The sequence below is a fragment of the Agrobacterium sp. 22-210-1 genome (genome assembly GCF_053522525.1).
This window is the reverse complement of record NZ_JBNWCI010000001.1, coordinates 2,523,022-2,580,014: the sequence shown is the minus strand read 5'-3', so window position 1 is coordinate 2,580,014 and position 56,993 is coordinate 2,523,022. Positions and strand designations below refer to the sequence as shown.

Sequence of the window (56,993 nt, the reverse complement as noted above, 5' to 3'; positions counted from 1 at the left end):
ACCTGCGTGTCGTTCTTGTAACCTTCAGGGAAAAGCGGGCGGATCGGACGGTCGATCAGGCGGGAAACCAGCGTTTCCTTTTCGGAAGGACGACCTTCGCGCTTGAAATAGCCGCCGGGGATCTTGCCGGCAGCGTAGGTCTTTTCCTGGTAGTTGACGGTCAGCGGGAAGAAGTCCTGGCCGGGCTTCGGAGACTTTGCGGAAACCACGGTCGCGAGAACCATCGTCTCGCCGTAGGTTGCGATGACGGCGCCATCAGCCTGACGGGCAACCTTGCCGGTCTCGAGCTTCAGCGGGCGGCCTGCCCATTCGATTTCCACGGAGTGCTTATTGAACATATCTTGTCCTTGTTTGTACTTGCCCGCCTTATGGGGGCAAAGAACGACGCAATCACGGGCAAGACAGCGGGAGGCTTTCGAGGTGCAAGCATCCGGCAATCCTGCCCCATGACAGGTCTGCGGTTGAAAAGGCGGCACCGGCCCATCCGGGGCTACCTTATCCGTCCGGGGACCACATCTGCGGCAAACGCCCGGAAATTCATGCGGCCTTCAAAAGGCCCAATATAAAAACCGGCGGGTGTCGTTGTGAAACCCGCCGGATAAGGTTTTAGCGGCGAATGCCGAGAGCACCGATCAGCTTGGTGTAACGGGCTTCGTCCTTCTTCTTCAGATAGTCGAGAAGCGAACGACGGCTCGAAACCAGCGTCAGAAGGCCACGACGGGAGTGGTTGTCCTTCTTGTGGTCCTTGAAGTGACCGGTGAGGTTGTTGATCCGCTCGGTCAGGATTGCGACCTGAACTTCCGGAGAACCGGTGTCACCTGCCTTGGTGGCATATTCCGTGATGAGGGCGGCTTTGCGCTCTGCAGTAATCGACATCGTACGATCCTTTCTTGTTTTTAAGGAAAAACGGGGACGCCTAGAGCCGGGATGTCGTCCAGCTCTGGCCATTCAGCAGCATAGGCAAAGCCCAAGCTGGCGCTGCCTATAAACTATTCCGGGTACAATTGAAAGAGGTGATTGACTGGGCCTCGCGGAGCATTTCCAGGAAAACCATGTGCGTTTTTCCGTCCGGAAATACATGAAGACAGCCTATTTCAGCCAAAAACCCGCTTCGGCCGAAACTCTCCCTCACCGATCTCGCCAATCGCGACCAGCTTGCCCTGCGCGGTGGCATAGGCTTCCGGATGATTGGCCGGCGCGTCACGCCCGCGCAGCAGGATGGGGTTGCCCATCTTCAGCCGGTGCGCCTGATCGTCGTTGATGATAAGATGCGGAAGCGAGGAAAGCGCCTGCGCCGTGTCGATCAGAAAGGCATCCAGCGCCTCGACCCGCTCGTCGCGGTCTTCTATGGCTTCCAGCGCCGTCAGTGTTTCAAGCGGCACCATCATGTCTTCGCCGAAGGGGGCGACCATCGTGCGGCGCAACTGCGAAATATGGCCGAAACACCCGAGATCGCTTCCCATGTCGCGTGCAAGCGCTCGCACATAAGTGCCCTTGCCGCATTCCACTTCAAAATGCGCGGTATCGGCGTCGGGGCAGGCGAGCAGCGTCAGGCGGTGAATTTCCACCTCGCGTGCCGGGATTTCCACCGTCTCGCCATCGCGCGCCAGATCATAGGCGCGCTCGCCGGCAATCTTGATCGCGGAAAATTGCGGCGGTGTCTGCAGGATCACACCGGTATAATTGGGCAGAAGATCGCGGATCGCCTGTTCGTCCGGGCGCTGGTCGGAGGAATTGACGACCTCGCCTTCCAGATCGTCGGTTGCGCGCTGCTCACCCCAGGTGACGGTAAATTCGTAGATTTTACGGCCGTCCATGACGTAAGGCACAGTCTTGGTTGCATCGCCGAGGGCGATCGGCAACATGCCGGAAGCCAGCGGATCGAGCGTTCCGGCGTGGCCTGCCTTCTGGGCGTTGAACAGCCACTTGATCTTGGAAACGGCTTCGGTGGAACCGAAATCAAGTGGCTTGTCGAGGATGAGCCAGCCCGAGATCGGGCGGCCCTTGGGTTTGCGGTGCTGCTGTTTGCGTGGTTTGGACATGCTTCAGTTCTGTTCGTCGTCTTTTTCGTTTGAAGGTCCAAGATCGCGCTGCACCTCCGGTGACCGCAGGAGTGCGTCGATCTTCTGGTAATTGTCGAAACTCGTATCGTCGCGAAAGCGCAGTTCCGGCATGTACTTCATTTGTCGCAGTTGCGGACCGAGACGGCCGCGCATGAATTTCGCGTGGCGGTTCAGCGCGCTGATGATGTCGGTGTGATCCGCAACGCCAAGCGGCGTCACGTAAGCTGTCGCGATCTTGAGATCGGGCGACATGCGTACTTCCGAGATGGAAATGACGGTGCCTTCGATCAGATCGTCGCGGACTTCGCCGCGCTGAAGAATTTGGGTAAGGGCGGCGCGCACCTGTTCGCCAACACGCAGCATGCGTTGCGAAGGGGCCGATGATGTTGCTTTTGCCATGGGTAATGCCTCAAACGGAGCGAGCGCCGGTAAGCCGGCGCCCGACAGAAAAATCCTGTTTTGCGGCGAGAACGCTTAGAGCGTTCTCGTGATGTGCTCGACGCGGAAGCACTCGATGGTGTCGCCGGCGCGAATGTCTTCGTAGTTTTCGAATGCCATACCGCACTCCTGACCAACCGGCACTTCGTTGACTTCGTCCTTGAAGCGCTTGAGGGTCTTGAGCTTGCCTTCGTGGATAACGACGTTGTCGCGCACCAGACGCACACCTGCACCACGTTCCACCTTGCCCTCGACGACGCGGCAACCCGCGACCTTGCCGACCTTGGTGATGTTGAACACCTCGAGAATTTCGGCATTGCCGAGGAAGGTCTCGCGACGTTCCGGCGAAAGCAGACCCGACATCGCCGCCTTAACGTCATCCACCAGATCGTAGATGATGTTGTAGTAGCGGATTTCGATACCGGCGCGTTCGGACGCCGTACGTGCCTGTGCGTTGGCGCGAACGTTGAAACCGATGATCGCGGCGTTCGATGCCTCGGCAAGCGAGATATCCGATTCCGTGATGGCACCAGCACCAGAGTGAACGACACGAGCGCGGACTTCGTCTGTGCCGAGCTTGTCGAGCGAAGCGATAATGGCTTCGACCGAACCCTGCACGTCCGCCTTGATGACCAGCGGGAATTCCTTCAATCCCGAAGTCTGAAGCTGGCTCATCATCTGTTCCAGCGAGCCGCGCTGACCGGTCTGGCGGGCGACAGCCTTGTCGCGTGCCAGACGCTGGCGGTATTCTGAAATCTCGCGGGCGCGGCTTTCGTTTTCGACAACCGCAAAACGGTCACCGGCCGACGGCGTGCCGGAAAGGCCGAGGATTTCGACCGGCATGGCCGGACCGGCTTCCTTGACGTGTTCGCCCTTGTCGTTGACGAGCGCGCGCACACGGCCCCACTGGTCACCGGCAACGATGATCTGGCCGGGCTTCAGCGTACCCTTCTGCACGAGAACGGTGGCGACGGCGCCGCGTCCACGGTCCAGCTCGGCTTCGATGACCGTGCCTTCTGCAGTGCGGCTTGGATCTGCCTTGAGATCGAGAATTTCCGCCTGAAGCAGGATCGCTTCGAGCAGCTTGTCGAGGTTGAGCTTGTTCTTGGCCGACACTTCGACGTCAAGAACTTCACCACCCATCGATTCCACGAAAACTTCGTGCTGCAGCAGCTGCTGGCGAACCTTTTCAGGGTTTGCCTCGTGCTTGTCGATCTTGTTGATCGCAACGACGATCGGAACACCGGCAGCCTTGGCGTGATTGATGGATTCGATCGTCTGCGGCATCACGCTATCGTCTGCGGCAACAACCAGCACGGCAATGTCGGTCGCCTGCGCACCGCGGGCACGCATGGCCGTGAAGGCGGCGTGGCCGGGGGTGTCGATGAAGGTGATCTTCTGACCGTTCTTTTCGACCTGATAGGCGCCGATATGCTGGGTGATGCCACCGGCTTCACCAGCAACCACGTTTGCCTGACGAATGGCGTCGAGCAGCGAGGTTTTACCGTGGTCCACGTGACCCATGATGGTCACGACCGGCGGACGGGAAACCATTTCGCCTTCGTCGTCGGCCTGGTTGAAGATGCCTTCTTCCACGTCGGATTCAGAAACGCGCTTGACGGTGTGGCCGAATTCGACGGCGATCAGTTCCGCCAGATCGGCGTCGATCACGTCGCCCGGCTTCATCATCTGGCCTTCCTTCATCAGGAACTTGATGACGTCGACGGCGCGCTCGGACATGCGCTGTGACAGTTCCTGAATGGTGATGGTTTCCGGCAGGATGACTTCGCGCATAACCTTTTCGCGGGTTTCCTGCATCTGGCTGCGGCGGAATTTCTCCTGACGGCGGCGCATGGATGCCATCGAGCGGCCACGCGGCGTGCCGTCTTCATCCAGATTGGACGAGGTGACGGTGAGCTTGCCGCGACGGCGTTCTTCTTCCGTCTTCAGGCGGGCAGCGGGCTTGGCCGGAACCGGAGCCGTGACCTTGCCGCGGGCCGGAAGGCTGCTGCCACGACGTACGGCACCACGATCATCCTCCTCGTCGCCACCGGTACGACGTCCGCGCGGAGCGGCCGCATCGGGCGTTGCAGGAGCGGAACGGGGAGCAGCGGTGGCGGACTGAGGACGTGCGTCAGTGCGGGGGGCCGGTGTAAAGGCCGCAGCCGGCTTTTCGCTGGCCGGTTCGGATTTCACTTCAGCGGCAGGCTGGCTTGCCGCTGCCTTGGCAGCCGCGGCCTCTTCGGCAGCGCGGTTTGCGGCCTCAACCTTTTCGGCTGCGATGCGCTGTTCTTCCTCGACCTTGCGGCGTGCTTCGTCTTCGGCGCGCTGCTTGGCTTCCACCACGTCACGAGCCTGCGCTTCCATCAGCGCACGGCGACGGGCTTCCATCTCGCCGGCGGAAAGATCGTGCAGAACGTTGCCGCGCGGACGGTCAGGCTGGCGCTGCTGGGGTGCGGACGAGCCGGGACGCTGCTGCGACTGGGAAGAACCCGGACGCTGCTGCTGCTGGCCGCCTGGCTGATGAATGCGCGGCTGGGGAGCCTGCGGACGCGCTGCCACGGGGGCAGGGGTCGGTGCTGCGGGCTTCGGCGCAGGTGCTGCTGCCGCGATCGGCTGAACCGGCTTCTCGTCTTCGGGACGTAGGGGGCGGCGCTTGCGTGTTTCCACGACAACCGCATTTGTGCGACCTCGACCCATATCCTGCCGCACGGTGCCCTGATTCATCCCGCCCGGCTTGAGGGTGAGAGTCTTCTTGGCCGGCGCGTTAAGTGTCTTGTCGTCGTTGTTGTCGGTCATTCGTTCCCGTTCCTTCGGACGAGAACCGGATGACGTCCATCAGGTCTCGTCGTTCAATTGCTGCATCGGAACGCGGCGACCGTTCATGTCGGTTAACCGCGTCATTGTTCTGTCCGGGCAGCGTCGCGTTCCGCCTGAGATCGACCGCCAAGGCGGTACTGCTCAAGCATCGTTGCGCGCTTCACTACACCCTCACCCGCCTGCCCCGCAAGCGCGCAAGCATGGATAAAAGCATTCTGGCCCATCAACTCGTCCATTTCGGCGCTACTGAAGAGCCGGAAGGACGGAATTTCATTGTCGGCATCGCTGCCGAACGCCCAGGCCCTGCGGGCCTGGTCCAGTTTTCTCACGCCGTCCGCCGCAGCATCGGTTGCGTGGAACGCGGCAATCGCGTTCCCGGACCGGATGGCGGCATCGACCTTCGTCGCGCCGCTGATGAACTGGCCCGCCTTGCGCGCCATGTTCATCATTCCCGCAAGCTGCTGCGCCATCAGCCGGTCGAGAAGAGCAAGAAGCTCCGGTCCGGCCTTGACGTCGCGTTTGAGTGCCCGTGCGAAAATCTTCTTCGCAATGGCTTTCTCGATCAGGGCGCGCTCGGGTGTTACCCAGCAGCCGCGCCCCGGCAATTGGCGTTTCAGATCCGGCACGACGCTGCCGTCCGGGCCTGCGACGAAGCGGATCAACTCATCGGGGGATCCGCTTTGCCGTGTCACAATGCACATACGTCCATTGACGTTGCCTTCCAGCCGCCCGTCCTCATCGGTCTCGGGCAGCTCGTCCGGCTCATGCGCCTGCGATGTCATTCCTGCTCGGCGGTATCCGCCTCCTCGGCAGCTTCCGCATTGGCTTCCTCTTCGGAAGCGAGGTCTTCGGCCGTGATCCAGCCAGCCAGAAGACGGGCCTGCACCACCATGTTCTCGGCCTCGACGCGCGAGACGTCGAGCTTGGAGAAGATGCCTTCGAACTTCTTGGTCTCGCCGTCCTTGCGTTCGCTCCAGCCGACCAGATCGTCCGCGGCGCAGCCGGCAAAGTCTTCGATGGTCTTGATACCGTCTTCACCCAGCGCAACCATCATCTGCGAGGTCAGGCCGTCGATCTGGCGCAACTCGTCGGCAACGCCGAGTTCCTTGCGCTTGGCGTCCATTTCGGCTTCCAGGCGTTCCAGATATTCGCGGGCGCGGGTCTGGATTTCATCGGCGGTGTCTTCATCGAAACCGTCGATCGAGGAAATTTCACCGAGGTCGACATAAGCCAGTTCTTCGACCTGTGCGAAGCCTTCGGAGGCCAGAACCTGGCCGACCATTTCGTCGACGTCGAGGGCGTCCATGAACAGTGCCGTGCGCTCGTTGAATTCCTTCTGGCGGCGCTCGGATTCTTCCTGCTCGGTCATGATGTCGATATCCCAGCCGGTCAGCTGCGATGCCAGGCGCACGTTCTGGCCACGACGGCCGATGGCGAGCGACAGCTGCTCGTCGGGAACGACCACTTCGATGCGCTCGGACTCTTCATCCAGAACGACCTTGGCGACTTCCGCCGGCTGCAGGGCGTTGACGATGAAGGACGCCGGCTCCTGGCTCCACGGAATGATGTCGATCTTCTCGCCCTGCAATTCGCCGACAACGGCCTGAACGCGAGAGCCGCGCATACCGACGCAGGCACCGACCGGATCGATCGAGCTATCGTTCGAGATAACGGCGATCTTGGCGCGCGAACCGGGGTCACGGGCGACCGACTTGATCTGGATGATGCCGTCGTAGATTTCCGGGACTTCCATGGTGAAGAGCTTCACCATGAACTGCGGATGGGTACGCGACAGGAAAATCTGCGGGCCGCGCTGTTCGCGGCGAACGTCGTAGACGTAAGCGCGCACGCGGTCGCCATAACGCATGTTTTCACGCGGGATCATCTCGTCGCGACGGATGATGCCTTCGCCACGGCCGAGATCGACGATGACATTGCCATATTCGACGCGCTTGACGGTGCCGTTGACGATTTCGCCGATACGGTCCTTGAACTCGTCATACTGGCGGTCACGCTCGGCTTCACGAACCTTCTGCACGATGACCTGCTTGGCGGACTGGGCGGCGATACGGCCGAAATCCATCGGCGGCAGCGGATCGGCGATGAAATCGCCGAGCTTGGCGTCCGGGTTGCGGTCGCGGGCAAGTTCGAGCGGGATCTGGGTCGAATAGTCCTCGGCTGCCTCGACAACTTCCAGAAGACGCTGCAGGCGGATTTCGCCGGTCTTGGAGTTGATGTCGGCGCGAATGTTGGTTTCCGAACCATAGCGCGAGCGGGCGGCTTTCTGGATAGCGTCGGCCATTGCGGCAAGCACGATTTCGCGGTCGATGACCTTTTCGCGCGCCACAGCATCGGCGATCTGCAGAAGCTCAAGCCGGTTAGCACTCACTGCCATTTTTCTATCTCCGTAAGTCGCATAATTGCGGGGATCGCCCTTTTTCGGGCTTTACGTTGGAATTAGTCTTCGTTTGTTTCGTTTTCGTCGTTCTGGTTTGCGGCGGCAGCCTTAGCCGCCTTGTCTGCCCGCAGCGCATCACGAATAAGGTCGTCCGTCAGAATGAGCTTCGCATCGGAAAGCGCGCTGAACGGAACGGTGACTGTCGGCTCCTCGCCATAGGCGATCTGGTCGCGTTCCAGCTTGAAGCCATCCGCATCGACCTCGACGATCTTGCCGCGAAACCGCTTGCGGTTTTCGACCAGAATGGAGGTTTCGACCTTAACCAGATGACCCTGCCAGCGGGTGAAATCCGATTTACGAACCATCGGCCGGTCGATGCCGGGCGAGGAAACTTCGAGATGATACGCTTTATCGACCGGATCTTCCACATCAAGAACCGGTGAAATGGCCATGGAGATCGCTTCGCAGTCCTCGACGGTCATGGTGCCGTCTTCGCGCTCGGCCATCACCTGCAGCGTCATACCGTTCTGGTTGGAGAGCCGCACGCGCACCAGAAGATATCCCATGCCCGCCAAAACAGGCTCGATGATCTCGGCAATGCGCTGGTCGATGCCCGTTTCAGTTATCAGTCGCGATTCTTGTGCGGTGTCTGCCATCTGGCCTTCCGGTCTTTGATTTTCACCGGGCTCCTGGCCCGTGGTTTCCGGTTCGCCTAACGAAAAAGAGCGGAGCCTTGCGGCCCCACTCTTCATCAAGCGATCAAGAATTTCAGGGGTCATATAGACCCATCGGGGCGGGATTGCAAGGTTTTCGCGGGCGCTCCTGCTTCAATGGCGTCCGCAGCCACATTTTCACCGCTACCGTGTCGGAAAGGGTGGCATCATTCTGGGCACTGTCTATAGTTGCCGTTTAACAAATCGCAGTTGCATCAATTGGACAGAGCGTGCCTGACCGTAAATCGCCACTCGCGCCTTTAAGGCATTTGACTTACAGACGAATCTGGATCGCCAGCCTTGCCTCGAATTTCGGTGGACTGATCCAGGCGGTGGGCGCCGCATGGATGATGACCTCGCTGTCGAGTTCCGAAAACATGATCGCGCTGGTGCAGGCTTCCACCTCGCTGCCGATTATGATGTTTTCGCTGATTTCAGGCGCGCTGGCCGACAGTTTTGATCGCCGCCGCATTATGATCTCGGCGCAGTTCTTGATGCTGACTGCCTCTGTACTGCTCACGGTTTTTGCCTGGTCCGGCTGGCTCACACCCTGGCTGCTGCTTTTCTTCACCTTCATGATCGGCTGCGGCACGGCGCTCAACAATCCGTCCTGGCAGGCCTCCGTTGGCGAAATGGTGCCGCGCGAGGATCTGCCCGCCGCCGTGACGCTGAACAGTGTTGGCTTTAACATCACCCGCAGCGTCGGCCCCGCCATCGGCGGTATCATCGTCGCTGCCGCAGGGGCTGCTGCCGCGTTTTTCGTGAATGCGCTCAGCTACTTCACCCTGCTTTATGCCCTGTTTCGCTGGCAGCCGCCCAAAAACGCCTCGACCTTGCCGCGCGAGCAGCTTCTCGCCGCCATATCGGCCGGAATGCGTTATGTGGCCATGTCGCCCAATATCGGCAAGGTGCTGGTGCGCGGCTTTCTCTTCGGCCTCTCCGCCAGTGCCATCCTGGCCTTGATGCCGATCGTTGCCCGCGATCTGGTCGAGGGCGGCCCGTTGACCTACGGCGTCATGCTGGGCGCATTCGGCGTCGGTGCCATTGGTGGCGCGCTCATCAGTGCCCGGTTGCGGGAAGTCATGTCCAGCGAATGGATCGTGCGTGTCGCCTTTTTAGGTTTCGCCTTCAGTTCCGGTATAACGGCAATCAGCACGAGTGCGATCATCACCTCACTGGTCCTGACCGTCGCCGGCGCCTGCTGGGTTCTGGCGCTTTCCCTGTTCAACACCATCGTCCAGCTTTCCACCCCGCGCTGGGTGGTGGGCCGGGCACTTTCGCTTTACCAGACGCTGACCTTCGGCGGCATCGCGGTCGGCAGCTGGCTGTGGGGTGAACTGGCGGAAGACTACGGCATTTCCTATTCGCTTCTCTGTTCCTGCGTGCTGATGCTGCTCGGCGTCGTCGTGGGCCTCAAGCTTGCCATGCCGGCCTTCGCCTCGCTCAATCTCGATCCGCTCAACCGTTTCGTGGAGCCGCCACTGAGGCTTGATATCAAGCCGCGCAGTGGCCCGATCGCCATTCTCATTGACTATGAAATCCATGACGAGGATCTCGGCGAATTCCTGCCGCTGATGGCTGAGCGCCGCCGCATCCGCATCCGGGATGGCGCGCGCAACTGGAACCTGATGCGCGATCTCGAAAACCCTGACATCTGGACTGAAAGCTATCATGTGCCGACATGGGTGGAATATGTCCGCCATAACCACCGCCGCACTCAGGCGGATGCGGAGGCCTGGGATCGGCTGCTCGAGCTTCATCGCGGCAAGACGCGGCCACGCGTACACCGGATGATCGAGCGGCAGACCATTCCGCCGACCGACGATATCTTCCACAAGCCGCATACCGATCAGCACTGAGAGGCTGGGGCGAGGGCAGAAACGGACCAGGTAAAAAGCTATTGATGGCCCCTGCCATAACGCTCGACGTCATCCTCGGGCTTGTCCCGAGGATCCAACCACGTATCGTTAAATCAATCGGTTGCAGATGCTCGGGACAAGCCCGAGCATGACGACGGAGAGGTTTTCCGACGTCGCCCGTAACGTGCTATTTCAGCTTAGCCTTCAGGCTTGCATCTGGAAAACACGTCGGTGAAAGCCCGTTCTTGGCCTGCCAGTCGCCCAGCGACCGCCGCGTCTTGAAACCGGCCAGCCCATCTGCCTTGCCGACGTCGTAACCCTTGGCCACCAGTGCCTTCTGCATGGCGAGCACATCGGAGCGCAGCATCGACCCGACATTGCCCCATTCCGCCTTGAATGGCCCCGCCCCATGGGCGATGCGGTCGGCGAGATTGCCGATGAACAGGGCGTAGAGATCAGAATTGTTATATTCCTTGATGACGTAGAAATTCGGCGTCACCACGAATTCCGGCCCGTGCCGTCCGGCCGGAACCAGCATCATGCCATCGGCGGTAAGGTCATTGGCCGGAAAGGCTTTTCCGGAAATGCGGGTAATTCCCATCTTCGCCCAGTCGGCCACCGGCCTTGCAAGGTCCGGACCTTCCTGCGCGCAGGAGACATTGGCCGGGATCGAGGCTTCGAAACCCCAGTCGCGATTGCGCTGCCAGCCGCGCTGAGAAAGATAGTTCGCTATGGATGCCAGCGCGTCCGGTACGGAGTTCCAGATATCGCGCCGGCCGTCGCCATCGAAATCCACCGCATATTTGAGATAGCTTGACGGCATGAATTGCGGCTGGCCGAGTGCGCCGGCCCAGGAGCCCATCATGCGCGAGGCTGCGATATCGCCGCTCTCGACGATCTTCAGAGCATCAATCAGCTCGGTACGGAACATCTCTTTGCGGGTGGACATATAGGCCTTCGTGGCCAGCACATCGACCACCGAATGGGGCAATTTCGCACGGCCGAAACCGGATTCACGGCCCCAGATCGCCACGATGATATCGCCGGGCACGCCATATTTCGCTTCGATGCGACGAAGGGTGGTGGCATGGGTTGCCGCAAGCGACCGACCGGTGCCGGCAAGCCCCTGCAGTCGCTTCTCGGAGAAATAGGCGCCCGGCGAGGAGAATTCGGCCTGGCTCTGGCTTTGTTCCTTCGGCGGTTTCCGGCCGGGGATGACGAGATCAGGCAGCTTCCAGTTGATGGAGAGACCGCTCAGCGCAGCATCGAGCGTCTTTTGCGAAATACCCGCCTTGCGTGCTTCCGGCCAGATTTCCTTTTTTAGCCACGCATTGAATTCGGCGTCGTATCGGGCAGCAGCTGCACCGGTTGGTACAGATTGCGCCATGGCCGCCGTCGCTGAAAAAACGGAAAGAATGGCGGCCAATGCCTTGAAGCTTTTCCGGGAAAAGTGGAGCTCGGTTTTCCGTCCGGAAATGCGCCAGGACAAACAATCAAATCGGTTTCGCATTCGGTCTCCTCTTTGGGTCGTGGGGAGTGAAGGAAGGCGTCAGATCGTCGTGCGGGCCCGAAGCGCCGCCGTCAATGTGCCTTCGTCGAGATAGTCCAGCTCGCCGCCCACCGGCACCCCATGCGCAAGCCGGGTGATCTTGATGCCGAGATCGGAGAGGCGGTCGGTGATATAGTGGGCGGTTGCCTGCCCCTCAACCGTCGCATTGACGGCGATGATAAGCTCGCGAATGCCACCGACGCTGACACGATCGATCAGCCCCTTGATGTTCAAATCTTCCGGCCCGACACCGTCGAGCGGCGATAGCGTGCCGCCCAGCACATGATAGGCGGTGTTCATCGCGCCCGCCCGTTCCAACGCCCACAGATCCGAGACGTCCTCGACAACGATGATGACTGACTGGTCGCGCCGGTCGTCAGCGCAGACGGTGCAGGGATCGATGGTGTCGACATTGCCGCAGCAGGAGCAGATTTTGACCTTGTCATAGGCCTCGCCCATCGCGTGGCCCAGCGGCCCGAGAAGCTGCTCCTTCTTCTTGATGAGATGCAGCGCCGCCCGCCGTGCCGAGCGGGGCCCAAGTCCCGGCACTTTTGCCAGAAGCTGGATCAGTTTTTCGATTTCCGGACCGGTGACTCGTTTTGCCATGAGCGCTTTCTACTGCATAAATCGGGAAACGGGAATCATGAAGCGCGAAGGGCAGTTCATGAAAATACAGGCGGTGTGCCGGGGCGAGGCCAAAAAGCTGCCGGGAAAGACGACGAAGACGGGCATCTTCAAACATCCCGTGCAAGGCCCGGTCTTGGTGGATGCCGAAGGTATCGTCAGCGATGCCGTCTGCAATCGCAAACATCACGGCGGGCCGGATCAGGCGATTTACGTCATGGGGTCCGTCGATCTGCATTTCTGGTCCCGCTCCCTGGGCTTCGTGGTCGAACCGGGATTTTTTGGCGAAAACCTAGTTTTGGAAGCTGTCGACAGTGCAAAACTCCATGTCGGCGACAGGTTCTCGGCCCGCGAAGTCGTGCTGGAGGTAACCGCTGCCCGCATTCCCTGCGCTACACTCTCGGCCCGGATCGGCGATCCCGATTTCGCGCCGCGTTTCCGGCAGGCGGGCCAGCCGGGTTTTTATTGCCGCGTGCTGAAAGGCGGAATACTCGCTGCCGGCGAGGATATCGTCTTCGAACCCTATCAGGGAACGAAACTGCCGATACCGACTATTCTCCAGCGATTTCGTCCCATGCAGCTTAATGCAGCCGAGCGCATGGCCTATCTAGAAACGCCGCTTGCCAACCGGTTTCGCGCGATGCTGGAGGCCTAAACTCTGCCTTGAGACGAGGACGGCGAATGCTCAACAGCGTTTCGCCATCCTGTTCAGTCGATATGATATCAGAACGGCAACTTCATGCCTGGCGGCAGCGGCAGACCGGCGGTCAGGCCCGCCATCTTTTCCTGCGCCTGTGCTTCGCCCTTTCCCTTGGCGTCCTTATGGGCCGCCACGATCAAGTCCTCGAGAATTTCCACCTCATCTTCCTTCAACAGCGAAGGATCGATTTTCAGGCTGCGCATTTCGCCCTTGCCGTTGAGAATGACGGTCACCAGACCGCCGCCGGCCCTGCCTTCGACTTCAAGGGCGGCGATTTCTTCCTGCACCTTTTCCATCTTGGATTGCATTTCCTTGACCTTGCCCATCATGCCCATGATGTCGCGCATGTGCCAAACTCCTGTTTTTGTTCTCGTTTAAAATTCGATGTCGTCGCCGGGAAGGATGTCGCCTTCGCTCGATTCGGCAACCGATGGCGGGGCGATTTCTTCCGCGTCGTCCTGTTCGACAGCCCGGATGCGAACATCGGTGATTTTTGCGCCGGGGAATTGCTGGAGAATGGCCACGACGTCCGGATCCTGTCTCGCATCGACAAGGCGGGCGTCGCGGGCGTTGCCCTCGGCCTCCACCAGCGTCGGTTGACCCTCTTCCTTGCTGAGGCTGACGATCCAGTGGATACCGGTCCACTCCTTTAGCCTCACGCCAAGCTCGCCGGGCAGCGAGCCGGGGGCGCCATCGCCAAGCCGCATATCGAGCCGGCCCGGTTCCAGCCGAACCAGCCGGACAAAGTTGCGGACCTTCGCCCGCATGACGGGATCGCGATTTTTCTGGCAGAGATCGGCAATATCCTGCATCGAATTGACCGGAACCTTCGGCTCCGGCCGTTCTTCGGTCTTTGGTACGGCGATCTGCATGTCCTGCGGCCGGCTGTCGGGAACGGCGCGCAACATCGCAGACGTCTGCGGCGTTGCCGGGCGCTGGGCGGGAAGATCGACAGGTCTTGCCGCAGCCACGGTTTGCGCTGACGAATAGGCCCGCGCCCCGCCACCATTACCGCCGCCCGCAGGCGCGCCGTTGGCATAGCCGCCATCACCGTTGGAAAGCTCAAGCAGCCGCCGTGCCGCATCTTCGGGTGCGGGCAGATTGGCGGCATGAGAAAGCCGGATCAGCACCATTTCGGCAGCACCCGCAGGCCGCGAGGCATTTTCCGTTTCCGGAATGCCCTTCAGCAGCATTTGCCAGATGCGAGACAACGCGGTTACCGCGATGGTTTCGGCAAATTCCGCACCACGCACGCGTTCGATTTCGGAAAGAGAAGGATCGTCTGCCGCGTCAGGCACATATTTCATGCGGGTGACGAGATGGGTGAAATCGGCAAGGTCGTTCAACACGACGACGGGGTTCGCGCCCGCCTCATATTGGCCGTTGAATTCCGAAAGGGCTGCCGCGACATCGCCTTTGACGATATGCTGGAAAAGATCGACGATGCGCGCCCGGTCGGCAAGGCCCAGCATGCCGCGCACCGCCTCGGCCTCCACACGGCCACCGCCATGGGCAATTGCCTGATCGAGCAGGGAAAGGCCGTCACGCGCGGAACCCTCGGCTGCACGGGCGATCATCGACAGCGCCTGCGGCTCAGCCTCAAAACCTTCCTTGCCGGCAATGGCGGTGAACAGGCCGACGAGATCGGCAGCGCTGATGCGGCGCAGGTCGAAACGCTGGCACCGCGACAGAACGGTGATCGGAACCTTGCGGATTTCGGTGGTCGCGAAGATGAATTTCACATGCTCCGGCGGCTCTTCCAGGGTCTTCAAAAGACCGTTGAAAGCCTGCGTCGACAGCATGTGCACTTCGTCGATGATGTAGACCTTGTAGCGCGCCGAGACCGGGCGATACCGCACCTGCTCGATGATCTCGCGAATATCATCGATACCCGTATGGGAGGCGGCGTCCATCTCGATCACGTCGACATGTCGGCCTTCCATGATCGCCTGGCAATGTTCACCGGGGATACGCAGGTCGATGGTCGGCTTGTCGATGGTGTCTGTCTTGTAATTCAGCGCGCGGGCGAGAATGCGCGCCGTGGTGGTCTTGCCCACGCCGCGGACGCCGGTCAGCATATAGGCCTGCGCGATGCGGCCGGTCTCGAACGCATTGGTCAGCGTGCGGACCATCGGCTCCTGGCCGACCATCAGATCGGAAAAATCCTTCGGGCGATATTTGCGCGCCAGTACCCGGTAGCCGGTCCCGACCTGGGATTCGCTTGGTGTGGTGGGTACGGTATCGCTCATTGCCTCGCCAGTTTGTTTTGCCAGTTTGTCTTGGGGCGCTGAACTGGCCCGGCGAAAGCTGAGCACGTCTTTTAAAAAAAGGTGGGAGGCTGGCACGGCGACCCGTGCCGGGCTCGTTAGGGCTGCTTCCTTCCGGACCTGACCCGGTTGGCGAGTGGCTCGTCCACCACCAACCTCCCGGGGCCACATATCGGCAATATCGACAGCAAATGCAAGCCAAGCCTTCAAAAAACTGCTATCACAATGAAAACAAACATGGAGGACACCTTGGAGACATTCCGGCTGGACGACAGGCTTGCACGCGATAGCGTGCTTGTGACGCGTTTGGGGCTATGCGAATTGCGTTTGCAGAATGACAGCCGCTGGCCCTGGCTGGTGCTGGTGCCCCAGCGAGACAGTGTCAGCGAATTGTTCGATCTTACCCCGCTCGATCAGGCCATGCTGACATTTGAGACCAATCTCGTCGCCGCTGCGCTGAAAGAAGTCACGGGGGCCATCAAGATCAATGTCGGTGCGCTTGGCAATATCGTCCGGCAGCTTCATGTTCATATTATCGCCCGCAACGAAGGCGACACCTGCTGGCCCGGCCCCATATGGGGTCACGGAACGCCGGTGCCTTATGCGGCGGGTGAAAAGGAAACTTTCATGAAAAAAATCTCCGGCGCGCTCTGATGATGTCAATGACAATTTTCGAAACCAACGCTCCCCATCCCGAAGCAAGCCTGCTGACAGCTTTTTCTAAAAATGCCCTCGACCGTTTCGCCGAGAAGCGTACGGAAGAGTGCGTTGCCGATGCGCTGAAAATCGACGGCACCCATATTTTTGCCTTCTCCGGTAACCGGCTTGTCCTGAAGCACGATGATCAGGTCATCGATCCCCTGTTCTCCGCCTATGAGCTGGCCGAGTTGCAGCCGGATTTCGACAATGCCGTGCTGCTGGGATACCGTGAAACCGGCGAGCCGAGAATCGCCGTGCCGGTTGCCGTCGCCGAAGACCATCTGGCGAGCCATTACAAGCTTGCCGACGCCCGCACGCTTTACCGCGATCATCTGCTCGATGAGGAGTTGCTAAGCGAAGTTGCTCAGGCTGTCAGCCTCACGCACTGGAATGGTGACAATCGCTTTTGTGGGAAGTGCGGCGGGAGCATGGAGCTGCGGATCGGCGGTTACAAGCGGATCTGCGCTGCCTGCAACCACACTATTTTTCCGCGAACCGATCCTGTCGTCATCATGATGACGATCGATATCGAGCGTGATCTTTGCCTGCTTGGTCGTGGCGCCCATTTTGCGCCGGGCATGTATTCCTGCCTCGCCGGCTTCGTTGAACCGGGTGAAACCATCGAGCAGGCCGTTCGCCGTGAAACGCATGAGGAATCCGGTGTCGACATCGGCCGCGTACGCTATCACGCCTCCCAGCCATGGCCGATGCCGCATACGCTGATGATCGGCTGTTATGCCGAAGCGCTCTCTTTCGATATCGCCCGTGACGAGATCGAACTGGAGGATTGCCGGTGGTTTACGCGCACTGAGGTGGCCGCGATGCTGGAGACGGCGACGGGCGAAGGTTTTTCCGCCCCTCCGGGTGGCGCCATCGCGCACCGGCTGATGCGCGACTGGGTGGAATGGACGAAATGAAGCGCGTTGCGGCAGGCTCAGTTCTGGTTGAGCTTGCCGCGCATAGCATGGCCCTTGTAGACGCCGAGAATGCGGACTTTTTCTGAGAAGAAGCGCAACTCGTCCAGCGCATGCCGTACCGGCTCGTCATCCGGATGACCTTCAATATCGGCATAAAACTGCGTTGCGACGAATTTTCCGCCGAGCTGATAGCTCTCCAGCTTCGTCATGTTGATGCCGTTCGTCGCAAAGCCGCCCATGGCCTTGTAGAGTGCAGCCGGAATGTTGCGCACGTTGAAAACAAAGGTCGTGACAATGATTTCGTCGGTAGAATTGTCGCGAGACTGGCGCTTGGCCCAGTTTTCATCACGCGACAGCACGACGAAACGGGTGACGTTGTTTTCCGAATCCTCGACATTTTCCGCCAGAATATCGAGACCATAGAGATCGGCCGCAAGGCGTGGTGCCAAGGCCGCCATGCTGCGATCGTCCTTCTCGGAAACCTGCTTGGCCGCACCCGCGGTGTCGCCGGCGATAACCGGCTTCCAGCCATTGGAACGGATGATCTTGCGGCACTGGCCCAGCGCGTGGATATGGCTGTGGACGGTGCGAATCTCGTCTTTTTTTACACCCGGCATCACCATCAGCTGGAAGCGGATCGGCATGAAATATTCACCGATGATGTGCAGGCGCGATTCCGGCAGCAGATGGTGAATATCGGCGACGCGGCCGGCCAGCGTATTTTCGATCGGGATCATGCCGAGATCGGCTTCGCCGTTTTCAATGGCGTTGAAGGCATCCTCGAAAGTGGGGCATGGCAGAGGCTCCATATCCGGGAACATGTCGCGGCAGGCCATGTCGGAATTCGCGCCGAATTCGCCCTGAAAGGCAATGCGATTTGTGCTCAAGGTCATGAAATTTTCCGTCAAAGAGTTCTGCTTGCAAGAATGGTGCGGGCTTTTTCGAGGTCGTGCGGCGTGTCGACGCCGAGCGGCACGGAGCGGACGATTTCCGCATCGATGCGCATGCCCGCTTCCAGCGCCCGCAACTGTTCCAGCCGCTCGCGCTTTTCCAGCGGCGAGGGCGGAAGGCTCACGAATGTCTCAAGTGCTGCACGCCGGTAGCTGTAAAGTCCGATGTGATGGTAAAGCGGCCCGTCGCCATAGGGAGCGGTGGTTCGGGTGAAATAAAGCGCGCGCAACCGCGTCTCGGAAAGCGGGCTGCCAACCACTTTCACCACGTTAGGATTGGTTTTTTCATCCTCGTCTGTGATTTCCACCGTCAGCGTGGCGATGTCGACGGCGGGGTTCTCCAGCGGGCGCAGAGAGGCGCGGATCGTCTCCGCCTCGATGGTCGGAAGATCCCCCTGAACATTGATGACGTATTCGGCGTTGCCGTGAGGATCGGCCTTTTGCAGCGCTTCGAAGATGCGGTCCGAGCCGGACTGATGGTCGTCCCGCGTCATCATCACGTCGAAACCGGCATTTTGAACGGCCGAAAAAACCTGTTCGTCATCGACCGCAACGATGATTCGTTCCGCACCTGCTTCTCGCGCACGTAACGCCACCTGAACGATCATCGGCTTGCCGCCAATATCCGCAAGCGGCTTGCCCGGCAGGCGTGTGGATGCCATCCGCGCCGGTATGAGGACGACAGCTTTCTCGAAATCCCGATTCTTCATCCGACACCCTTCAAATCCCGTCCGAAAAGTGTCAAAACGTCACGGAGTGGGGACCATTATTCAAGTTGCGCAGGCTGTGCAAAAGCCATAGCTTTCGAGTAATTTCAAGATGCCCGGTTATATGGAGCGGATGCGAGGGAGCGCATATAGATGAATTCTTATGTAAATATGGGCGTTGGGGCGTTGCTGGGTACGGTTTTTGTCCTGATGTCGGTGTCAATTGCCTCTGAGGGCATTTTCCATGCGCCTACGCCCGAGAAGGAAGGTTACGCCATTGCTGCTGCAGAAAGCGGCGGTGAAGCAGCCGGCGGAGAAACAGCTGCCGCGGCGACTCCAATCGCGCAATTGCTTGCGAGCGCCGACGCTGCCAAGGGCGAAACTGTCTTCAAGAAGTGTACGAGCTGTCATACCGGAGAGAGTGGTGGTGCAAACAAGGTCGGCCCCAATCTCTTCGATATCGTCAACCGGCCGATCGCCAGCCACGAAGGTTTCAGCTATTCTGCGGGCATGAAGGATTTCTCCAAGGGCGGTTCCGTACATTGGGATTACGATCATCTCAGCTTCTTCCTCGAAGCTCCCAAGAAACACGTTCCCGGAACGGCCATGGGCTTTGCAGGTGTGAAGAAAGAAACGGAAAGAGCTGATCTGATCGCTTATCTGCGCACGCTGTCGGCAAACCCGGCGCCGCTGCCGGATCCGGCAGCTGCTCCCGCGCCGACGAACTGACGCAGATCTGCTTCATAAAAAAGCCCGGCAGCGATGCCGGGCTTTTTCATTCTATGGCATGTCTGCTCCTTAAAAGATCAGAAGCCCTTGCCGCCACGCAATTCGGAAATCACGGTTCCGACCATGATCTTGATATCCAGCCAGACCGAAAAATTGTCGACGTAATAAAGATCGGAAACAATCCGCGCCCGCGCCTTGTCACTACGATCCGTCGGGCCGCGCAGCCCCCGCATCTGTGCAAGGCCGGTAATACCCGGCCGCATCTGGTGCCGCATATGATAATGAGGAACCAGTTCCTCATAAGGCCGGCCGGCCGCCAGCATGCCGATGGCATGGCAGCGCGGCCCCACCAGCGACATGTCGCCTTTCAGGACATTGATAAGCTGTGGCAATTCATCAATGTTCGTGCGGCGGAGAACGGCGCCGATACGGGTTATGCGCGGGTCGTTCTTCACCGTTTGCGCCACACCGGTGGCGTCGCCCAGTTCGGTCCGCATGGAGCGAAATTTATAGACGCGGATTTTTCGCCCGTTCATGCCCCAGCGGACCTGCGAGAACAGAACTGGCCCCTTGCTGTCTAATTTGACCAGCGCCGCAACGGTCAGCAATACGGGCGCCAGTGCGACAAGGGCGATGGACGCCCCTGCAATGTCGATTGTTCTTTTGAGCGCGAACTGGCCGCGCTGCAACGAAGATGGATTTTTATCCGAATTGGAAGTCTGCATTTCCGCCGTTTCGAAACTGGCGGCCGCAGGATAGGGAGCGCCGTAAAAAACGGCATGCGATGAGCCTTTAGTACCCAGCATAATATGGAACCCTGAAAAGTTATTTTGAAACAAGAAAATTAATTTATATGAACAATTAATAATTCATTTACCGTAAAAAGTCACCCGAAATGTAGCCGCCTCTGCGCAAAAGGCAATCTAGGGTTAATGCTGGTGCACGCATATGTTGCGGCTTTGCGGCCTCTCCGCTCATAGCTGCGGGTGTGAAGGACCAAGCCTCTGGAAAACCGGGGACTTTGCGGAAAGTGAGCGTGTGGCTACGGGCTCAACTATCGGTCATGAAGTTGGCCGGCTCATACCTGATACGGGTCAATTTCCCATCAGAATGTCGAGCAGGGTCGTCTGTTTCGGTCCTGGTGTTGCAGGTGATTGACCGCCTATATCCGCCGGCGGCACGGGTCCGTTGCCGGCCTGATAGCCGGGTTCGATGTCGCGGGAAGGGATGTTCGCCGGCGGCATGGCCATATCAGGCTGATTCGGGTTCGGCGAAGCGGGTGCGTCGGGATAGGCGCGGGTGTCCGTCGTTCTGCCGCCCAGCGCATTGGAAATGATGTCGCCGATGGAGGAGGGCGCGTTCTCGGGTGCCGGTTGCTGCATTTCCCCAAGCGGCGGCACGGCACCTGCGCCAAGGCCGAAGAGAGGCGAAGGCAAAAGCCCGGAATGGGCGGCGGTCATGAAATCTTTCCAGGCCCTTGCCGGAAGACCGCCACCGGTGACCTTTTTCATCGAGGTGCCGTCGTCATTGCCGAACCAGACGCCCGTGGTCAGATTGCTTGTGTAGCCGACAAAAAGTGCGTCGCGGAAGGATTGGGTGGTGCCGGATTTTCCCGCCGCCTGCCAGCCTTGCAGGCGCGCGGCCTTGCCCGTACCTTCGGTAATGACGCGCGACAGCATTCCGTTCATGGTCGCGGCGATTTCCTCACTCAGCACACGTGGCGGATTGTCGTATTTGTTTTCGTAAAGAACCTTGCCGTCGGCATCGGTGATACGCTTGACGATATGCGGCGTCGCCTTGTAGCCGCCATTCATGAAAGGTGCGTAGGAGGCCGTCAGCTCCATCAACGACACTTCCGAGGTACCGAGTGCGATGGAGGCATTGTTCTGCAACTCCGATTCGATGCCCATGCGATGCGCTACCTGCGTCACCCGGTCAGGGCCAACTTCCATCACCAGCTGTGCGGCTATCGTGTTCAGCGAATTGGCGAGTGCTGTCGCGAGCGTCACTTCGCCACGGAATTTCTTCTCGTAATTTTCCGGGGTCCAGTTGCCGATGCGGACCGGCGCGTCATTGCGAATGGTGTAAGGGGTAAGCCCCGATTCGAGCGCGGCCACATAAACGAAGGGTTTGAAGGCCGATCCGGGCTGGCGTTTCGCCTTGGCGGCACGGTTGAACTGGCTTTCGGCATAATCGGCCCCGCCGACCACGGCCCGGATCGCGCCGGTGCCATCGATGGAAACCAGCGCCGCCTGCGAAGCGCCCTGTTTCTTGCCGTCGCCCTGCAATATATGTGTCAGCGCCTTTTCGGCGTCGCGCTCGAGATTGGGGTCGATGGTCGTATCGACGACGATGTCCTGCTTCACCTCCCCAACCAGGCTGCGGACTTCCTCCAGAACCATATCGGCTGCGTAATGTTCGGCGCCGGACCAGAAACGTTTCGCCTTGGTCGGCGGCTGCGACATGGCGGTCTTGATTTCATCGTCGGTGATGAAGCCGACATCGCGCATGGACTGCAGCACGACCTGCGCCCGCTCTTCCGCCGCCTGCGGATCACGCGCCGGCGAAAGGCGCGAGGGCGCTTTAAGAAGCCCGGCAAGCATCGCCGCTTCGCCCAGATTGACGTCGCGCGCGGATTTGTTGAAGTAGCGCCGGGAAGCCGCCTCGACGCCGTAGGCGTTGGACCCGAAATAGACGCGATTGAGATACATCGCGAGAATCTGGTCCTTGGTGAATTCATGCTCCAGCCAGAAGGACAAAAGCACTTCCTGAACCTTGCGCTCCAGCGTCCGGTCGGGCGAGAGGAACAGGTTTTTCGCCAGCTGCTGCGTCAGCGTCGAGCCGCCCTGTACGGTTCGCCCCGTCAGCACATTCGTCACGATCGCACGGCCGAGACCCAGCGGATCGATGCCGAAATGCGAATAAAACCTCCGGTCCTCAATCGCCATGACGGCCTGCGGAATATAGGGCGACATGTCTTCCAGCGCGAGGGCCTCGCCGCCTGTCGTGCCGCGATTGGCAAGCACGCTGCCATTGACCGAAACGATCTTCACATTCGGCGGGCGTTCGGGAATGGACCAGCTGCTGGCGCTTGGCATGCGTGCGCCGTAATAAAGCACAAGACCGGCAACGCCGATACCGCCCCAGATACCGAGCACGATGCACCAGTAAACCAACGAGCGGACAATGCCAGTCGCACCGCGACGGGAGGAATTGCGAGTCCGCTTTTCTTTTTTCTGCGGTTTGGCGCGGCTGGAGGCCGGCTTGGTTTTTTTTGCTGGTTGTTTTGCGGTTCCGCTGATGCGCTCGCTGGCATCGAGGCGCAGGTCATCACCGGATTCGTGGAAATCCCCGAAGGAAGGTTCTACCCGATCGCGTGATTTGCCCTTGCCTGCCATCCAGCCGAAATTGCTCCTTATTCACGAAACCGCACGCACCCATATGGGAGCTTCAGGCTTCTATGCCCGCGCGATGCTTAATCCAGGATGAAGAGTTTAAATGCGGCAATTTAAGGCGGGGTTAAGTCCAGGTCGGATCAAATCGCCGTCATTGGCAGACGTCGACCCATTCCGCTCCCGTCAATTCAGCCATGGCATCGGGTGAAATCCGCACCGCCGCATTGGTGGCGCCGGCAGCCGGCACCACCTCATCATAGTTTCTCAGCGATATGTCGCAAAACACCGGTAGAGGTGAGGGCAGCCCGAAAGGGCACACGCCGCCGATGGGATGGCTGGTCACAGCAACCACGTCTTCCGGCCCCAGCATGCGCGGCTTTGCCCCGAAATGATCGCGGAATTTCCGGTTGTCGAGCCGCTTCGTGCCGGCGGCGACGACGAGAAGAACGATATCGCCCGCCTTCAGGCAGATTGTCTTGGCAATCTGGTCCGGCTCGACGCCATGCGCTTTGGCGGCCAGAGCGACGGTTGCCGAACTGGCTTCCGTTTCGATAACGGTCACTTCCGGCAATTTCTCGGTGAAGAAGGCTCTCACGGATTCAATAGTCATGCGTATTTATTAGGCGGTAAGCGGGCAAGCTTCAAGACGCCAGAAGATAGCTATGCGTTTTATGCAATGCTGCGCTGCGATGAAGTGTCTGTTTTTTGAGCTGATATCCTGTATGTTTAAACCATCGAAGCGACGCACTCCTCCTCCCAGCGTCGCCCGATTGGACTGACAATACTCCTCCTCCCAATTGTCAGTCAGTTTCAAGAACCCGGCGCACCTCCTCCCGCGCCGGGTTTTTGCTGTTTAAGGCCCTGTTTTCAGCGGCTTCGGTTTGGGCGCGCTTCACAAAGATCACACCGTTTTTCAAAGAAACTTGACTTTTGGCCCCTGCCAACCTAGGTGTTCGCCCATCGATATTTGTTTGACGACCAGAGCTTCGGCGCCTTTTCGGGTGCACACGACGATCTTTCCTTCAAATTCGACCCAAGACCGCACTGCCTGCAGTGCAAATACAATTTGCCAACGGAAGGAAATCGTTATGGCGACTGGTACAGTAAAGTGGTTCAACGCAACCAAGGGCTACGGCTTCATTCAGCCTGACGACGGTTCGCAGGACGTATTCGTGCACATCTCCGCTGTTGAGCGCGCTGGTCTGACCGCCCTCAACGACGGTCAGAAGCTCTCCTACGAGCTGATGCAGGATCGCCGCTCGGGCAAGATGTCCGCAGGCGAACTCGTCGTTTCCTGATAAGCGGTCTGACCCCAACGGGGTCATTGACATGAATGAAAAGGCCGGATTTTTTCCGGCCTTTTTCTTTTGAAAGACGGTCCTGAACGGGCCGGTCTTGAAAAGAACGGATCGCATACCAATATAGGGTTCAACGGTGTTTCGGATGAAACCTGTCAGGTGAGCATTTTGATAATGCCGCTGTGATCGCGTTAACCAAAGATTAACCGAAACAGCTGATCCTGATCGTGAAAGCAGCGTCGACATGATCGACGCGCTCTGAAGCATCAGACCGTTGAACGCTTTGACCACGGATGTACTGGCATTGACGAAAAACGGATGGAAAGGTCGGGCTTGCCCGGCCTTTTTGTTTTTGAGTGCCAAAACGTAAAATGGCAATAAGCAGAAAAAGGAGGAGCCGGGTAACCGACGCCTCCTCTTTTTTTGACTACTTTGCCGCCAGCGCGTCGAGAATGCGGACCCAGGAGCGGATGCCCTTGTGGAAGGACTGCAGGTCGTATTTTTCATTGGGCGAATGAATGCGGTCGTCGGTAAGGCCGAAGCCGACAAGCAGCGAATCCATGCCCAGCATCTTCTGGAAATCACCGACGATCGGGATCGAGCCGCCCATGCCGATGACGACGGCGGGTTTCGGCCACTCGTCCGAAAGCGCGTTTTTAGCCTTGGTCAGCACCGGTGAATCATAAGAAAGCTGGATAGCCGGCGATGCGCCATGCTCATGAAACTCCACCGAGCAATCCGCCGGGATTTTCGCGCGCACATAAGCCCGGAAGCTCTCGCGAATGGCCGCGGGGTTCTGTTCGCCAACGAGACGGAAGGACACCTTGGCGGAAGCTTTTGCGGCGATTACGGTCTTGAAACCGTCACCGGTATAGCCGCCGATGATGCCGTTGACTTCCGCCGTCGGCCGCGCCCAGGTCTGCTCCAGCACGGTGCGGCCTTTTTCACCAGAGGGAACCGAAAGGCCGACTTCACCGAGGAATGCTTCCGCTGTACGCCCCAGCGTTTCCCAGGAGGCCTTGATGTTGGCAGGGGTTTCCTCCACGCCATCATAAAACCCGGCGAGCGTCACCCGGCCGGTCTCGTCATGCAGGCCGGCCAAAATATCGGTGAGGATGTGGATGGGATTTGCTGCCGCCCCACCGAACAGACCGGAATGCAGATCGCGGTCAGCCGCTGTAATGACGATCTCTTCCCCGACGAGGCCGCGAAGGGCGGCGGCAATGGCGGGCGTATCGCGATCCCACATGCCGGTATCGCAGACCAGCGCATAATCGGCCTTCAGCTCATCCGCATTGGCTTCGAGGAACGGCTTCAGCGAGGGGGAGCCGGATTCCTCTTCGCCCTCAAAGAGAATGGTGACGCGCACCGGCAGGCCGCCATTGACGGCCTTGTAAGCCCGGCAGGCTTCCACGAAAGTCATCAGCTGGCCCTTGTCGTCAGCCGTTCCGCGCCCGGTAATCACTTGACGGCCAGCGCCGAGATCCTTGATGGCTGGTTCGAACGGGTCATTTTCCCAGAGATTGAGCGGATCGACCGGCTGCACATCGTAGTGCCCGTAAAAAAGCACATGTGGTGCGTCTTTGGTGGCTGCATCGTGATGCGCCACCACCATGGGATGACCGGCCGTATCGCGAACGGAAGCCTCAAAGCCCAGTGAGGAGAGCGTTCTGACCAGCCATTCCGCCGCCTTGCGGCATTCCGCCTTATAAGCGGGGTCCGTGGAAATCGACGGAATGCGCACCAGTTCGAACAGCCGCTCGAGGCTGGATGTAAGATTGTCGTCGGCGGTGGAAAGAATGGGGGAAACGTCTGTCATCGCTGATCCTGTCATGTCTGTCGTGACCCCGCGATGGACGAGGCATCCGGGCATCGCGCATCGCGTGGGAACAAGGGGCTGACGTGTCGTGAATCGCCAAACGTGCAGCCGCCGGAACGATAGAGCAGTTCAGGAAAACTGCGAAGCGGTTTTCCATCCGAAATTGCGCATAAACAAAACCCGGAGCCTTCAGCAATGACAGGCCGCGGAGCAGATAAGCAGCGGTTTCAAGTTGCAGATGCTATTTCGCTTTTTTTGCGCTTTCGATCGCCCGGCGCATATATTCCAGCAGAAGCTGTCTTTCGAAACGGCGGAAATCCTTAAGCAGCGTCTCTTCGGTGGCCTCAGACGCTGCAATGGCATTCGCCTCCAGATCCCTGCCGCGCTGGGTCAGCTCGATGATCTGGGCCCGGCGGTCGCTGGGATGGGATTTGCGGATGATCAGCCCGTCGCGCTCCATACGTGAGAGCGTATTGGCAAGCGTTGCCTGCTCGACGTCGATTCGATCAAGCAATTGCCGCTGCGTCAGGCCTTCCTCATGCCATAGCTCGATGAGGATGGGGAATTGCCCGGGGGAGAAACCAAGGGCAGCGGCTCTTTTTTGCAGCGCCATGGTGAATTCCCGCGCCATTTTCGTGGCGAGATAAATTGCCGATTCGTCCCGGGAAAATCCCATTCTTCCGTCCGTAGCGCATTTCAGCCGGCATATTCCGGCAATTGATAGCGCGATATATATCGTATGATATGTTTACGCCAGCCCGGAATCCGGGACAAAATAAAACCGCCATGGCCGGGAGGGATCGGCCATGGCGGTCATATTGGAGGACAAAGGCCCGGAGAGGGGGAAAGGCCTTTGTCCGGTCTGACGCGGCGGGGGACGAGCCAGCTATCAGACTACGGCGTGATCAGGCGCCGTCCCTTATGAAATGTGTCTCCAAATACGGCTTTTCAAGGGAGGAGCTGATTACAAATCGGTAACGTTCGGGTGAATTCTCAGCGCTTTTTGGGCGGCCTCGTTTCCAGTGCTTTGCGGTGTGTTGTGCGAAGTTTCGGTGGACGCCAAAACGGCCCCGCGCTATCCATATCGCCATGAAAAAAGGCGATCATCTCTTCCTCGTTGACGGTTCCGGTTTCATTTTCCGGGCCTTCCATGCCATTCCGCCGCTGAACCGCAAGTCGGACGGGCTGCCGGTCAACGCCGTCTCCGGCTTCTGCAACATGTTGTGGAAGCTCCTGAAGGATGCGCGCAACACCGATGTCGGCGTGACGCCCACACATTTCGCGGTGATTTTCGATTATTCGTCGAAAACATTCCGCAACGAGCTTTATGATCTCTACAAAGCCAATCGCACCGCGCCGCCGGAAGATCTGGTTCCGCAATTCGGACTGATCCGCGAGGCGACGCGCGCCTTCAACCTTCCCTGCATCGAGACCGAAGGTTTCGAGGCGGATGACATCATCGCCACCTATGCCCGCCAGGCGGAGGCGATTGGCGCCGACGTCACGATCATCTCTTCCGACAAGGATCTGATGCAGCTCGTCACGGCCAATGTGCATATGTACGATGCCATGAAGGACAAGCAGATCGGCGTCCCTGACGTCATCGAAAAATGGGGCGTCGGTCCGGAAAAGATGATCGACCTGCAGGCGATGACCGGCGATTCCACCGATAATGTCCCGGGCATTCCCGGCATCGGGCCGAAGACGGCGGCGCAATTGCTGGAGGAATATGGTGATCTCGATACGCTGCTGGCGCGGGCGAGCGAAATCAAGCAGCAGAAGCGTCGGGAAAACATCATCGCCAATGCCGATCTTGCCCGTCTTTCCAGACAGCTCGTAGCGCTCAGAACCGATGTGCCGCTGGAGCAATCTCTTGAGGCGTTGGTGCTCGAACCGCAGAACGGCCCGAAGCTCATCGCTTTCCTGAAGGCGATGGAATTCACAACGCTGACCCGTCGCGTCGCCGAAGCGACCGACAGTGACGCCTCTGCTATCGACCCCGCCAATGTGCCGGTGCAGTGGGGGGCGGATGCCCATGGCCCCGATCTCGATGCGCCCGCTTCGGCAGTCGCCATTGGTGACGTGGCCGCCGGCGCAACTGCCGCCTCGGCTTCGCCCTCTGCTGCGGCGAGAAAGCTGACCGGGGAAGGCAGCGCACCTGCCGATCTCGCCGCCGCGCGCCAGGCGCTTTTTTCAGCCGCCAAGATCGATACGACCGCTTATACGACGATCAGAGACCTTGCAGAACTGGACCGCTGGATTGCTGCAGCCCGTGAGACCGGCGTCGTCGCCTTCGACACGGAAACGACTTCGCTTGATCCGATGCAGGCGGAACTTGTCGGTTTTTCGCTTGCCATTGCCGATAATGGCAAGGACGCCTCGGGCACCGATATCCGCGCTGCCTATGTTCCTTTGACGCACAAGACTGGCTCAGGCGGCGATCTTTTCAGCGATGGTATAAAGCTTGCCGAAGGGCAGGTACCGTTTGCCGAAGCGCTGGCGCGTTTGAAAAACCTCCTCGAGGATCCTGCGGTTCTGAAAGTCGCCCAGAACCTCAAATATGACTATCTGCTGATGAAACGCCACGGCGTCGTCATGCAGAGCTTCGACGATACCATGCTGATTTCTTATGTTCTCGAGGCCGGCAAGGCCACGCATGGCATGGATTCGCTGTCCGAACGCTGGCTGGGCCACACGCCGATCGCTTACAAGGACGTTGCGGGATCGGGCAAGTCGAGCGTCACCTTCGATTTCGTCGACATAGACAAGGCGACGGCTTACGCTGGGGAAGACGCGGATGTCACCCTGCGCCTCTGGATGGCCCTGAAGCCCCGGCTGGCCGCCGAGCGGCTGACCAGCGTCTACGAGCGGTTGGAGCGCCCTCTGGTGCCGGTTCTGGCACACATGGAAGAACGCGGCATCACCGTTGACCGGCAGATCCTGTCACGTCTCTCCGGCGAACTGGCGCAAAAGGCGGCCGCCTTCGAAGAGGAAGTCTACCAGCTGGCGGGTGAGCGTTTCAACATCGGCTCGCCAAAGCAGCTTGGTGATATTCTGTTTGGCCGGATGGGCTTGCCCGGCGGCTCGAAAACCAAGACCGGCCAATGGTCGACATCGGCGCAGGTGCTGGAAGATCTGGCGGCGGAAGGTGCCGAACTGCCGCGCAAGATCGTTGACTGGCGGCAGCTGACCAAGTTGAAATCGACCTATACGGATGCGCTGCCCGGCTATATCCACCCTGAAACGAAGCGGGTGCATACGTCATACGCGCTCGCTTCCACCACCACGGGGCGTCTGTCGTCTTCGGAACCGAACCTTCAGAACATTCCGGTGCGCACCGCCGAAGGCCGCAAGATCCGCACGGCCTTCATCTCCACGCCCGGTCACAAGCTACTATCCGCCGACTACAGCCAGATCGAGCTGCGGGTGCTCGCTCACGTCGCCGATATTCCGCAACTGCGCAACGCCTTCGAAAACGGCATCGACATCCATGCAATGACCGCATCGGAGATGTTCGGCGTGCCGGTGGAAGGCATGCCGTCGGAAGTGCGCCGCCGCGCCAAGGCCATCAATTTCGGCATCATCTACGGTATTTCTGCTTTCGGTCTCGCCAACCAGCTGAGCATCGCCCGCTCGGAGGCGGGTGAATATATCAAGAAATATTTCGAGCGGTTTCCCGGCATTCGCGATTACATGGAAGCGACCAAGGCTTTCGCCCGCGAGAATGGCTATGTCGAAACGATTTTCGGCCGCCGCGCGCATTATCCGGAAATCCGCTCTTCCAATCCTTCGGTGAAAGCCTTCAATGAACGGGCGGCCATCAATGCCCCGATCCAGGGCTCCGCTGCCGATATCATCCGTCGTGCCATGGTCCGTATCGAGCCGGCGCTGGAAGCGGAGAAGCTCTCCGCCCGCATGCTTTTGCAAGTACATGACGAACTCATATTCGAGGTCGAAGAAGCGGAAATCGAAAAGACCCTGCCGGTCGTCGTCTCGGTCATGGAAAACGCGGCCATGCCGGCGATTTCCATGAAGGTGCCGTTGCAGGTGGATGCGCGTGCTGCGGAGAATTGGGACGAGGCGCATTGACGGCTATCTGATCGGCCAATGTCATTGATTTGTTGCGTGCGCAGACTAGGGGGAACCTCTCACAAGGAGTTCCCCGATGCACGCCCCGCTCGTCTCGAAAGATCTGGAATATTTCTCCGCCAACAGCCACGATGAACCACCGCGCCATCTCGGTAGCCGCTACAATTTGGATGGCGAATTTCTGCCCGAGCCGGGCAATACGATAGTTTGTCATCTCCTCGAGGGGTCGCAGAGCGAAAGCGCGATCATCAAGACGCGCCAGCGCTTCCTGGATATGCCCGAGGCATCGCAGCTTGCCTTCACGCCGGTTTCCAGCCTGCACATGACGGTATTTCAGGGCATCATAGAATTTCGGCGCGCTCTGCCCTATTGGCCGGAGAACATGCCGCTCGATACGCCGATCGACACGATGACGGACTATTATCGCGATCGTCTTTCGGCCTTTCCCGCCCTTCCGGTTTTCAATATGCAGGTGACCGGCCTCATGCCCACAGGGCTGGTGATGCAGGGCGTGACCTCGGAAGACGATCGGATCGTTGCGTTGTGGCGCGATGCGTTTGCCGGGGCCTTCGGCTACCGGCATCCCAATCATGAGAGTTATGAGTTCCATATTACGCTGTCTTACGTCACGCGCTGGTTCGATCCGGAGTGCCTGCTGCGCTGGCAGGCGATGCTCGATGAAGAACTGGAAGAACTGCGTGCTGCAGCGCCGGTCATCGAGATGCGGCCACCGGCTTTCTGTGAATTCAAGGATATGAACCACTTCAAGGAGCTTGTCGTTTTTGATAGGAGGTGAGGCATGATTTGCCACGCCTGACGGCAGCCCGTTGCACCAATTCCGCTGAATCGGAAAAAATGCGCGTCAGGGCTGGTCAAAGCCCGTTTGGGCATGTATAAGCGCGCCAAATTTCCGATATCGAGACACCCGACATTCGGCCTTTGGTTCTGGCCGGTTCCGTTGTTTCGCCGCTAAAGTGGAGTAACAAAAATGGCTGTACCAAAAAGAAAAACAAGCCCGTCCAAGCGCGGTATGCGCCGCTCGGCTGACGGTCTCAAGTCTGCAACCTACGTTGAAGACAAGAACTCCGGCGAACTGCGCCGCCCGCACCATATCGATCTGAAGACCGGTATGTATCGTGGCCGTCAGGTTCTGACGCCGAAGGAAAGCGCATAAGCTTTTCTGAAGTCTTATTTGCAAAAAACCGGCCCTAGTGGCCGGTTTTTTGTTTTCTGAAGGGGGCGTCCGTCAAAGGCGGGTCACTTGGAAAATAAGATAACACCTCCTACACTCTCTGTGGGAGTTGGCGGGAGCCTGATGTGGGAGAGGAGCTTCGGTGAAATATCGCTGGATTTTGCTGATATTTCTCAGCCTCGGCCTTGGTTATGGCGCCGTGACAAGGGGCGGCGGCATCATCGCGGAAAGCTATTTCGGCGAAGTCTCCGATCAGGGGCGCACCACTCTGCGTTTGGCCGTCTCGGCCCTCGGCGGGCTTTTGAGCCGTTACGAGCCGCTGCCGGCCCTGATTGCCGACCACGACGACATTGAGGAACTGGTCGCGCATCCGAAGGACGAGGCGTTGCGCCAGCGTGCCAATGTCTATCTCAAATCCATCAACACCCTGCTGGAATCCTCCGATATCTACATCATCACGCTGGACGGCGAGACCGTCGCGGCCAGCAATTATGATGGACCAACAAGCTTCGTCGGCGAGAATTTCAGCTATCGCCCCTATTTCCAGGATGCGGCAAAAGGCTTGCAGTCGCGCTTCTTCGCGCTTGGCACCACCTCTCACAAGCGTGGCTATTATTTTTCCGCTCCCATTCTCTTTAATGAGGAGATCAAGGGCGTCATTGTCTTCAAGGTGGATATCGAAGGCATCGAGGCCTCCTTCGGTGATGGCGAGAACCGCATTCTGGTGTCGGACCCCGAAGGCATCATATTCATGACCGGAACGCCGCAATGGCTCTATTCCGGCCTGATGCCGTTGACGCCCGAAAGGTTGGCGCGCACGGAGGCCTCCCGTCGTTATGCCAATGCCACGCTGAAGGAGCTGCCGGTGAAAAACGGCAATTTCGGCTCCCATCAACTGATGACGATCACCCAGAATGACGGCGAGAGGGAATATATGGTCCTGTCGCAGCCGATGCCGGATGCCGGCTGGACCGTCAGCGTGCTGATTGATACGGGTTCAGTCAGGACACAGGTCAAGACGGCGATGATTGCGATCATCCTGTGTCTGTGTCTCGCTGCCGCCCTCATCGCCGCCATGCTGCAGCGGCGGCGGCGTCTGCGTGAGCGCCTGACCCATCAGGCCGAGGCTCAGGCTGAACTGGAGCGCCGGGTAGAGGAGCGCACCGCCGATCTCGCCCGGGTCAACCAGGAGATCAAGCACGAGATTGCCGAACGCCGCCAGACCGAGAAACAATTGCGCAGGATGCAGAATGATCTGGTGCAGGCGGGTAAGCTTGCCGCACTCGGTCAGATGTCGGCGGCTCTGTCACACGAATTCAACCAGCCGCTTGCCGCCGCCAAGAACTATGCGGAAAACGCCTCGCTTCTGGTGGAGCGCGGACGTCTGGACGACGTGACGGAAAATCTCAGACGCATCTCGGGCCTCATCGATCGTATGGCGTCCATCAGCAAACACTTGAGGAATTTCGCCCGCAAGCCCAACGAAAAAATGGCGGCGGTCGGTCTGGAGGCTGTGCTTCGCGATACGCTGGAAATCGTCGGTGCGCGGCTGAAGGCCGCCAATGCGGTGCTGGATGTCGATCTCGGCCCGGTGCCGCTTGCGGTGAAGGCCGGCTCAGTGCGGCTGCAGCAGGTTCTCGTCAACGTCATCTCCAATGCTGCCGATGCCGTGGAAGGGCGCGAGGATCGCCGCATTGCCCTGCAGGCTATACAGCATGACCAGACGGTGTCGATCTTCATTCGCGACCGTGGCCCCGGCGTGCCGCCGGCGATTTCGGAACGCATCTTCGATCCCTTCTTCACCACCAAGGGTGTGGGGCGCGGTCTCGGCCTAGGCCTTTCCATCTCCTACAACATCATCAAGGATTTCGGCGGCCAGTTGCGTGTCCGAAACCATGAAGAGGGCGGGGCGGAATTTGAGATCGAATTGCCGGCAGCAGCCTATCGTATGGAGGTGGCCGCCGAATGACCATGTCACGGGTCCTGTTGATCGATGATGAGGAGGAGCTACGTTTTTCCACCGCACAGGCGCTGGAGCTTTCCGGTTTCGCCGTCACCATGCTGGCGAGCGCCGAACATGCGCTCGAACTCATCGGTTACAGCTTCGACGGCGTCGTGGTCAGCGATATCCGCATGCCAGGCATGGATGGCATGACGCTGTTGCAGAAGGTTCGGGAGCTTGACCCCGAAATACCTGTCATCCTCATGACCGGACACGGCGATGTGCAGCTGGCGGTCAATGCCATGCGCAATGGGGCCTATGACTTCATCGAAAAGCCGTTCACGCCGCAATATCTCGCCGGCATCATCAAGAGAGCCAATGACCGGCGGGCGCTGGTGCTGGAAAACCGCCGCCTGAAGGCGGTGGCGGGCAAGCATGACGATCTCGAAACGCGTTTGCCCGGCCGAACCCAGGTCATGGTCGATCTGCGGTATCGTATCCGCGCCATCGGTGCGACGGACGCCGATACACTGATCGTCGGCGATACTGGTGCTGGCAAGGAGGTGGTGGCGCGGGCGCTGCATGATATCAGCGCCAGAGCCAACCGGCCCTTCGTTGCAATCAATTGCGCTGCCCTTCCGCAGACGCTGATCGAAAGTGAACTCTTCGGCCATGAGGCCGGTGCTTTTCCGGGTGCGCTGCGCCCGCGCTATGGCAAGTTCGAGCACGCTCGTGGCGGCACCATCCTGCTGGATGAAATCGGTTCCATGCCGTTCGAATTGCAGGGCCGGTTCCTCCGTGTCTTGCAGGAGCGGGTTATTACCCGTCTTGGCTCCAATGAAACCGTCGAACTCGACGTCCGCTTCATCGCCACCAGCAAGGTCGATCTGGAACAGGAAGTTGCCGCAGGCCGGTTCCGCGCCGATCTTCTTTATCGTCTGAATGTCGCGACAATCCTTGTGCCCTCCCTGTCGCAGCGCAGCGCCGATATACCGCTGCTGTTCCTGCATCTGGTACGGGAGGCTGCCGCCCGTTACGGGCGGGAGGACATGGACGTGCCGCAACAACTGCTCTCCGTCGTTTCCCTTCGCGAGTGGCCCGGCAACGTGCGTGAACTGCGCAATGCGGCGGACCGCTTCGTCCTTGGCCTGGAAAGCGATGCTTCCGAAGCCTCACCGTCGTTTCAGGATGATGGCAGGGAAGGGCTTGCCACAAGGGTCGCAGCCTATGAAAAAAGCCTGATTGCGCGCGCGATTGCCGTCCACGGCGGCAATCTGAAATCCGTCTATGAGAGCCTCGGCATTTCCCGCAAAACGCTTTACGAAAAAATGCAGAAATATGAACTGCACCGGCATATGACAGAGGTGTGATGGGTGGATTTCCACCCACGGATGAACCTCTATGGGTAGAAATCCACCCATTGCCCTTTGTGACGACGATAAAAGCGCATCTCTCGGCAAAACCGCCGTTGCTGAACGACAATCCCGGATCGCAAATAGCTCACCCCGGCCGCCATAGAGGAGTATGCGCGGCTGAAGTGGCGAACATTTTCATCCGGGAGGAATCGATGAAAATACTGAAGACAGTCACCGGCCTTGCTGCCGCCGCTGCCGTTTCCCTTTTTGCGCTGTCCGCATCCGCTCAGAACTATCCCGAGCGTAACATCACCATGGTCGTGCCCTTTTCTGCCGGTGGCCCGACGGATACGGTTGCGCGCCTTGTCGCCGAATCCATGTCGAAGGATCTTGGCCAGCAGATCATCGTCGAAAATGTCGGCGGCGCGGGCGGCACGCTCGGCGCTGGCCGCGTTGCGGCGGCGGACCCCGATGGTTACACCGTTCTCTTGCACCATATCGGCATGGCGACCAGTGCGACGCTCTATCGCAAGCTCGCCTATGACACGACAAACGCTTTCGAATATGTCGGTCTGGTCACCGAAGTGCCGATGACCATTCTGTCGCGCAAGAACCTTGAGACCAAGGATTTGAAGGGGCTGATCGACTACGCCAAGGCGAACAAGGACAAAGTCACCGTCGCCAATGCCGGCATCGGCGCCGCCTCGCATCTGTGCGGCATGCTGTTCATGAGCGCCATCGAGACGCCGCTTGTCACAGTCCCTTACAAAGGCACGGGCCCGGCAATGACCGACCTGCTCGGCGGCCAGGTCGATATCATGTGCGACCAGACCACCAACACCACCAAGCAGATCCAGGGTGGAACCGTGAAAGCCTATGCCGTGACTTCGGCCAAACGGCTCGACGTGCTTCCGAACGTGCCGACGGTCGCCGAAGAAGGCCTGCCGAAACTCGAGGTTGGCATCTGGCACGGCATCTATACGCCGAAGGGCACACCTGCCGAAATCAACGAAAAGCTCTCCAAGTCGCTGCAGGTCGCGCTGAAGGACAAAAATGTCGCGGCCCGTTTTGCCGAACTCGGTACCACGCCTTCCCCTGAAAGCGATGCGACGCCCGCAGCACTCAAGGCCAAGCTTGAAAGCGAAATAGCTCGCTGGAAGCCGGTTATCGAGTCCGCCGGCCAATATGCCGACTGATGATCAGGAAGTGACCGGCGGCGTCTCGCCGCCGGTTTCCTGCCGTCATTTTTAACGCGCGGAACGGTATGTCGCCGGCCGCAGTGGAGGGGCATCTTTCATGAAGTCGTTTTTCATTGACCCTGCCGAAGCAGCCTGCGGGGCCATATTCATCGGTTTTGGCGCTTTTTTCGCCTTGCAATCCTTCGGGCTGGAGATCGGAACCGCCTTTCGCATGGGGCCGGGTTACTTCCCGCTTGTTCTGGCAATCGTACTGATCCTGCTCGGCAGCGTCATATTCTTTCGCGCCACGCGCGTGCAGGGTGATGTCATCGGCGCCATCGCCTGGCGGGGGATTTTTTTCATCCTGCCCGCGCCGATCTTTTTCGGCTTCACGGTCCGTGGATTGGGTTTCGTACCGGCACTGTTTTTCAGCGCACTTATCGCAGCCTTTGCCTCGCACAAGATGAGCCCGCTGATGGCCGTCGTTATCTCCGCGGCCATCACGGTCTTCTCCGTTGCTGTGTTCAATTATGGTCTCGGCCTGCCATTCCAGCGCTTCGGCCCCTGGCTTAAATTTTGAGGCGCCCCGATGGATTTGCTTGATAATCTCGCTCTTGGTTTCGTCACCGCTTCGTCGCTGGCAAACCTTTTTTTCTGCCTGATCGGCGTGTTGCTCGGCACCCTCATCGGCGTGTTGCCGGGCATCGGCGCAACGGCGACCATCGCCATGCTGCTGCCGATCACCTTTCAGCTTGAGCCCGTCTCGTCGCTGATCATGCTCGCCGGTATTTATTATGGCGCGCAATATGGCGGCTCCACCACGGCCATCCTCATCAATATGCCGGGGGAGTCCTCCTCCGCCGTGACTGCCATTGATGGTTACCAGATGGCGCGCAAGGGCAAAGCCGGCGCTGCACTTGCAATTGCCGCCATCGGCTCGTTTTTTGCGGGTACGGTTTCCACCTTCCTCGTGGCAATCTTCGCGCCGCCTCTGACGGCAATCGCGCTGGAATTCGGTGCCGCTGAATATTTCTCGCTGATGGTTGTCGGCCTTGTCTCGTCCATCGCGCTTGCCCATGGCTCCATCGTCAAGGCGCTGGCCATGGTCGTGCTCGGTCTGCTGCTCGGTCTGGTCGGTACGGATATCTACAGCGGCACGCCGCGCTTCACCCTCGGCATCCGCGAATATGCCGATGGCCTGAACTTCGTTGCGGTCGCCGTGGGCGTGTTCGGCATTGCGGAAATCCTGCGCAATCTCGAGAACGAACGCACCCGGTCAGTGCTGATCGCCAAGGTCAGCAGCCTGATGCCGTCGAAGGAAGATTTCAAGCGTATGATCGGCCCGGTGCTGCGCGGCACGGTTATCGGCTCGGCTCTCGGCATCCTGCCGGGCGGCGGGGCAATTCTTGCGGCCTTTGCCTCCTACACGGTGGAAAAACGCGTCTCCAAGAACCCGGAAGAATTCGGGCATGGCGCGGTTGCCGGCGTTGCCGGTCCGGAATCGGCCAATAATGCCGGCGCGCAGACCTCCTTCATCCCGCTGCTGACGCTTGGCATTCCCGCCAACCCGGTCATGGCGTTGATGATCGGTGCGATGATCATTCAGGGCATCGTGCCGGGTCCGAACGTTGCAACCGAACAGCCGGCGCTGTTCTGGGGCATCATCGCCTCCATGTGGATCGGCAACCTGATGCTCGTCATCCTCAACCTGCCGCTGATCGGGCTGTGGGTGAAGCTCCTGACGGTGCCTTATTACGTGCTGTTCCCCATCATCATGGCCTTCTGCGCCATCGGGGTCTACAGCGTCAATTCCAACGTCTTTGATCTCTACGCCGTCGCTTTCTTCGGTTTCATCGGTTACGTGCTGGTAAAACTGCGCTGCGAGCCCGCCCCACTGCTTTTGGGCTTCGTTCTCGGGCCGCTGCTGGAGGAAAACCTGCGTCGCGCCATGATCCTGTCGCGTGGCGATCCGACGACCTTCGTCACCCGGCCGATCAGCGCCACCCTGCTTTTCATCGCTCTGGCCGTGCTGATCGTCGTCTTCCTGCCAAGCGTGAAGAAGAAACGCGAAGAGGTTTTCGTGGAAGAAGACTGAACAATATCAAACCGTGAGACGCCGGCGATGGAAGCATCGCCGGCTTTTTTGTGTCTGGATCGGTTGCGACGAATTCGCTTCACGAAAGCGACATATGGTTGACTCACGCTCGTTTAAGCCCAAGGAAGGGCGGGAAAGAGAGGTCGATATGGCGTCGGAAACCGAAAAACGGATCATTGCGCTCGAGGAGACGATCGCACATCAGGCAAAGACCATCGAGGAGCTGTCCGACCAGTTGACGGAACAGTGGAAGGTGGTGGAGCAGACCCGCGCCAAGCTAGACCGCTTGACGGAAAGGTTCCTGAGCCTTGAGGAGCAGTCGCTGGACGCGCCTGCCATCACCCGGCCACCGCACTACTGACAGGGAGCACCCGATGAAAAACGACACAGTCGCACTTGCCGCCGAAATCACCAATTTCTGGAAAAAGGCCGGGCCGGACAAATGGTTCGACAAGGATGCCGCTTTCGACAATCACTTTCACGACCGCTTCCGCGACGCCCATTTCGCTGCCGCACGGCGTGAACTGGATGGCTGGCTCGCGGGTGCGGAAAGCAGCCTCGCGCTGATGCTCCTTCTCGACCAGTTCCCGCGCAACTGCTTTCGTGGCACCGCGCATATGTATGCCACCGATCCGCTGGCACGCCTGTTTGCCGATGAAGCCATACGCCGCGGTCACGATCAGGCAGTGAGCGAGGATTTACGCGTTTTCTTCTATCTGCCCTTTTCCCATGCGGAGGATATTGCGGCCCAGCAACGCGCCTGCGACCTGAACCAGCCGCTTGGCGGGCTTTATCTCCACCACGCCGAAGAACATCGCGATATCGTCGAACGTTTCGGCCGCTTTCCGCATCGCAACGACATATTGCTGCGGGAAACGACGCCGGAGGAACGGCAATATCTGGAGGAAGGCGGCTTTGCCGGCTGAATTTGAAATGAAAACGCCGCCAGTCCCGAAGAATGGCGGCGTTATTAATTGGACGTAGCCGGTAGTAATCAGCCGTCGAAGAATTCCTTCATCCGGGCAAAGAAGCCGGTTGATTCCGGATTGTTCTCCTTGGAGGAGAGCTGTTCGAATTCCTGCAACAGCTCGCGCTGACGCTTGCTGAGCTTCTGCGGCGTCTCGATCTGGATCTGAATGTAGAGATCACCCGTCTGCGCCGAACGCAGCACCGGCATGCCCTTGCCCTTCAGGCGGAACTGCTTGCCCGGCTGGGTGCCTTCCGGAACCGTGACGCGCGACTTCGTACCGTCGAGCGTCGTGACATCAAAGGTGCCGCCAAGCGCTGCCGTCGTCATCGAAATCGGCACGGTGCAATAAAGATCGGCACCGTCGCGCTGGAAGAACTCATGCGGTCGCACGGACAGGAAGATATAGAGATCGCCTGCCGGGCCGCCACGCATGCCGGCCTCACCTTCACCCTGCAGGCGAATGCGGGTGCCGTCTTCGATGCCCGATGGAATGTTGACCGAGAGCGAACGCTCTTCCGTCACACGGCCCTGACCATGGCACTTGCCGCACGGATCGGAAATCGTCTGGCCGCGACCATGGCAGGTCGGGCAGGTGCGCTCCACCGAGAAGAAGCCCTGTGCGGCGCGCACGCGGCCGGAACCCTGACAGGTGGCGCAGGTCTTGGGTTGGGTGCCGGGTTTGGCGCCCGAGCCGGAACAGACGTCGCAGGTAATCGAGGTCGGAACCCTGATCTGCGCCGTCTTGCCGGCGAAGGCTTCCTCCAGCGTGATTTCCATATTGTAGCGAAGATCGGCCCCGCGCTCGCGCCCGCCGGAAGAGCGGCGCGCACGACCGCCACCCATCATCTCACCGAAAATGTCTTCGAAGATATCGGAGAAGCCGCCATTGGCGAAACCGCCGCCGCCCATGCCACCGCCACCCATGCCGCCATTTTCAAACGCGGCGTGGCCGAAACGGTCATAGGCCGCACGCTTTTGCGGATCCTTCAGCGTTTCATAGGCCTCGTTGATTTCCTTGAACTTCCGTTCGGAATCAGCATCGTCAGGGTTTTTGTCCGGATGGAATTTCATCGCGAGTTTGCGGAAGGCGCTTTTCAGCTCTTTTTCGTCCGCGGTCTTGCTGACGCCAAGTGTTTCGTAAAAGTCTGCTTTCGCCATTAAGATAACAAGCCCCGCAAATGGATTTCCGGCTGCACGTCGGCAGCCGGATATCTTGCATGTATAGACAGGAGACTAAAAGTCACGCGATTAGGCGGACTTCTTGTCGTCCTTGATTTCTTCATAGTCGGCGTCGACGACGTCGTCCTTGCCACCTTCAGCGGAAGCGTCGCCGGCCTCGGCCTGCTGTGCTTCATAGATGGCCTGACCGAGCTTCATGGAGACTTCCATGAGGGTCTGGGTCTTCGCCTGAATGTCGTCGGCGTCAGGTTCGGAAGCTTCAACCGCCGTCTTCAGGCTGGCAATGGCATCTTCGATCGCCTTGCGGTCGGTCTCGGAAACCTTGTCGCCATATTCCTTCACCGACTTCTCGGTGGAGTGAATGAGGCTTTCTGCCTGGTTCTTGGCTTCGACACCTGCACGACGCTTCTTGTCAGCTTCGGCATTGGCCTCGGCGTCCTTGACCATCTTTTCGATGTCGGCGTCGGACAGACCACCGGAGGCCTGGATGCGGATCTGCTGCTCCTTGCCTGTGCCCTTGTCCTTGGCCGAAACCTGCACGATGCCGTTGGCGTCGATATCGAAGGTGACTTCGATCTGCGGCAGGCCACGCGGGGATGGCGGCAGGCCAACGAGGTCGAACTGGCCGAGCAGCTTGTTGTCCTGCGCCATTTCACGCTCGCCCTGCGAAACGCGGATGGTCACGGCCGACTGGTTGTCTTCGGCGGTCGAGAAGGTCTGGCTCTTCTTCGTCGGAATCGTCGTGTTGCGATCGATCAGACGGGTGAAGACGCCACCCAGCGTTTCGATGCCGAGCGACAGCGGGGTCACGTCGAGCAGCAGAACGTCCTTGACGTCGCCCTGCAGAACGCCGGCCTGAATGGCGGCGCCCATGGCGACCACTTCATCCGGGTTCACGCCCTTGTGCGGCTCCTTGCCGAACAGCTGCTTGACGACTTCCTGCACCTTCGGCATGCGGCTCATGCCACCAACGAGAACGACTTCATCGATCTCGGCAGCGGTAACGCCGGCATCCTTCAGCGCCGCCTTGCAAGGCGCGACGGTGCGCTGCACCAGATCGTCAACCAGGCTTTCGAACTTGGCGCGGGTGAGCTTCAACGTCAGATGCTTCGGACCGGAAGCGTCTGCCGTAATGAAGGGCAGGTTGATTTCGGTCTGCTGCGAAGACGAAAGTTCGATCTTTGCCTTTTCGGCAGCTTCCTTGAGGCGCTGCAGAGCGAGCTTGTCGTTCTTCAGGTCGATGCCCTGATCCTTCTTGAATTCGCCGGCCAGATATTCGACCAGACGCATGTCGAAGTCTTCACCGCCGAGGAAGGTATCGCCGTTGGTCGACTTCACTTCGAAGACGCCGTCGCCGATTTCCAGAACGGAAATATCGAAGGTACCGCCGCCAAGGTCGTAAACGGCGATCGTCTTGCCATCCTTCTTGTCGAGGCCGTAAGCGAGTGCAGCTGCAGTCGGCTCATTGATGATACGAAGAACATCAAGACCGGCGATGCGGCCGGCATCCTTGGTTGCCTGACGCTGCGCGTCGTTGAAATAAGCCGGAACGGTGATGACGGCCTTCTCGACCTTTTCACCGAGATAGGATTCAGCCGTTTCCTTCATCTTCTGAAGGATCATTGCGGAAATCTGCGACGGGGAATAGTTCTTGTCCTGCGCCTTCACCCAGGCGTCGCCATTGTCGCCCTTGACGATTTCGAAGGGAACGAGGGCCTTGTCCTTCTCGACAGTCGGGTCTTCGTAACGCCGACCGATGAGGCGCTTGACCGCAAACAGGGTGTTGGTCGGGTTGGTGACCGCCTGGCGCTTGGCCGGCTGGCCGACGAGGCGTTCGCCATCGTCGGAAAATGCCACCATGGACGGCGTGGTGCGCGCACCTTCCGCGTTTTCAATTACTTTCGTGTCCTTGCCGTCCATCACTGCGACGCAGGAATTGGTCGTGCCAAGGTCGATACCGATTACTTTTGCCATGCTCTTCTCTCCTTGAAGCGAGCTGCCGGAACCCCGTGAGGCATTCTTGTGGCAACTCCTTGACTTGGATTTGCAACATTCGCTGCAGTTCTGCGGCGTATATAAGGAGCGATTTTTCCTGCTGCAAGGCGCAAGAGAGGGGTAAGCGCAGCAAAAAAGCGCAAGAAACCGCTGTCTGTGCAGAAGCATAGCCATCAACGCTTGCGGAAACGGGAAAACGCGACTTTGACGCTATGCGTGGCCGGGTATCCTGAAGATATATCCGGTAATGGCTTGGAGCAACGCCGGCGGCTAAAGATGAGGTGAAATGGCGGACAGGGTGGGATTCGAACCCACGGTACGCTTTCACGCACACACGCGTTCCAGGCGTGCGCCTTAAACCACTCGGCCACCTGTCCTTTTTTCAAATCTGCATGTTTTGAAGAATGCAAATCACTGGAACGGCGCGATATATACCGATGAATTCGCAGGGATCAACACGAATCTGACAGTTTTTTGAAATGTCGGCAATTTCCTGCATTTCGATGCGGTTGCAAACCGGTTTTACCGCCTTTATCGATGCGCTATATGTTTCAAAACATGTCCGTTGAAGAGACGGACCACAACCGAGGTGTCTGGATGAAAGCTTTTTTGCGGTTTTTGAGCTTTCTTCTCCTTCTCGCGGCGGTTTTTCTGGGTGTGCTTGATTCGATCCGCTCGGTTTCAACATCCTCGGTCAATATTACCGGCATCCTGTCCGTCTGGAATTATCTTCTTCCTGCCTCGCGCACCATGGTGGAAGCCGCCGTGGGTCACTATATTCACCCTGAAGCGTGGCGCTTCATTGAAAACGCGCTGTCGGCGCTGCCCGCATTTGCTTTTTTCCTCGCCCTGTCCCTGCTTTGCTGGATGGCAGGTTACAGGAAGCACAAGGCGATGAGGCGCTTGCCGGCCTGATTTTTCAGCTTGAACGACGTTGGCGCCCGCAGTTGTGAACCATGAGAAGCGGCGATACTGGCCGCACGGAGGTCCCGATGTTCCTGTTCGATACGCTTTCAAAAAAAACGACAATGCCGACCGAAGAGACGGCTCTGCCGGGTCGTGAAGAGGCGCTCGTCGTGCCGGAGAACCATTTCGTCAATGGTCGGCCGTTGAAAGGCCCTTATCCAGACGGTTTGGAAATCATCTATCTTGGCATGGGTTGCTTCTGGGGCGCGGAACGGTTGTTCTGGCAGACGCCGGGCGTTTGGGTGACGGCGGTGGGTTATGCCGGCGGCTTTACAGAGAATCCGACCTATCAGGAGACGACGACCGGCCAGACGGGCCATGCCGAAGTCGTGAAGGTCGTCTATGATCCGGCTGTGATCTCGTTGTCGGGCCTGCTGAGGATATTCTTCGAGGAGCATGATCCGACCCAGGGGATGCGGCAGGGCAACGATGTTGGCACGACCTATCGTTCGACAATATATGCGACGACCGAAGGCCAGCTGCAGCAGGCGCAAAAGGCGCGCGACACGTTTCAGCAGGCGCTGGAGGCGGCAGGCCATGGACGGGCCATCACCACCGAAATCGGGCCGCTTGAAACATTTTATTATGCTGAGGACTATCATCAGCAATATCTTGCCAAGAACCCGGGTGGCTACTGCGGCTTGAGGGGAACCGGCGTAAGCTGCAATATCGACTAGATTTTTTGCAGGTCGCCCCGGTGGAAAGACCAAAAAAGCGCCAGATAAAAGTTTTTCCACCGGGTCAAAAAAACCGGATGAATTTTTCATTGAGCCATGCAAGGATATGAGGCAAGCACAGCCGGTATAACGGTTGGCGGTTCCGCAGACATTCCCGGTAAACGGGATTGCGGGAGGACCCTTATAATATCAATTGCAACAACAGGGCTGCACAATGAAAAAATCCCTTCTGACGCTGTTTGCGCTTGCCGCAATGTCGGCTTCCGCGCTCGCTGCGGATGTCAAGCCGGCGCTGGTTTATGGCACGGGCGGCAAGTTCGACAAGTCGTTCAACGAAGCCGCTGCGGCCGGCGCTGAAAAGTTCAAGGCGGAAACGGGCATCGAGTACCGTGACTTCGAGCCGACCAGCGACACGCAGGGCGAACAGGCCATCCGCAACTTCGCCAGCAAGGGCTTCAACCCCGTCATCGCCGTGTCCTTCGCCTGGACCTCGGCCATGGAAAAGGTTGCAGCCGAATTCCCCGACACCAAATTCGTGATTGTCGATTCCGTTGTCGAACTGCCGAATGTCCGCTCCGTCGTCTATAAGGAGCATGAAGGTTCCTACCTCGTCGGTCTACTGGCGGGCATGGCTTCCAAGACCGGCAAGGTCGGCTTCATCGGCGGCATGGATATTCCGCTGATCCGTAAGTTTGCCTGTGGTTATGCCCAGGGCGCCAAGGCGGCCAACGACAAGATCGAAGTCTTCCAGAACATGACCGGCACCACGGGTGCTGCCTGGAACGATCCGGTGCGCGGCGGCGAACTCACCAAGAACCAGATCGACCAGGGTGCGGACGTGATCTACGCGGCAGCCGGTGCGACCGGTATCGGCGTGCTGCAGACCGCCGCCGACAACAAGAAGTTCTCGATCGGCGTCGATTCCAACCAGAACCACCTGCATCCGGGTTCCGTTCTGACCTCCATGGTCAAGCGCGTCGATCTGGCAGTCTATAATGCCTATAAGGATACCAAGGACGACAAGTTCACCCCCGGTATCGTGGCGCTCGGCGTCAAGGAAGACGGCGTGGCCTATGCGCTTGATGACAACAACAAGGCCCTGATCACGCCTGAGATGATTGCCGCCGTGGACAAGGCGAAGGCCGACATCATTGCCGGTACCATCAAGGTTCATGACTATATGGCGGACAATTCCTGCCCGAAATGATATGATATGTAACTGGGGCGCATGATGAATTTTCATCTTGCGCCCTTTTCATATCCAGCCTTCGGAGAGGTTAGGTTTGAGTATGGATCCTGCAATCGAGCTCGTGGGCATCGACAAGAAATTCGGTGCCGTTCACGCCAACAAGAATATCAATCTGACCGTCGCCAAGGGCACGATCCACGGCATCATCGGGGAAAATGGCGCTGGAAAATCGACATTAATGTCGATCCTCTATGGTTTTTACCAGGCAGATGCCGGCGAAATCCGGGTGAACGGCGCGCCCGTTGCGATCCGTGACAGTCAGGCCGCGATCAGTGCGGGTATCGGCATGGTGCATCAGCACTTCATGCTTGTGGAAAATTTCACCGTGCTTGAAAACGTCATGCTGGGTGCAGAGGGTGGCGCATTGCTGGCCAGGGGCAGGGCCGGAGCGCGCAAGGAGCTGAAGCGTCTGGAGGATGATTACGGGCTGGAAGTCGATCCGGATGCGGTGATCGAGGAATTGCCTGTTGGTCTGCAGCAGCGCGTCGAAATCCTCAAGGCCATGTATCGTGGCGCCGAAATCCTGATCCTCGATGAGCCGACCGGCGTTCTGACGCCGGCTGAGGCCGATCACCTTTTCAAGATCCTCGGCGTTCTGCGTGAGCAGGGCAAGACCATCATCCTCATCACGCACAAGCTGCGCGAAATCATGGCGATCACGGACTCCGTCTCCGTCATGCGCCGCGGCGAAATGGTGGCAACCCGCAAGACCTCCGAGACCAGCGTCGAGGAACTGGCGGAACTGATGGTTGGCCGGCGCGTGCTGCTGCGGGTGGAAAAGGGCGAGACGACGCCGGGCGATGTTCTCCTCTCCATCCGCAATCTCACCGTCAAGGACAGCCGCGGCGTCACCATGGTGGATGATGTGTCGCTGGACGTCCGTGCCGGTGAAATCGTCGGCATCGCCGGGGTCGCCGGCAATGGTCAATCGGAACTGCTGGAAGCCATCGCCGGCATACGCAAACCATCTTCGGGCGAGATATGGGTGGATGGCCAGAAGGTGGACCGTCCCGATCCGGCGATCCTGCGCAAACTTGGTTTGGCGCATATCCCGGAAGACCGCCATCATATGGGCCTGGTGTTGAAATTCGAGGAATATGAAAACTCCATCCTCGGTTATCACCATGACGAGCGTTACGGCAGGGGACCTTTCCTGAACCCTGAGGCCATCCGCAAGGATGCCGTCGAAAAGATCGAGAAATATGACATCCGCCCGCCGAACCCTCATTTGAAGACCGCGAATTTTTCCGGCGGCAATCAGCAGAAGATCGTCGTTGCGCGCGAAATCGAACGTGATCCGAAGATGCTGATCATCGGCCAGCCGACTCGCGGTGTGGATATCGGCGCCATTGAATTCATCCATCGCCGCATCATCGAAATGCGCGATGCCGGCAAGGCGATCTTGCTGGTTTCGGTCGAACTCGATGAAATCCGTTCCCTTTCGGACCGGATCATGGTCATGTTCGCCGGCCGTGTCGTTGGAGAAAAAACGGCGGAAGCCGAAGAACAGACGCTGGGCCTGATGATGGCCGGCATCGCCGCATGAGGCATGAATGAGCACCGCTTCCGCACCCCTACCAAACTGGATCAGCTACGGCCTGTTGCCATTGCTGAACGTCATCACCGCCTTTCTGATTTCCGGGCTTGTCGTCTGGTCGATCGGCGAAAATCCGCTGGCAGCACTTCGCCTGCTGATCGAAGGCGCGCTCGGCCGTGGCGATGCCATCGGCTTCACGCTGTTTTATACGACAAGCTTCATCTTCACCGGTCTCTCCGTCGCCGTGGCTTTCCATGCCGGCCTGTTCAACATCGGCTCCGAAGGTCAGGCCTATATTGGCGGGCTGGGTGCGGCGCTGGTGGCGCTGGCGCTTGACCGTTACGTGCCATGGTACGTGACGATGCCCTTCGCCGTCATCGGTGCTGCGGTTTTTGGTGCCGCCTGGGCCTTCATTCCGGCCTGGCTGCAGGCCAAACGCGGCAGCCACGTGGTCATCACCACCATCATGTTCAACTTCATCGCTGCGGCCCTGATGGTCTACCTGCTGGTGAATGTGCTGATCGTGCCGGGCAAGATGGCGCCGGAAACGCGCACCTTTCTGCCCGGTGGCCAACTGCCGAAGCTGGACTGGCTGATGGCGTGGTTCGGCCTCAAGCTTGGGCCGGCGCCGTTCAACGTCTCCTTTCTTATCGCTCTGGTGATGTGTTTCCTCGTCTGGGTGCTGATCTGGCGCACCAAGCTCGGCTATGAGATGCGCACGCTCGGCGTCAGCCCTTCCGCCGCCATCTATGCGGGCATTCCCTATGCACGCACGGTCATCATCGCCATGCTCATTTCCGGTGGTCTGGCGGGCATGATGGCGCTGAACCCGGTCATGGGGGCTTCAGCGCGCCTGCAGGTGGAGTTCGTCGGCGGTGCGGGCTTCGTCGGCATCGCCGTATCGCTGATGGGGCGAAGCCATCCGCTCGGCATCATTTTCTCGGCATTGCTGTTTGGTATTCTTTATCAGGGCGGTGCGGATCTTTCCTTCGAGATGCCGAACATTACCCGCGAGATGATCGTGGTTATACAGGGTCTGGTGATCCTGTTCGCCGGCGCGCTGGAATATATGTACCGGCCGGCGATCGTCCACATCTACCAGCGTTTGGCGAAGGGGTGAGCTGACATGGATTTTTTCGATATGCTGGTCAGCATTCTCGGCTCGACCGTTCGACTCACCATCCCGCTTCTGTTCACCGCACTTGCGGGGCTGTTTTCCGAACGCGCCGGCGTGTTCGATATCGGTCTTGAAGGCAAGATGCTGGCGGCGGCCTTTGCTTCCGCCTGCGTCGCCTATCTTACCGCAAATCCGTGGGCCGGTCTTCTGGCCGGCATTGGCGTCTCCATCGCGTTCTCGCTGATCCATGGCTTTGCCGTGATCACCAATCGCGGCAACCAGATCGTTTCAGGGGTGGCGCTCAACTTCATCGCCGCCGGTCTGACGGTGGTTCTGGGCCAGGCATGGTTCGGGCAGGGCGGCCGCACGCCGCAATTGCCGGGGGAGGGTCGTTTTGCGCCGATCATCCTGCCCGGCGCGGATGCGATGCGCGAAGTGCCCTTCATCGGCCCGCTCTACGCCAATGTCATTTCCGGCAACAATATCCTCACCTATCTTGCCTTTCTGGCGGTACCGCTCTCCTGGTGGGTGCTTTACCGCACGCGTTTCGGCCTACGGCTGCGCGCCGTCGGTGAAAATCCGGGTGCTGTCGATACGGCCGGCATTTCGGTGACGTGGATGCGTTACCGCGCCGTCATCGTCGCTGGCTTCCTCTGCGGTTTTTCAGGCGCCTATCTTGCCGTCGCACAATCGGCTGCCTTCATCGCCAACATGTCGGCCGGCAAGGGCTATATCGCGCTCGCGGCGCTGATCTTTGCGAAATGGAAGCCGGTGCCGGTCATGTTCGCCTGCCTGCTGTTCGGTTTTCTCGATGCATTCGCCAATTTCATGCAGGGCAAATCCGTGCCTGGCATCGGCGAAGTGCCGGTGCAGATTTTCCAGGCCATGCCCTATATCCTGACCTGCATCCTGCTTGCTGGTTTCATCGGCGTCGCCAAGCCTCCCAAGGCCGGTGGCGTTGCCTATGCGAAGGAGCGTTAAACCCATGCCCTCTGATCCAAAGTCCCACGCCCTGTTCGAGGCGGCGGTGGAGGCCATGGCCTTCGCTTATGCGCCCTATTCGAAATTTCCGGTCGGCGCGGCGATCCGCGCTGATGACGGCAAAATCTACAAGGGCGCCAATATCGAGAATATCTCCTTCCCGCAGGGTTGGTGCGCGGAACCATCAGCCATCAGCGCCATGATCATGGGCGGGGCAAAGAAGATCAGCGAAGTTGCCGTCATCGCCGAAAAGCTGCCGCTTTGCACGCCCTGCGGTGGTTGTCGCCAGAAGATCGCCGAATTCGCCACGCCGGAGACGAAGATTTATCTTTGCGACGAAACCGGCGTCCAGAAGGTCATGACCATGGAAGAGCTGTTGCCCTCCGTCTTCAAGACCGAGTTGCCCTGATGACGGATGGCTTGATCGATATTCTGGTGGAGCGCCTGAACGGCCTGATGCCGCGCGTCGCCATCGTTCTCGGCTCTGGCCTGGGGTCGCTGGTGGAGGAAGTCAGCGACCCGGTCCGTGTGCCCTATGCCGATCTTCCAGGGTTTCCCGCCGGTGGCGTTTCCGGCCATGCGGGAGAACTGGTCGCCGGTTATCTCGGTGGCGAGCCCGTCATGATGCTATCCGGTCGGGTGCATTTCTACGAAAAGGGCGATCCGGCGGCGATGCGTCCGGTCATCGAGGCGCTGGCCGGTCTGGGCGTGCAATCGCTCATCCTAACCAATTCGGCGGGTTCGGTGAGGCAGGATATGCCGCCCGGCTCCGTCATGCAGATCACCGATCACATCAATTATTCCGGCATGAACCCGCTGATCGGCGAGGAAAGCGATCGTCGCTTCGTCGGCATGACCACGGCTTATGATCCGGACCTGATGCTGGCCATGCGCAATGCTGCGATCCGGGCGACGGTGCCTTTGTTCGGCGGGGTCTATATGTGGTTTTCCGGCCCGAGCTTCGAAACGCCGGCGGAAATTCGCATGGCACGGCTTCTGGGTGCCGATGCCGTCGGCATGTCCACCGTGCCGGAAGTCATCCTCGCGCGCTTTTTCGGGATGCGCGTTGCCGCCGCATCGGTTATTACCAATTACGGTGCCGGCATGACCGGCGCGGAACTGAGCCATGAGGAAACCAAGGACATGGCTCCCGTGGGCGGCAAACGACTTGCCGCTATTCTGAAGGAAATGATCTCAGGAGGAGCGTGACCATGGAACTCCAGCGTCCGCGCGAAGCGGCTGCCCTCACTCTGTCCTTGCTGGACCTGACCAATCTTAAGGAAGATTGCACGCCCGAGCAGATCGCCGCTTTGTGCCAGCGGGCGCATACGGATTATGGCAACACCGCCGCCATCTGCATCTGGCCGCGTTTCGTGGCTCAGGCGCGTGCGGCTTTCGGCAAAGAACACGCGATCCGCATCGCCACCGTCGTCAATTTTCCCTCGGGCGATCTTGATGTCGCGACTGTCGTGGCGGAAACCGAAGCCGCGATCCGCGATGGTGCCGATGAAATCGATCTGGTCATTCCCTACCGTAAATTCATAGCAGGCGATGAAGCGGCGGTTTCCGAGATGGTGGCCGCCGTGCGTAAGGCCTGTGCGGCACCCGTGCTGCTCAAGGTCATTCTTGAAACCGGCGAGCTGAAGGACAAGGCCCTGATCCGCCGCGCCTCCGAGATCGCCATCGCCGAAGGGGCCGACTTCATCAAGACCTCGACTGGCAAGGTCACCGTCAATGCCACCCTGGAGGCGGCAGACATCATGCTGCAGGCGATCCGCGACAGCCGTCAGAAAGTGGGCTTCAAACCCGCTGGCGGCATCGGCACGGTGGAGGACGCGACGCTTTACCTGCGGCTGGCGGAAACCATCATGGCTCCCAACTGGGCCATGCCATCAACCTTCCGTTTCGGTGCTTCCGGCGTTCTCGATGATGTGCTGAACGTGCTGGCCGGCGGCGAACCGGCCAAGGCCGCCAGCGGGTATTGAGCTTGATCCCGCAGGAAATCATCCGCCGCAAACGCGATGGCCTGTCTCTTGAGCCTCAGGAGATTGCCGCTTTCATAGAAGCGCTGTCGAAAGATGGCATATCGGAAGGGCAGGCGGCTGCTTTTGCCATGGCGGTGTTTTTCCGTGGCATGAACCGCAACGAGATGGTGGCGCTGACGCTCGCCATGCGCGACAGCGGCGATGTCCTGTCATGGAGCGAGATTGGCAGACCGGTGGCGGACAAGCACTCGACCGGTGGTGTTGGTGACAACGTCTCCCTGATGCTCGCGCCGATCGTCACCGCCTGCGGTCTTGCCGTGCCGATGATTTCCGGCAGGGGCCTCGGCCACACCGGCGGCACGCTCGACAAGCTGGAAGCCATCCCCGGTTACAATGTCATGCCGAATGAGGCTTTGTTCCGCCGGACGGTGAGGGCGGTCGGCTGTGCCATCATCGGCCAGACGGGCGATCTAGCCCCCGCCGACAAACGCCTCTATGCCATTCGCGATGTGACCGCGACGGTTGATTCCATACCGCTGATCACCGCCTCCATCCTGTCGAAGAAGCTTGCAGCCGGGCTTGAGACGCTGGTTCTCGATGTGAAAGTCGGCAATGGCGCTTTTATGCAGAGCGTTGACGACGCCCGCAATCTGGCCCGCGCGCTGGTCGATGTTGCGAATGGTGCGGGTCTTCCGACGACGGCCCTGATAACGGACATGAACCAGCCGCTTGGAGATGCCGCCGGCAATGCCGTCGAAATCGTCAATTGCCTGGATTTTCTGGCCGGTCGCAAGGCTGGAACCCGTCTCGAAAAGGTCGTCCTGTCCTTCGCTGCGGAAATGCTGGTACAGGCTCAAAAAGCCGCCACGCTGGAGGAAGGCGAGGCGCTGGCTACAGCCGCTCTGTCCTCCGGTCGGGCTATGGAAATCTTTGCGCGGATGGTTTCAGCGCTGGGCGGACCTTCGGATTTCGTTGAGAGCCCAATCCGTTATCTGCCGTCCGCGCCGGTTATTCTCCCGGTTCCGGCCGAGCGAAGCGGCTGGCTTAAGGCCTGCGAGACGCGTGAACTTGGCATGGTTGTCGTCGAACTTGGCGGTGGCAGAAGAAAGCCGTCGGATACCATCGACCCGGCGGTCGGTATTTCGGATATCCTGTCGCTCGGCGTAAAGGTGGAAAAGGGCGAGCCGATTGCCATTGTCCATGCGGCTTCTCCGGATGAGGCGGAACGTGCCGTCAAAAGGATAGCGGCCTGTTACGGGATCGCCGACAGCAAACCGGAGATCGTTGATCCCATCCTCGAGCGGATCACCTGACCAGCCGCATCTCGCCACCCGAGACTTTGAAGGATGACAATTGTTTCAAAAAGCTCATGCCGATCAGCATGTTGCTCAGCGCGTTATCCTTCAGCACCATGGCATCGACATTCTGAACGCGAATTGCGCCGATCTCCACACGGTCCAGCTTCACATAGGCCGCCATGGTCTGGCCATTGGCGGTTGAGATCGCATATTTGAAATCCAGGCTGTTGACGCCGTAACCAAGCCGACGCGCGATCGTCTCGTTGATTGCGACCATGGAAGCGCCGGTATCAACAAGCCCGTCGAAGGATTTTCCATTGATGCGGAAGGTCGCGTTGAAATGGCCGCGGGCATCTGCTTTCAGATTGACGCCGCCCAGCGAAACCGTTTGCGGCTTGGCGACCTCGGTCGCGGCCTCCGATTTATCCACGGCGGTTTCAGGGCGCGGCTGGAATTTCTCCACCAGCGCTGGAATTTGCGTGGCGCTGACCGAAAGACCGATAAGCAGAAAAATCGTGCGCGCCAGCAAGTCGTTGCTCCTCAAAGCCCAAGGTTATTCCTGGATAGGATAGGCGCAAAACATGCTGAAATCTTAAAAGAAAAAGCCATTCGCCGCGTATCGGACGGCGAATGGCTCAAACGGTTAAGCGAAGATGAACGGCGTTATTTGGTGCCGTACATGCGGTCGCCGGCGTCACCGAGGCCGGGGACGATATAACCCTTCTCGTTCAGATGTCTGTCGATTGCGGCGGTATAGATCGGCACATCGGGATGCGCCTCGCGGAAATTCTTGATGCCTTCCGGTGCTGCCAGCAGACACAGGAAGCGGATGTTCTTTGCGCCGCGTTCCTTCAGCTTTTCGACCGCGGCAATTGAGGAATTGCCGGTCGCCAGCATCGGGTCGACAACGATGACCAGACGGGCGTCGAGACTTTCAGGAGCCTTGAAGTAATATTCGACGGCCTCCAGCGTATCATGGTCACGATACACACCGACATGGGCAACGCGCGCCGACGGCACCAGTTCGAGCATGCCTTCCAGAAGGCCGTTGCCGGCGCGCAGGATGGAGGCAAAAACCAGTTTCTTGCCTTCCAGAACCGGAGCCTGAATGGTTTCGAGCGGCGTGTCGATGGTTTCCATCGTCATTTCAAGGTCGCGCGTCACTTCATAGCAGAGCAGCGTCGAAATTTCCCTGAGCAGGCGACGGAAGCCGGCCGTGGAAGTTTCCTTCTTGCGCATGATGGTAAGTTTGTGCCGCACCAGCGGATGTTCGATGACTGTGACGCCGTCCATGAAACTGGCCTTCCTTTTTGATCTTGTACCCCTGTCATTCACCGAAAGTGGGCTTTTCGCAAGCCTTCTTCGCGGTTTTACCCCGTCAACCGTCGTCTCGGGCGCGATCCAGTCTAGCAAGCAGCCGTTCGCGCGTCGCCTCGTCCACGAAGGCGCATTCCAGTGCGGTGCGGGTCATGTCGTTGATCTCGACGTCACCGAAGCCGAACGCGTCGGCGGCCAGCGCATATTCCCGGGCAAGCGATGTGAAGAAGAATGGCGGATCGTCGGAATTGATACAGACACGTACTCCGGCGTCACGCAACGCCTTCAGCGGATGGCTGGCGAAATCCGGATAAACACTGAGCGCGATATTCGAGCCGGGGCAGACTTCCAGAACCGTTCCCGTCTCGACCAGTCGGGAGACGAGATCGGCATCTTCGATGGCGCGCACGCCATGGCCGATGCGTGCCGGTTTGATGAGATCGAGTGCATCGGCAACGCTTTCCGGTCCGCAGACCTCGCCGGCATGGATCGTCAGCCCAAGACCCGCATCGCGGGCGATATCGAAGGCGCGCGCATAATCGGCAACCCGACCCATGCGCTCTTCGCCCGCCATGTTAAAGCCGGTCACCAGCGGATGCCGGGCGCGCGCCGCATATTCCGCCGCTGCAATCACCCGCTCCGGGCCGAAATGCCGTTCGCCGGTAACGAGGATACGGGTTTCTATGCCGGTCTTTTCCTTTGCAATCCGGATGCCTTCGGCGATTCCGGCAAGATAAGCGTCAGCGCCAAGTCCAATTCGGTCGCCATGATCGGGCGAAATGATCAGCTCGCTGTAGATCGTGTTGGCTTGCGCCAGTTCGGTCAGATAGGTCTCGGTCAGGACGGCATAGTCCTCATCCGTCTTGAACACCTGCGCCACCGCATCGTAGCACTGGATGAACTCGGCGAAATCCGACCAGACATATTGGCCGTCACGCAGGAAGCTGCTGGTGTCTATGCCGTATTTTTCTGCCTGCCTGACGACGAGGGCAGGCGGTGCCGCACCTTCGATGTGGCAGTGGATTTCCGCTTTCAGCAAATGCGATGTCAAATGAAGCTCCTGCCGTGTGAACCGGCCTCGATTCCAAGATGGTGGGCGATGCTTTCGCCGATATCGGCATAGCTTGAACGAATGCCGACATCCCGAGAGCGGATGCCCGGCCCGAATGCCATGATCGGCACCCGTTCGCGTGTATGATCGGTGCCTCGCCAGGTGGGGTCGCAACCATGGTCGGCGGTGAGAATGGCGATGTCTCCCGGCTTCATTTTACGATGAATTTCCGGGATTCGCGTATCGAAAGCCTCAAGCGCGGCCGCATAACCGGCAACGTCACGACGGTGGCCATAAAGCATGTCGAAGTCGACGAAGTTGGTAAAGACGAGGTCGCCATTTTCAGCCTCGTCGATGGCCTGCAACGTCGCATCCATCAGGGCGGCGTTGCCATTTGCCTTGATGACGCGCGAGACGCCCTGATGGGCATAGATATCGCCGATCTTGCCGATCGCGTGCACTTTGCGCTCCGCCTCCACCAATCGGTCGAGCAGCGTTGGTTCGGGCGGCGGTACGGAGAAGTCGCGGCGGTTGCCGGTGCGTTCGAAGGTAGCGACCGTCTCGCCGATGAAGGGGCGGGCAATGACGCGGCCGATATTCAGCGGATCGAGCAACTTGCGAACCGTCTCGCAAAGCGCGATGAGCCTGGTCAGCCCGAAGTGCTTTTCATGCGCGGCGATCTGGAACACGGAATCGGAAGAGGTGTAGCAGATCGGCTTGCCGCTCCTGATATGTTCTTCGCCGAATTGCGCGATGATGTCGGTGCCGGAAGCATGGCAATTGCCGAGAATGCCGGGAATATCAGCCTCTTTGCAGATGGCCTCGACCAGCTCCGGGGAAAAGGCGTCGCCCTCCGTCGGGAAATAACCCCAGTCGAAGGTGACAGGCGTTCCGGCGATTTCCCAGTGGCCGGATGGCGTATCCTTGCCTTTTGAAACTTCGCTGGCTGAGCCATGCAGGCCGAAAATGCGTTCCGGTGGCTCCATGCCGGCGGGAATGTCGCCACTAGCCTGGCGCGCGATCTCCAGCAAGCCGAGAGAGCACATATTCGGCAGCTTCAGCGGGCCGGATCGAAGCCCCGGCCTGTCGGCAGCACCTGCGGCACAGAACTCGGCGATGTGGCCAAGTGTATTGGCGCCAAGATCGCCATAGTGTTCCGCGTCAGGTGCACCGCCAACGCCGAAGGAATCCAGAACGAAAAGAAATGCTCTTGCCATAACTCACCGAAACAAAATGCGCCGACGGGCAATGTCAGGCCGAACTGTCGTTATAGATCAGCAAAACGTGAAGAAGGAAGCGCTTTTATGAACCATCCGGTAAAACCCGTGGTTCAATCAGCATCCCGTTTCGATTTCGGTGCGTTGAGGTTGCGCAGCACGTACCAGCCGGCCGCAACCACCATCGCTGCGAGAATATACCAGGTAACGGCATAGGAGAGGTGGCTGTTGGGGAAGGTAAGCATGGTTTTGCCGCCAACCGGCAGGCCGCCGGGATTGGGCGTCGCGTCCGCGTCGACGTAAAACGGCGCCACGTCAGAGAGGCCGGATGCCTGCGTGATCTGGGGAATATTGCGGGAATACCAGCGACCATTTGCCGGATCGTTGGTGCGCAGGAAAAGCCCGCCGGTTTCCGGCGCGCGCATCAGCCCAACGATCTCGACGTTTCCGGCCGCTTCCCCTTCCGGGCGCAAGGACGGATCGCGCCTGTCGGAGGGCACGAAGCCGCGATTGACGATGACGCTTGAGCCGTCGTCCCGCCGCAGCGGCGTCATGACCCAGTAACCGGGGCCGAGATCCGTGACCGTGTAGACCTGAACCTCCTTGTCGTTGAGCAGGGTGCCGGACAGTTTCACACGGCGATATTCGTAATCGGCGGGATCGGTGAGAGCAGGCCATTCGCCTACGGCAGGCGCATCGACAGGCTCGGCATGGGCGCGGGCCTCGACACGTTCAATCAAGGCGAGCTTCCAGAAAAGGCGCTGGACCTGCCATGTTCCAAGCGCCAGCAGGCAGCCCGTCAGGATAATGGTCAAAAACAGGACGACGATTGCCGCAGGGCGGATACGCCGGTTTTGGGTTGCGATTTCGCTCATCTCATGGTCCTTGCGAAGCGCTTCTGGCAGCGAGATTATCTGCTCCGGCAGGCCCCTTAGCCCGCATGCGCTTCATCCAGCAAATAACCCCATAAATCGCGCCAGGATTCATGGGGTTATGTGTTGGCGCGGAAAGCGGCCCGCCGGAAGTCCGGCAGGCCGTTGATTTATGGCTGCTCAGGGCAGGTTTTTCACATCTTCGATGTGCAGCGGCATCATGTTCTTGTTCATGTTGTACATGACCCAGAGCGAACCGGAGAGCGTGATCAGGAGCACCACAACGGTGAAGATCAGCGCCATGAAGGTCCAGCCGCCTTCAGACTTGGTGTCCATGTGCAGGAAGTAGATCATGTGCACGAAGATCTGGATGACGCCCAGACCCATGATCGCGATGACCAGCAGCGTCTTGTTTTCGAGAACGTCGCCCATGACCAGCCAGAAGGGAATCGCCGTCAGAATGACCGACAGGACGAAGCCGATCATGTAGCTTTTGAACGTGCCGTGGCTTGCGCCATCATGGTGATGGTCGTCGCCATGCGCGTCGTGATGTGCGTGTGCTTCGGAACTCATCAAAGAACTCCCATGAGATAAACGAAGGAGAAGACGCCGATCCAGATGACGTCAAGGAAGTGCCAGAACATCGAAAGGCACATCAGGCGGCGCTTGTTCGCCGGGATGAGGCCATGTTTGCCGACCTGGACCATCAGCGTGACGAGCCAGATGACGCCAAAGGTGACGTGCAGACCGTGCGTGCCGACCAGCGCGAAGAAGGCCGACAGGAAG

54 protein-coding genes, 1 tRNA gene and 1 other RNA gene (2 of these 56 only partly in view) are annotated in these 56,993 nt (G+C 59.2%); 26 read left to right on the top strand and 30 right to left on the bottom strand.

Annotation, left to right across the window (positions count from 1 at the left end):
• The 8 genes from pnp to rimP all read right to left on the bottom strand — a co-directional run.
• On the bottom strand, positions 1-338 hold the beginning of the coding sequence (gene pnp / locus ACQZ5F_RS12930; RefSeq protein ID WP_046799107.1) for a polyribonucleotide nucleotidyltransferase. It extends 1,810 nt beyond the left edge of the window; 338 of the gene's 2,148 nt are visible here — the first part of the coding sequence; its start codon is at positions 336-338; its stop codon lies beyond the left edge, outside the window.
• Positions 339-606: 268 nt separating this feature from the next.
• Entirely contained in the window at positions 607-876 is a 270-nt protein-coding gene (gene rpsO, locus ACQZ5F_RS12925) for a 30S ribosomal protein S15 (protein WP_006309908.1), read from the bottom strand.
• Positions 877-1,094: 218 nt separating this feature from the next.
• Positions 1,095-2,042, bottom strand: a complete 948-nt coding sequence (truB, locus tag ACQZ5F_RS12920; RefSeq protein WP_046799108.1) for a tRNA pseudouridine(55) synthase TruB — start codon at positions 2,040-2,042, stop codon at positions 1,095-1,097.
• A 3-nt stretch (positions 2,043-2,045) separates the two neighbouring features.
• The gene (rbfA, locus tag ACQZ5F_RS12915) at positions 2,046-2,462 is read right to left on the bottom strand and encodes a 30S ribosome-binding factor RbfA (RefSeq protein ID WP_006309910.1); all 417 of its coding nucleotides are present in this window, start codon (positions 2,460-2,462) and stop codon (positions 2,046-2,048) included.
• 75 nt (positions 2,463-2,537) lie between these two features.
• Entirely contained in the window at positions 2,538-5,300 is a 2,763-nt protein-coding gene (gene infB / locus ACQZ5F_RS12910; RefSeq protein WP_225339630.1) for a translation initiation factor IF-2, read from the bottom strand.
• A 101-nt stretch (positions 5,301-5,401) separates the two neighbouring features.
• Complete coding sequence (locus ACQZ5F_RS12905) at positions 5,402-6,103, bottom strand: RNA-binding protein (protein WP_052820110.1); 702 nt, start codon at positions 6,101-6,103, stop codon at positions 5,402-5,404.
• A complete protein-coding gene (gene nusA / locus ACQZ5F_RS12900; RefSeq protein WP_046799111.1) occupies positions 6,100-7,716 on the bottom strand; it encodes a transcription termination factor NusA in 1,617 nt (538 codons plus the stop codon). The genes ACQZ5F_RS12905 and nusA overlap by 4 nt, the downstream gene beginning before the upstream one ends.
• A 62-nt stretch (positions 7,717-7,778) precedes the next feature.
• Positions 7,779-8,375 carry a ribosome maturation factor RimP gene (rimP, locus tag ACQZ5F_RS12895; protein WP_046799419.1) on the bottom strand — a complete coding sequence of 199 codons (597 nt, stop codon included), beginning with the start codon at positions 8,373-8,375 and terminating at the stop codon, positions 7,779-7,781.
• A gap of 287 nt (positions 8,376-8,662) precedes the next feature.
• Between rimP and ACQZ5F_RS12890 the strand changes: the two genes are divergently transcribed.
• Positions 8,663-10,291 carry an MFS transporter gene (locus tag ACQZ5F_RS12890; protein WP_080842423.1) on the top strand — a complete coding sequence of 543 codons (1,629 nt, stop codon included), beginning with the start codon at positions 8,663-8,665 and terminating at the stop codon, positions 10,289-10,291.
• 187 nt (positions 10,292-10,478) lie between these two features.
• Here ACQZ5F_RS12890 and ACQZ5F_RS12885 read toward each other — a convergent pair whose 3' ends face one another.
• Both ACQZ5F_RS12885 and recR read right to left on the bottom strand, forming a co-directional pair.
• On the bottom strand, positions 10,479-11,717 hold the full coding sequence (locus ACQZ5F_RS12885) for a lytic murein transglycosylase (RefSeq protein ID WP_432704571.1): 1,239 nt from the start codon (positions 11,715-11,717) through the stop codon (positions 10,479-10,481).
• A 123-nt stretch (positions 11,718-11,840) separates the two neighbouring features.
• Complete coding sequence (gene recR / locus ACQZ5F_RS12880; protein ID WP_137085629.1) at positions 11,841-12,446, bottom strand: recombination mediator RecR; 606 nt, start codon at positions 12,444-12,446, stop codon at positions 11,841-11,843.
• 37 nt (positions 12,447-12,483) lie between these two features.
• On the opposite strand from recR, the gene ACQZ5F_RS12875 reads away from it, so the two are divergent.
• A complete protein-coding gene (locus tag ACQZ5F_RS12875) occupies positions 12,484-13,119 on the top strand; it encodes an MOSC domain-containing protein (RefSeq protein ID WP_225339629.1) in 636 nt (211 codons plus the stop codon).
• Positions 13,120-13,187: 68 nt separating this feature from the next.
• Here the strand turns inward: ACQZ5F_RS12875 and ACQZ5F_RS12870 are convergent, their stop codons facing one another.
• The 3 genes from ACQZ5F_RS12870 to ffs all read right to left on the bottom strand — a co-directional run bounded on the left by ACQZ5F_RS12870 (position 13,188) and on the right by ffs (position 15,591).
• On the bottom strand, positions 13,188-13,511 hold the full coding sequence (locus ACQZ5F_RS12870; protein ID WP_052820115.1) for a YbaB/EbfC family nucleoid-associated protein: 324 nt from the start codon (positions 13,509-13,511) through the stop codon (positions 13,188-13,190).
• Between the two features lie 27 nt (positions 13,512-13,538).
• Entirely contained in the window at positions 13,539-15,413 is a 1,875-nt protein-coding gene (locus ACQZ5F_RS12865) for a DNA polymerase III subunit gamma/tau (RefSeq protein ID WP_225339628.1), read from the bottom strand.
• An 81-nt stretch (positions 15,414-15,494) separates the two neighbouring features.
• Positions 15,495-15,591: signal recognition particle sRNA small type (gene ffs, locus ACQZ5F_RS12860), an RNA gene on the bottom strand.
• 65 nt (positions 15,592-15,656) lie between these two features.
• Between ffs and ACQZ5F_RS12855 the strand changes: the two genes are divergently transcribed.
• Both ACQZ5F_RS12855 and nudC read left to right on the top strand, forming a co-directional pair.
• On the top strand, positions 15,657-16,085 hold the full coding sequence (locus ACQZ5F_RS12855) for an HIT domain-containing protein (protein ID WP_046799118.1): 429 nt from the start codon (positions 15,657-15,659) through the stop codon (positions 16,083-16,085).
• A 2-nt stretch (positions 16,086-16,087) separates the two neighbouring features.
• On the top strand, positions 16,088-17,047 hold the full coding sequence (gene nudC, locus ACQZ5F_RS12850) for an NAD(+) diphosphatase (protein ID WP_046799420.1): 960 nt from the start codon (positions 16,088-16,090) through the stop codon (positions 17,045-17,047).
• A gap of 17 nt (positions 17,048-17,064) precedes the next feature.
• Here nudC and ACQZ5F_RS12845 read toward each other — a convergent pair whose 3' ends face one another.
• A complete protein-coding gene (locus ACQZ5F_RS12845) occupies positions 17,065-17,940 on the bottom strand; it encodes a prephenate dehydratase (RefSeq protein ID WP_225339627.1) in 876 nt (291 codons plus the stop codon).
• Between the two features lie 11 nt (positions 17,941-17,951).
• Entirely contained in the window at positions 17,952-18,707 is a 756-nt protein-coding gene (locus ACQZ5F_RS12840) for a 3-deoxy-manno-octulosonate cytidylyltransferase (protein WP_046799119.1), read from the bottom strand.
• Between the two features lie 150 nt (positions 18,708-18,857).
• Between ACQZ5F_RS12840 and ACQZ5F_RS12835 the strand changes: the two genes are divergently transcribed.
• Positions 18,858-19,433, top strand: coding sequence for a c-type cytochrome (locus ACQZ5F_RS12835; protein WP_046799120.1), 576 nt, complete (start codon positions 18,858-18,860; stop codon positions 19,431-19,433).
• 77 nt (positions 19,434-19,510) lie between these two features.
• Here the strand turns inward: ACQZ5F_RS12835 and ACQZ5F_RS12830 are convergent, their stop codons facing one another.
• The 3 genes from ACQZ5F_RS12830 to ACQZ5F_RS12820 form a co-directional block, all read right to left on the bottom strand.
• Positions 19,511-20,239, bottom strand: a complete 729-nt coding sequence (locus ACQZ5F_RS12830; protein ID WP_225245004.1) for a sugar transferase — start codon at positions 20,237-20,239, stop codon at positions 19,511-19,513.
• Positions 20,240-20,527: 288 nt separating this feature from the next.
• The gene (locus ACQZ5F_RS12825) at positions 20,528-22,831 is read right to left on the bottom strand and encodes a transglycosylase domain-containing protein (RefSeq protein WP_225339626.1); all 2,304 of its coding nucleotides are present in this window, start codon (positions 22,829-22,831) and stop codon (positions 20,528-20,530) included.
• 148 nt (positions 22,832-22,979) lie between these two features.
• Positions 22,980-23,438, bottom strand: coding sequence for a YbaK/EbsC family protein (locus tag ACQZ5F_RS12820; protein ID WP_225339625.1), 459 nt, complete (start codon positions 23,436-23,438; stop codon positions 22,980-22,982).
• A gap of 478 nt (positions 23,439-23,916) precedes the next feature.
• On the opposite strand from ACQZ5F_RS12820, the gene ACQZ5F_RS12815 reads away from it, so the two are divergent.
• Positions 23,917-24,126 carry a cold-shock protein gene (locus ACQZ5F_RS12815; protein WP_046799124.1) on the top strand — a complete coding sequence of 70 codons (210 nt, stop codon included), beginning with the start codon at positions 23,917-23,919 and terminating at the stop codon, positions 24,124-24,126.
• Between the two features lie 427 nt (positions 24,127-24,553).
• Here ACQZ5F_RS12815 and ACQZ5F_RS12810 read toward each other — a convergent pair whose 3' ends face one another.
• Positions 24,554-25,945, bottom strand: a complete 1,392-nt coding sequence (locus ACQZ5F_RS12810) for a dipeptidase (RefSeq protein WP_225339624.1) — start codon at positions 25,943-25,945, stop codon at positions 24,554-24,556.
• 241 nt (positions 25,946-26,186) lie between these two features.
• Positions 26,187-26,621 carry a MarR family winged helix-turn-helix transcriptional regulator gene (locus ACQZ5F_RS12805; RefSeq protein ID WP_046799126.1) on the bottom strand — a complete coding sequence of 145 codons (435 nt, stop codon included), beginning with the start codon at positions 26,619-26,621 and terminating at the stop codon, positions 26,187-26,189.
• Positions 26,622-27,034: 413 nt separating this feature from the next.
• Here ACQZ5F_RS12805 and polA point away from each other — a divergent pair, with 413 nt between their 5' ends.
• The 10 genes from polA (at position 27,035) to ACQZ5F_RS12755 (ending at position 38,722) form a co-directional block, all read left to right on the top strand.
• Positions 27,035-30,034, top strand: coding sequence for a DNA polymerase I (gene polA / locus ACQZ5F_RS12800; RefSeq protein WP_448730444.1), 3,000 nt, complete (start codon positions 27,035-27,037; stop codon positions 30,032-30,034).
• A gap of 76 nt (positions 30,035-30,110) precedes the next feature.
• Positions 30,111-30,830: a DUF1868 domain-containing protein gene (locus ACQZ5F_RS12795; RefSeq protein WP_225339622.1), complete on the top strand. Its 720-nt coding sequence runs from the start codon at positions 30,111-30,113 to the stop codon at positions 30,828-30,830.
• Positions 30,831-31,022: 192 nt separating this feature from the next.
• Positions 31,023-31,208 (top strand): 50S ribosomal protein L32, encoded by a 186-nt coding sequence (gene rpmF, locus ACQZ5F_RS12790; RefSeq protein WP_003507205.1) that lies wholly within the window; start codon positions 31,023-31,025, stop codon positions 31,206-31,208.
• A gap of 160 nt (positions 31,209-31,368) precedes the next feature.
• The gene (locus tag ACQZ5F_RS12785) at positions 31,369-33,195 is read left to right on the top strand and encodes a sensor histidine kinase (RefSeq protein ID WP_225339621.1); all 1,827 of its coding nucleotides are present in this window, start codon (positions 31,369-31,371) and stop codon (positions 33,193-33,195) included.
• Entirely contained in the window at positions 33,192-34,538 is a 1,347-nt protein-coding gene (locus ACQZ5F_RS12780) for a sigma-54-dependent transcriptional regulator (RefSeq protein WP_046799130.1), read from the top strand. Before ACQZ5F_RS12785 ends, ACQZ5F_RS12780 begins: the two co-directional genes overlap by 4 nt.
• Positions 34,539-34,735: 197 nt before the next feature.
• Positions 34,736-35,719, top strand: a complete 984-nt coding sequence (locus ACQZ5F_RS12775; RefSeq protein ID WP_046799422.1) for a tripartite tricarboxylate transporter substrate-binding protein — start codon at positions 34,736-34,738, stop codon at positions 35,717-35,719.
• Positions 35,720-35,819: 100 nt separating this feature from the next.
• The gene (locus tag ACQZ5F_RS12770) at positions 35,820-36,281 is read left to right on the top strand and encodes a tripartite tricarboxylate transporter TctB family protein (RefSeq protein ID WP_046799131.1); all 462 of its coding nucleotides are present in this window, start codon (positions 35,820-35,822) and stop codon (positions 36,279-36,281) included.
• Positions 36,282-36,290: 9 nt separating this feature from the next.
• Positions 36,291-37,796: a tripartite tricarboxylate transporter permease gene (locus ACQZ5F_RS12765; protein ID WP_046799132.1), complete on the top strand. Its 1,506-nt coding sequence runs from the start codon at positions 36,291-36,293 to the stop codon at positions 37,794-37,796.
• Positions 37,797-37,944: 148 nt separating this feature from the next.
• Positions 37,945-38,157 (top strand): SlyX family protein, encoded by a 213-nt coding sequence (locus ACQZ5F_RS12760; protein WP_448730445.1) that lies wholly within the window; start codon positions 37,945-37,947, stop codon positions 38,155-38,157.
• Positions 38,158-38,170: 13 nt separating this feature from the next.
• Positions 38,171-38,722, top strand: a complete 552-nt coding sequence (locus ACQZ5F_RS12755) for a DUF924 family protein (protein ID WP_225339620.1) — start codon at positions 38,171-38,173, stop codon at positions 38,720-38,722.
• 68 nt (positions 38,723-38,790) lie between these two features.
• On the opposite strand, the gene dnaJ is transcribed toward ACQZ5F_RS12755, so the two are convergent.
• The 3 genes from dnaJ to ACQZ5F_RS12740 form a co-directional block, all read right to left on the bottom strand.
• Positions 38,791-39,924, bottom strand: coding sequence for a molecular chaperone DnaJ (dnaJ, locus tag ACQZ5F_RS12750; RefSeq protein ID WP_006309945.1), 1,134 nt, complete (start codon positions 39,922-39,924; stop codon positions 38,791-38,793).
• Between the two features lie 90 nt (positions 39,925-40,014).
• Positions 40,015-41,919, bottom strand: a complete 1,905-nt coding sequence (gene dnaK / locus ACQZ5F_RS12745; RefSeq protein WP_046799134.1) for a molecular chaperone DnaK — start codon at positions 41,917-41,919, stop codon at positions 40,015-40,017.
• Positions 41,920-42,227: 308 nt separating this feature from the next.
• Positions 42,228-42,317, bottom strand: a tRNA-Ser gene (locus ACQZ5F_RS12740).
• A gap of 220 nt (positions 42,318-42,537) precedes the next feature.
• Between ACQZ5F_RS12740 and ACQZ5F_RS12735 the strand changes: the two genes are divergently transcribed.
• The 10 genes from ACQZ5F_RS12735 (at position 42,538) to deoA (ending at position 51,765) form a co-directional block, all read left to right on the top strand.
• Positions 42,538-42,855 (top strand): hypothetical protein, encoded by a 318-nt coding sequence (locus ACQZ5F_RS12735; protein ID WP_312357722.1) that lies wholly within the window; start codon positions 42,538-42,540, stop codon positions 42,853-42,855.
• 77 nt (positions 42,856-42,932) lie between these two features.
• Positions 42,933-43,583, top strand: a complete 651-nt coding sequence (gene msrA / locus ACQZ5F_RS12730) for a peptide-methionine (S)-S-oxide reductase MsrA (RefSeq protein WP_046799424.1) — start codon at positions 42,933-42,935, stop codon at positions 43,581-43,583.
• Between the two features lie 214 nt (positions 43,584-43,797).
• Positions 43,798-44,790, top strand: a complete 993-nt coding sequence (locus ACQZ5F_RS12725) for a BMP family lipoprotein (protein ID WP_046799135.1) — start codon at positions 43,798-43,800, stop codon at positions 44,788-44,790.
• 82 nt (positions 44,791-44,872) lie between these two features.
• The gene (locus ACQZ5F_RS12720; RefSeq protein WP_046799136.1) at positions 44,873-46,378 is read left to right on the top strand and encodes an ABC transporter ATP-binding protein; all 1,506 of its coding nucleotides are present in this window, start codon (positions 44,873-44,875) and stop codon (positions 46,376-46,378) included.
• A gap of 7 nt (positions 46,379-46,385) precedes the next feature.
• Positions 46,386-47,489, top strand: coding sequence for an ABC transporter permease (locus tag ACQZ5F_RS12715; protein ID WP_046799137.1), 1,104 nt, complete (start codon positions 46,386-46,388; stop codon positions 47,487-47,489).
• Positions 47,490-47,495: 6 nt separating this feature from the next.
• Positions 47,496-48,467 carry an ABC transporter permease gene (locus ACQZ5F_RS12710; protein WP_046799138.1) on the top strand — a complete coding sequence of 324 codons (972 nt, stop codon included), beginning with the start codon at positions 47,496-47,498 and terminating at the stop codon, positions 48,465-48,467.
• Positions 48,468-48,471: 4 nt separating this feature from the next.
• Entirely contained in the window at positions 48,472-48,876 is a 405-nt protein-coding gene (locus ACQZ5F_RS12705) for a cytidine deaminase (RefSeq protein WP_046799139.1), read from the top strand.
• Entirely contained in the window at positions 48,876-49,676 is an 801-nt protein-coding gene (locus ACQZ5F_RS12700; RefSeq protein ID WP_046799140.1) for a purine-nucleoside phosphorylase, read from the top strand. Before ACQZ5F_RS12705 ends, ACQZ5F_RS12700 begins: the two co-directional genes overlap by 1 nt.
• A gap of 2 nt (positions 49,677-49,678) precedes the next feature.
• Positions 49,679-50,452 carry a deoxyribose-phosphate aldolase gene (gene deoC, locus ACQZ5F_RS12695; protein WP_225339617.1) on the top strand — a complete coding sequence of 258 codons (774 nt, stop codon included), beginning with the start codon at positions 49,679-49,681 and terminating at the stop codon, positions 50,450-50,452.
• Positions 50,449-51,765 carry a thymidine phosphorylase gene (gene deoA, locus ACQZ5F_RS12690; protein ID WP_225339616.1) on the top strand — a complete coding sequence of 439 codons (1,317 nt, stop codon included), beginning with the start codon at positions 50,449-50,451 and terminating at the stop codon, positions 51,763-51,765. Before deoC ends, deoA begins: the two co-directional genes overlap by 4 nt.
• On the opposite strand, the gene ACQZ5F_RS12685 is transcribed toward deoA, so the two are convergent.
• The 7 genes from ACQZ5F_RS12685 to cyoC form a co-directional block, all read right to left on the bottom strand.
• Positions 51,758-52,279, bottom strand: coding sequence for a TIGR02281 family clan AA aspartic protease (locus ACQZ5F_RS12685; RefSeq protein WP_052820129.1), 522 nt, complete (start codon positions 52,277-52,279; stop codon positions 51,758-51,760). The genes deoA and ACQZ5F_RS12685 overlap by 8 nt on opposite strands.
• Positions 52,280-52,413: 134 nt before the next feature.
• Complete coding sequence (gene upp / locus ACQZ5F_RS12680) at positions 52,414-53,043, bottom strand: uracil phosphoribosyltransferase (RefSeq protein WP_004439188.1); 630 nt, start codon at positions 53,041-53,043, stop codon at positions 52,414-52,416.
• 85 nt (positions 53,044-53,128) lie between these two features.
• Positions 53,129-54,118, bottom strand: coding sequence for an adenosine deaminase (locus tag ACQZ5F_RS12675; protein WP_225339615.1), 990 nt, complete (start codon positions 54,116-54,118; stop codon positions 53,129-53,131).
• Positions 54,115-55,335, bottom strand: coding sequence for a phosphopentomutase (locus ACQZ5F_RS12670; RefSeq protein ID WP_046799145.1), 1,221 nt, complete (start codon positions 55,333-55,335; stop codon positions 54,115-54,117). Before ACQZ5F_RS12670 ends, ACQZ5F_RS12675 begins: the two co-directional genes overlap by 4 nt.
• Before the next feature lie 113 nt (positions 55,336-55,448).
• Complete coding sequence (locus ACQZ5F_RS12665) at positions 55,449-56,210, bottom strand: SURF1 family protein (protein WP_225339614.1); 762 nt, start codon at positions 56,208-56,210, stop codon at positions 55,449-55,451.
• Between the two features lie 177 nt (positions 56,211-56,387).
• Positions 56,388-56,780 carry a cytochrome o ubiquinol oxidase subunit IV gene (gene cyoD, locus ACQZ5F_RS12660; RefSeq protein ID WP_035219607.1) on the bottom strand — a complete coding sequence of 131 codons (393 nt, stop codon included), beginning with the start codon at positions 56,778-56,780 and terminating at the stop codon, positions 56,388-56,390.
• Positions 56,780-56,993, bottom strand: partial view of a cytochrome o ubiquinol oxidase subunit III gene (gene cyoC, locus ACQZ5F_RS12655; RefSeq protein WP_142840769.1) — the end only. Its footprint extends 413 nt past the window's final position; 214 of the gene's 627 nt are visible here — the last part of the coding sequence; its start codon lies off the right edge, out of view — the gene reads right to left on this strand; the stop codon is at positions 56,780-56,782. The genes cyoD and cyoC overlap by 1 nt, the downstream gene beginning before the upstream one ends.

Coding starts and splice junctions, on each gene's coding strand:
- ACQZ5F_RS12865 (WP_225339628.1), bottom strand. CDS start 15,413: ATGAGCGATACCGTACCCACCACACCAAGCGAATCCCAGGTCGGGACC.
- polA (WP_448730444.1), top strand. CDS start 27,035: ATGAAAAAAGGCGATCATCTCTTCCTCGTTGACGGTTCCGGTTTCATT.
- ACQZ5F_RS12770 (WP_046799131.1), top strand. CDS start 35,820: ATGAAGTCGTTTTTCATTGACCCTGCCGAAGCAGCCTGCGGGGCCATA.
- ACQZ5F_RS12805 (WP_046799126.1), bottom strand. CDS start 26,621: ATGGGATTTTCCCGGGACGAATCGGCAATTTATCTCGCCACGAAAATG.
- ACQZ5F_RS12830 (WP_225245004.1), bottom strand. CDS start 20,239: ATGCTGGGTACTAAAGGCTCATCGCATGCCGTTTTTTACGGCGCTCCC.
- ACQZ5F_RS12665 (WP_225339614.1), bottom strand. CDS start 56,210: ATGAGCGAAATCGCAACCCAAAACCGGCGTATCCGCCCTGCGGCAATC.
- ACQZ5F_RS12795 (WP_225339622.1), top strand. CDS start 30,111: ATGCACGCCCCGCTCGTCTCGAAAGATCTGGAATATTTCTCCGCCAAC.
- msrA (WP_046799424.1), top strand. CDS start 42,933: ATGTTCCTGTTCGATACGCTTTCAAAAAAAACGACAATGCCGACCGAA.
- upp (WP_004439188.1), bottom strand. CDS start 53,043: ATGGACGGCGTCACAGTCATCGAACATCCGCTGGTGCGGCACAAACTT.
- deoC (WP_225339617.1), top strand. CDS start 49,679: ATGGAACTCCAGCGTCCGCGCGAAGCGGCTGCCCTCACTCTGTCCTTG.
- ACQZ5F_RS12820 (WP_225339625.1), bottom strand. CDS start 23,438: ATGACTATTGAATCCGTGAGAGCCTTCTTCACCGAGAAATTGCCGGAA.
- ACQZ5F_RS12760 (WP_448730445.1), top strand. CDS start 37,945: ATGGCGTCGGAAACCGAAAAACGGATCATTGCGCTCGAGGAGACGATC.
- ACQZ5F_RS12875 (WP_225339629.1), top strand. CDS start 12,484: ATGAAGCGCGAAGGGCAGTTCATGAAAATACAGGCGGTGTGCCGGGGC.
- ACQZ5F_RS12715 (WP_046799137.1), top strand. CDS start 46,386: ATGAGCACCGCTTCCGCACCCCTACCAAACTGGATCAGCTACGGCCTG.
- ACQZ5F_RS12775 (WP_046799422.1), top strand. CDS start 34,736: ATGAAAATACTGAAGACAGTCACCGGCCTTGCTGCCGCCGCTGCCGTT.
- rimP (WP_046799419.1), bottom strand. CDS start 8,375: ATGGCAGACACCGCACAAGAATCGCGACTGATAACTGAAACGGGCATC.
- ACQZ5F_RS12845 (WP_225339627.1), bottom strand. CDS start 17,940: ATGACCTTGAGCACAAATCGCATTGCCTTTCAGGGCGAATTCGGCGCG.
- nusA (WP_046799111.1), bottom strand. CDS start 7,716: ATGGCAGTGAGTGCTAACCGGCTTGAGCTTCTGCAGATCGCCGATGCT.
- ACQZ5F_RS12670 (WP_046799145.1), bottom strand. CDS start 55,335: ATGGCAAGAGCATTTCTTTTCGTTCTGGATTCCTTCGGCGTTGGCGGT.
- nudC (WP_046799420.1), top strand. CDS start 16,088: ATGTCAATGACAATTTTCGAAACCAACGCTCCCCATCCCGAAGCAAGC.
- ACQZ5F_RS12840 (WP_046799119.1), bottom strand. CDS start 18,707: ATGAAGAATCGGGATTTCGAGAAAGCTGTCGTCCTCATACCGGCGCGG.
- ACQZ5F_RS12705 (WP_046799139.1), top strand. CDS start 48,472: ATGCCCTCTGATCCAAAGTCCCACGCCCTGTTCGAGGCGGCGGTGGAG.
- rpsO (WP_006309908.1), bottom strand. CDS start 876: ATGTCGATTACTGCAGAGCGCAAAGCCGCCCTCATCACGGAATATGCC.
- ACQZ5F_RS12780 (WP_046799130.1), top strand. CDS start 33,192: ATGACCATGTCACGGGTCCTGTTGATCGATGATGAGGAGGAGCTACGT.
- recR (WP_137085629.1), bottom strand. CDS start 12,446: ATGGCAAAACGAGTCACCGGTCCGGAAATCGAAAAACTGATCCAGCTT.
- dnaJ (WP_006309945.1), bottom strand. CDS start 39,924: ATGGCGAAAGCAGACTTTTACGAAACACTTGGCGTCAGCAAGACCGCG.
- ACQZ5F_RS12710 (WP_046799138.1), top strand. CDS start 47,496: ATGGATTTTTTCGATATGCTGGTCAGCATTCTCGGCTCGACCGTTCGA.
- cyoD (WP_035219607.1), bottom strand. CDS start 56,780: ATGAGTTCCGAAGCACACGCACATCACGACGCGCATGGCGACGACCAT.
- truB (WP_046799108.1), bottom strand. CDS start 2,042: ATGTCCAAACCACGCAAACAGCAGCACCGCAAACCCAAGGGCCGCCCG.
- ACQZ5F_RS12870 (WP_052820115.1), bottom strand. CDS start 13,511: ATGCGCGACATCATGGGCATGATGGGCAAGGTCAAGGAAATGCAATCC.
- ACQZ5F_RS12700 (WP_046799140.1), top strand. CDS start 48,876: ATGACGGATGGCTTGATCGATATTCTGGTGGAGCGCCTGAACGGCCTG.
- ACQZ5F_RS12835 (WP_046799120.1), top strand. CDS start 18,858: ATGAATTCTTATGTAAATATGGGCGTTGGGGCGTTGCTGGGTACGGTT.
- ACQZ5F_RS12905 (WP_052820110.1), bottom strand. CDS start 6,103: ATGACATCGCAGGCGCATGAGCCGGACGAGCTGCCCGAGACCGATGAG.
- ACQZ5F_RS12825 (WP_225339626.1), bottom strand. CDS start 22,831: ATGGCAGGCAAGGGCAAATCACGCGATCGGGTAGAACCTTCCTTCGGG.
- rpmF (WP_003507205.1), top strand. CDS start 31,023: ATGGCTGTACCAAAAAGAAAAACAAGCCCGTCCAAGCGCGGTATGCGC.
- ACQZ5F_RS12815 (WP_046799124.1), top strand. CDS start 23,917: ATGGCGACTGGTACAGTAAAGTGGTTCAACGCAACCAAGGGCTACGGC.
- ACQZ5F_RS12765 (WP_046799132.1), top strand. CDS start 36,291: ATGGATTTGCTTGATAATCTCGCTCTTGGTTTCGTCACCGCTTCGTCG.
- rbfA (WP_006309910.1), bottom strand. CDS start 2,462: ATGGCAAAAGCAACATCATCGGCCCCTTCGCAACGCATGCTGCGTGTT.
- ACQZ5F_RS12735 (WP_312357722.1), top strand. CDS start 42,538: ATGAAAGCTTTTTTGCGGTTTTTGAGCTTTCTTCTCCTTCTCGCGGCG.
- ACQZ5F_RS12725 (WP_046799135.1), top strand. CDS start 43,798: ATGAAAAAATCCCTTCTGACGCTGTTTGCGCTTGCCGCAATGTCGGCT.
- infB (WP_225339630.1), bottom strand. CDS start 5,300: ATGACCGACAACAACGACGACAAGACACTTAACGCGCCGGCCAAGAAG.
- ACQZ5F_RS12720 (WP_046799136.1), top strand. CDS start 44,873: ATGGATCCTGCAATCGAGCTCGTGGGCATCGACAAGAAATTCGGTGCC.
- ACQZ5F_RS12755 (WP_225339620.1), top strand. CDS start 38,171: ATGAAAAACGACACAGTCGCACTTGCCGCCGAAATCACCAATTTCTGG.
- dnaK (WP_046799134.1), bottom strand. CDS start 41,919: ATGGCAAAAGTAATCGGTATCGACCTTGGCACGACCAATTCCTGCGTC.
- ACQZ5F_RS12855 (WP_046799118.1), top strand. CDS start 15,657: ATGAAAACAAACATGGAGGACACCTTGGAGACATTCCGGCTGGACGAC.
- ACQZ5F_RS12810 (WP_225339624.1), bottom strand. CDS start 25,945: ATGACAGACGTTTCCCCCATTCTTTCCACCGCCGACGACAATCTTACA.